The following is a 57,671-nucleotide window of genomic DNA, read 5'->3' on the forward strand; positions in this document are numbered from 1 at the left end:
TTTGTGTTTTAATGCGAGTAATGAATGAAGTGGTGGGCGATAGCGGGCTCGAACCACTGACCCCCTCCTTGTAAGGGAGGTGCTCTACCAACTGAGCTAATCGCCCACTTCATGACTTATACTACCACATTGTAATAAATAATTGGTGGGCGATAGCGGGCTCGAACCACTGACCCCCTCCTTGTAAGGGAGGTGCTCTACCAACTGAGCTAATCGCCCAATTATTTATCATTCATCGTCAACGGTGGTGGGCGATAGCGGGCTCGAACCACTGACCCCCTCCTTGTAAGGGAGGTGCTCTACCAACTGAGCTAATCGCCCCGTCGTCGATGGAGGTGCATTATAGGGATACTGAGTTCTGAGTCAACGCTTTTTCAATAGATTTTTTTCGTTCGTTGCAAAAATAATCAAGATGTTTCAATATTCGCCAGAAAAGCCGCCTTTTTAATCAATTACCTATCATTTTCTCGTTATTCTTTTAAGAAAAAAACATAAACTATTTTTAAAGCGTATTTATTTATGTCAAATTTGGCGAAACAAACTAATTTCTTGCCTTCTATTCTGATAACTTGATTGAGGAATCATTGTAGGATGATAGAATAGATATACATTTTAGCAATGCTTAGACATTTCACTGCTTAGAACATCAAACTCGCCATCAAGTCAATTGTGCCTGTTTTTAGTCTTCTAAACAGTAAACAGATAAGCGCTTCAAAAACATGTTTTGCAATTAAGGCAATCTCGATGAGTAAAATCAAAACCCGTTTTGCGCCAAGCCCAACTGGCTATTTACACGTTGGTGGTGCACGTACCGCTCTGTATTCCTGGTTATTTAGTCGCCACAATCAGGGCGAATTTGTCCTGCGTATTGAAGATACTGACTTAGAACGCTCAACTCAGGAAGCTATCGATGCCATTATGGACGGTATGAACTGGTTGAATTTAAATTGGGATGAAGGCCCGTACTATCAGACTAAACGCTTTGACCGTTATAATGATGTCATTGACCAAATGTTAGATGCAGGTACCGCTTATCGTTGTTATTGTTCGAAAGAGCGCTTAGAAGCTTTGCGTGAAGAGCAAATGGCAAATAACGAAAAGCCTCGTTATGATGGCTGCTGCCGTGACCATGCCCACAACCATACACCTGATGAGCCACACGTTGTTCGTTTCCGTAACCCACAAGAAGGTTCCGTTATTTTTGACGACAAAATTCGTGGGCCAATTGAATTTAGTAACCAAGAGCTGGACGATTTAATTATTCGTCGTACTGATGGTTCACCAACTTACAACTTCTGTGTGGTTATTGATGACTGGGATATGGAAATTACCCACGTTATCCGTGGTGAAGACCATATCAACAACACGCCTCGCCAAATCAACATTCTAAAAGCATTAGGGGCACCAGTGCCTGTGTATGCTCACGTTTCGATGATCCTAGGTGATGATGGTAAAAAACTGTCAAAACGCCATGGTGCTGTTAGCGTTATGCAATATCGTGATGATGGTTACTTGCCGCAAGCACTTCTTAACTATTTAGTGCGTTTAGGTTGGTCTCATGGCGACCAAGAGATTTTCACTGTTAATGAAATGAAAGAATATTTCAGCCTTGATGCTATCAGTAAATCAGCAAGCGCGTTTAACACTGAAAAACTACAATGGTTAAACCATCATTATATCAATACATTACCAGCAGAAGAAGTTGCAACCTATCTTGCATGGCATATTGAACAACAGAATATTGATACCAGCACAGGGCCTCAATTAGTTGATCTAATCAAATTACTGGGTGAACGTTGCAAAACATTGAAAGAAATGGCCGAATCTTGCCACTATTTCTACCAAGATTTTGACGAGTTTGATGCAGATGCTGCTAAGAAACATTTGCGCCCAGTCGCTCGCCAGCCATTAGAAGTGGTAAAAGTTAAGTTAGCTGCGATCACTGATTGGACGGCTGAAAATGTTCACCAAGCTATCGAAGCGACAGCAGCTGAGTTAGAAGTGGGCATGGGTAAAGTGGGTATGCCTTTACGTGTCGCTGTGACAGGTGCTGGCCAATCTCCAGGCCTAGATGTCACTGTTCACGCTATCGGCCAAGCTCGTTCTATCGCTCGTATTGAAAAAGCCTTAGCGTTTATTGCTGAACGTGAAGCTTCTGCTCAATAATTTTAATTATTGGCCTCCAATTTATTGGGGGCCAATTCTCTGCCTCAATCTCCCTTCCCCACTCAGCTGACTGCAAAATGTTCTATATTTCAGCAATTAAACCTAAAACCCGATTATTTTATTGACACTCTAACTTAGCTTGAATATGATGCATCCCGTCCAAAAGATTTTGTTTGGGGCTATAGCTCAGCTGGGAGAGCGCTTGCATGGCATGCAAGAGGTCAGCGGTTCGATCCCGCTTAGCTCCACCACCTAATACCCTGTTAGGTGGCAAAATACAAAACATTTCGATTGGGGCTATAGCTCAGCTGGGAGAGCGCTTGCATGGCATGCAAGAGGTCAGCGGTTCGATCCCGCTTAGCTCCACCAATCACTTAAAGACTAAAAGTCGCTATTCACCCCTTCCATTTTAAATCAATAATATCTTTTAGATTATGAATTACTGCGCGGTATAACCACCATCAATAGGAATAAATGCACCGGTTATAAAGCTACTCTCTTCTGATAACAAAAAGGCCACCACATTAGCAATTTCTTGCCGAGTCGCCATTCTGCCCATTGGGTGAGTAGAGGCCATCCATTGCTGCGTTTCCTGGGGTAATACACTGATATTCGGAGTTTCTACATAGCCAGGGCCAACAGCATTGATACGGATACCTTTTTGAGCGTTCTCTAAGGCTGCGGAACGTGTTAACCCCAATACTGCATGCTTTGCTGCCGTGTATGGTGCTATACCCGCTATCCCTGTTACCCCATTGCAAGCTGATAAATTGACGATAGCTCCCCCACCACTACGCAAAATCGCAGGAATACTGTACTTCATACCATGAAATGTCCCTGTTATATCGGTTTCAATCACCTCATGCCAAGCCTCTAAAGGATAATCCTCAATATTGACACCATGAGGGCCAGTTATCCCTGCATTATTCACTAAATAATGTAGAACACCGTATTGCTGCTCAATTTTTTCGACTGTTGTTTTAAAGTCTTGTGCATTTGCGACATCCATTTTTATGGCATAGACACGCTGTCCTGTTGGGTCTATCTCTTTAGCGGCTTGCTGTAAAGCTACCTCATTACGCCCCGTAATTACCGTTATCGCACCAAGTGAATACAGCTTTTGTGCAATAGTAAAACCGACACCCGTCGATGCCCCTGTAACCAATGCCACTCGCTGATTAAACTTACCCATAACTCACCTCAATTATGATTAACTTTAGTTAACTATAATTAATTAACTAAAGTTAATCAACTAGTCGTCTTATTATTAAAATCAATATATACTCAATAGATTGAATGTTACGGAGTTTTCATAATGCCAAATTCTCTTGAAGATGCACTTTCCCTGCTGCAATGTACGCTAGTTGCACGCAGAGTTAGCTTTACCCCTGAGCAAATAACTTGGGGTCAATATGATGTGCTAGAGATATTGAGATTAAAAGGGGATTTAACACCAAGCCAGTTAAGCCAATCACTTGGGCTCTCTCGCCAAAATTTATCGAAGTTTCTTCGAGTTCTGAAATCTTATGAATTTGTCGAGCAATATCAATCTGAAGAAGATAGACGGGAGCTGATCACCCGTTTAACCGACAAAGGGCATCATTTTTTGCAGCGTGCAGCTACAGGGCGTGCTGAAAATGCAGCTAAGGTCAAAGCAGCATTAACCCCCCAAGAACAGAAACTATTTATTACTTTAAGTCAGAAAATTACTCACGCACTAGGCCACGATTAACCCCGTTTTAAAGGTTTTACCAGCCCTTCTAAGCCTTCTATTTTTAGTCCTAGGGTCATCTCCATTAATTGCCCTAAACGTCCAGCAGGGAACTCTCCTTTCTTATAGAACCATAATAAATATTCTTCGGGTAAATCAATTAATACGCACCCTTTATATTTACCAAATGGCATATACGTATTGGCCATATCAATGAGGTCTTGTTTTTCCATTGTGATTTCTCTTTCGTATCAAAGCATAAAAAAACGGCGCTCATTTGAACGCCGTTTCGTAATCTAGCATGTTTTAATGGATTACAAAACTAACCCAACAACCGCTGCAGATAAGAAGCTAACTAAGGTTGAACCGTACAGTAATTTTAAACCGAAGCGAGCCACAGTATTACCTTGTTTCTCATCTAAGCCTTTAATTGCACCCGCAATAATACCAATGGATGAGAAGTTAGCGAAAGACACTAAGAATACCGATAAGATACCAACAGAACGCTCAGATAACCCACCAGCAATCGCTTGTAAACCATCCATCGCAACGAATTCATTCGTGACCATTTTCACTGCCATAATTCCGCCAACCTGTAAGGCTTCATCAGCAGGAATACCGAGCATCCATGCAAACGGATAGAACACGTAACCTAACATAGTTTGGAAGTCGATACCGAATACAGCTGAGAAAATACCGTTAATCATCGCAATAAGAGCAATAAAACCAATCAACATCGCTGAAACAATAATCGCTACTTTAAACCCTGCAAGAATATATTCACCTAACATTTCAAAGAAGCTTTGCCCTTCGTGCAGGTTGCTCATTTGAATATCTTCTTCACCTTCCGGTGGGTAAGGGTTAATCAGTGACAGTACGACGAAAGTACCAAACATATTCAGAACCAATGCAGCGACCACGAAACGTGGCTCTAACATGGTCATATATGCCCCAACGATAGACATAGATACCGTTGACATGGCTGTTGCTGCCATGGTGTACATTCTGCGGTCTGACATCCGGTTCAATTGGTCTTTATATGCGATAAAGTTTTCTGACTGACCCAATAACAATGAACTGACTGCGTTAAAAGATTCCAACTTACCCATACCGTTCACTTTCGATAATACGGTACCGATAATACGGATCACGATAGGAAGAATTTTGATGTGCTGTAAGATCCCGATCAACGCAGAAATAAAGATGATTGGGCATAACACTTGTAAGAAGAAGAACGCTAAGTTTCCTTCAATCATACCACCAAAAATAAATTTGGTTCCTTCTGCTGCATAGCCTAGCAAGTGGGTAAATACCCCTGCCACACCAAGAACAAAAGATTCGCCAATATTCGATTTCAAGAACAAATACGCTAATGCAATTTGAATAACGAGCAGTTGAACAACATAGCGAGGACGGATCCCTCTACGGTTACTACTAGCTAAAATGGCAAGAGCTGCGATTACAACTAAAGATAAAACGAAATGCAGGATCGAGGTCATATGCGACTCCAACAAATTTAAGAATCAGTCTATGGTGCATATTCTATGTAATAGGTAACATTTAAATGAGACGGACGTCACATTAATATGAAAGCTTACTAGGTGTATTTTGCAAAAAGAAGAAGGCGATCACGTTTCAACGATAACAATTCCTACCATTCGCTTTTTTTGCACAGAAATTTTACTGAGAATTTAAGTTAAGACTTACAACAACCTGCGTATAAAATTGTTGCCTACAGAGATTGTAGGCAACTAAGCCAAATTGAATATAGTTCACTATTGGATATTCAGCAAACGAATCAATTCATTTTCATCGATAACACGTATGCCAAGTTCATTTGCTTTCACTAATTTAGAACCTGCGGCCTCCCCTGCAATAACCAAATCTGTTTTCTTCGAGACGCTTCCTGAGACTTTCGCGCCCAAAGCCACTAACTTGTCTTTGGCTTCATCACGCGTCAATACGCTCATTGACCCTGTTAGCACCACCGTTTTACCTGCAAATGGGCTGTCGATTTCTGCACTATTCACGACTTTTACTTCTGGCCAATGAATGTTTGCCTTATTGATTAAATCATCAATCACTGCTTGGTTATGGGCCTCATGAAAGAAATTAACCACATGTTTCGCAACCACATGACCAATATCTTGAACCGTTTTTAGTGACTCTTCATCTGCTGCCATCACGGCTTCAAGTGTGGTGTAATGCGCCGCTAAATTTGCCGCTGTGGCTTCACCAACCTCTCGAATTCCAAGAGCGTAAATAAAGCGAGCCAACGTCGTTTGTTTAGACTTATTGAGTGCATCAACCAGATTCTGTGCCGACTTCGGCCCCATTCTATCGAGGCCAGTTAAAATGCCTGCACTTAATTGGTACAAATCTGCTGGAGTTTTGACATACTCTTTTTCAACTAACTGGTCGATAATTTTATCGCCCATGCCATCGACATCCATTGCTCGGCGTGAGACAAAATGCTTCAGCGCTTCTTTACGTTGTGCCCCACAAATCAGCCCACCTGTACAGCGCGCTACCGCTTCACCTTCGACTCGTTCGATATCAGAGCCGCATACAGGGCAATGAGTTGGGAAAACAATTTCACGGCTATTCGCGGGGCGCTTATCAACGACAACACTGACGATTTGTGGAATAACATCCCCTGCTCGACGAATAATGACCGTATCACCGATATGCACACCAAGACGTTCAATTTCATCTGCATTGTGCAGCGTCGCATTGCTGACTACCACACCCGCAACTTGCACAGGCTCTAAACGCGCCACTGGCGTGATAGCACCGGTACGCCCAACTTGAAATTCCACATCTTTTAATAGTGTAACTTGCTCTTGAGCTGGAAATTTAAACGCAGTCGCCCAACGAGGTGCTCGAGAAACAAAACCTAACTCTTCTTGAATCGCAATTGAGTTAACTTTAATGACTACCCCATCGATATCAAAGCCAAGATCAGGGCGAACTTGCTCAATTTCATGGTAAAAATCTAATACGGCCTGATGACCAACTCGTAATTGAACATAATCACTAACTGGTAACCCCCATGCTTTGAATTGCATCAAACGGTCATAATGTGTATCTGGTAACGTGCCACCTTCCACTAACCCAACACCATAACAATAAAAAGTGAGTGGCCTTTTGGCGGTAATACGTGGGTCTAATTGACGCAGAGAACCCGCAGCCGCATTACGTGGGTTCGCAAAGACTTTGCCATCTGTTTTACGTGCTTGCTCATTCAGCGCTTCAAACCCTTTTTGGGGCATGAAAACTTCGCCGCGGATCTCAACACGATCTGGAATATTACTGCCGGTTAAACGCAATGGGATAGCGCGTATGGTTCGAACATTCGCGGTAATATTTTCACCGACTGTCCCATCACCACGAGTCGCAGCTTGTACTAACTCACCGTTTTCATACAACAAACTTACCGCGAGTCCATCAAGTTTAAGCTCACAACAGAAAGTCAGCTCTTGATGGTTTTTCAAACGATCTCTTACCCGCTTATCAAACGCAAGGTAACTCTCTTCGTCAAAAACATTATCTAACGATAACATAGGTATTTCATGGCGTACGGTATCAAACGCCGCTAATGGTGCGGCACCAACACGTTGAGTTGGTGAATCACTCGTAACAAGTTCAGGATGCAGCGCCTCAATCTCTTTTAGACGTTGCATTAGCTTGTCATATTCAACGTCTGGAATTTCAGGCGCATCTAATACATGGTATTGATATTCATGATGACGTAACTGTTTTTTTAATTCGTCTATTTCTTGTTTGGTTGTCATGATCCACTCATACAGATAAAAAACCCCCAATTAATGGGGGTTTTGTTTAATGTTTATTTAACTTAATGTGTTTCTAATTCGAGCATGATACACCTCTATTTTTTGAGGTGTCAGCATTTTGCGTTCGTCATCAAGAACGACGCCTCCCGCATCTGATGCGATACGTTGAGCGGCTTGTAACATCAGTTTGAAATTTTGCCCTGCATCACCATAAGACGGTACCATCATAAACATGGAAACCCCTGGCGTACTAAAGTCAGCCATTGTCTCAGGGTCAAATGAGCCCGGTTTCACCATGTTAGCCAGGCTAAACAGCACTGGTCCCGTACCCGACGGATTTACATGACGGTGGAATATTTTCATTTCCCCGAATTGGAAACCAGCTTGTAAAATACTTTGCAGTAATAACTCACCTTGCAGTTCTTGTCCTTGATGAGCGGCTACGTGAAGTACCAGAACTGTCTCCTTGCTACTTGTTGTAGCAGGAGCTTCCTGCGGCTCAGCTTTCTTCTCAATATGCTGCGTCTCTTGTTCATAGGTGCTCGGCTGAGGCTCTTCTCTTAATTTAGTTGAATCAATATGTGGTTCAGCGGCAATACCCGTAACCGGCTGAGTACGAATTTCAGGCTCTATTGCCACTTCCTCACTCATGTTAATGGTGAGTTGCTCAGGTACATGAACAGGTTCAGTACGTTGATGCGGCGTAGGTTCATTATGAACTGGCGGTTTAGCCTCTGGCTCCCTATTCATAATAATGTCAGGTTCAACCGACACCTGTGGCTGTATATTAGGTTCAACTGGAGACTCATTTTTTACCGGATATACAGGCTCAGTTGCAGCCGGATGAACAGGCGCCTGCTGAGTAGGTTGATTTTCAGTAAATAATGCAGAATCATCATATTCTGATGAGTTCTCTTGCATATCGTTCTTTCTACGTTTTACGGGTCTGTCGCGAAATAACTTTGAGCGCTCTTTACGGCTGGTCCATAAACCATGCAGTAATAAAGCGACAATCGCTATCGCACCTACGACCACTAATATCAGACGCAAATCCTGCATCGCTGCTATCTCTAGTTGATGAATGATAATGCCAACACGGCGGAAACTACCTTAAGATTATTTCTCAATTGCTCTAAGTGCAACCCCCAGAACGATTTTCTTACAAGAAAGAGAATATTCCGCTTTCATTTGCTGCTTTTTTAAGCGAATAATGGCTAGTCAGCCTAATTTCATATCTATATGATACATGGTCAACCGAAAAGGAGAGAACAAGAAGTATGACCCAATCGACATTTTCGACACAAAAAGACCATTCTGGTTTTTATTATTTTACACAAGGCTGGAGATTAATCACTCGTCCCGGTATCAAACGTTTTGTTATTTTGCCCCTATTAGCCAATATTTTATTCTTAGGCGGCGCATTTTGGTGGTTATATACCAAGCTTGGTGGCTGGATTGACCAAGTAATGGGTTACATTCCTGACTGGCTACAATGGCTCGATTATGTTATTTGGCCAATCGCTGTTATCTCAATACTGCTCGTGTTTACTTATTTTTTTAGTACGATAGCCAATATTATCGCGGCACCTTTTAACGGCTGGCTATCAGAAAAACTCGAAGCGGAGCTAACAGGTAAACCGTCGCCAGATACTGGCGTCGCGGAGTTATTAAAAGATGTTCCTCGCATGATAAAACGCGAGTTTGTCCGAATCGGTTACTACTTACCTCGCGCTATTGGGTTACTGATCTTATTTTTCATACCCGGTATTGGCCAAACCGTCGCCCCCGTACTGTGGTTTTTATTTGGTGCTTGGATGATGTCAATCCAATATTGCGATTACCCGTTTGATAACCACCGTGTTGGCTTCGGCGAAATGAAGCAAGCACTTGCCAAAGAACGGATGAGAAACGTTCAATTTGGTGGCGTTATCAGCCTGTTAATGATGGTCCCTTTTGTCAACTTAGTGATCATGCCTGTTGCAGTTTGTGGTGCAACATTGATGTGGGTTGACCGGTATCGTGAGCGTTACGCACGCTACTAATCTATTAATCATTGTCTATTAATCAGTGCGCAGGTTTACCGCCTGCGCTCTTTCATTGACTTATTTTTGTTACACTATAATCATTCTTTAGAATTATTAGTTCTAAAATAACATTTCGTTATAAGCTTATTCTCAAATCATATTTGCATTAATCTGTTCTTAACGTATGTTGAATCCATCTCATTATTTTTAATTAATACCGATTACATTACTGGCTAACCGATTTTTAAGGATATCCCATGAGCAAAATTTATGATGATAACTCGTTGACCATTGGCCACACCCCACTTGTCCGATTAAAGCATTTTGGTAATGGCAATATTTTAGCAAAAGTGGAATCTCGCAACCCAAGCTTCAGTGTTAAGTGCCGTATTGGTGCGAACATGATTTGGGACGCAGAGAAAAAAGGTATCCTAAACAAAGACAAAGAATTAGTTGAGCCAACCAGTGGTAATACAGGGATCGCTTTAGCCTATGTCGCTGCGGCAAGAGGTTATAAGTTGACCTTAACCATGCCTGAAACGATGAGTATTGAACGTCGTAAACTGCTCAAAGCACTGGGCGCCAACCTCGTTTTAACCGAGGGGGCAAAAGGTATGAAAGGTGCGATAGCTAAAGCTGAAGAAATAGTGAATAGCAACCCTAAGAAATACCTATTACTTCAACAGTTTAATAATCCAGCAAACCCTGAAATTCATGAAAAAACCACAGGGCCTGAAATTTGGGAAGATACTGACGGCAATGTCGACGTTGTGGTTGCTGGTGTCGGTACAGGTGGGACAATTACAGGGATTGCAAAGTACCTGAAAAACACCAAAGGCAAAGATGTGACTATCGTAGCTATTGAGCCAGAAACCTCACCCGTTATCACACAAGCCTTAGCAGGTGAAGAAATTAAACCAGGACCACATAAGATCCAAGGGATCGGAGCTGGGTTTATTCCGGGTAACTTAGATTTAAAATTACTCGATAAAGTCATTCAAATCAGCGATGACGAAGCCATCAAAACTGCTCGTGAACTAATGGAAAAAGAAGGCATTCTGGCGGGTATTTCATCAGGCGCGGCTATTGCTGCTGCCACTCAAATTGCCGCAGACCCTGCCTATAAAGGTAAAAATATCGTCGTTATTTTACCTTCTTCAGGTGAGCGTTATTTGTCTACAGCCCTATTTGCTGACATCTCCGCTGAGTAACATAACTTCGTTACAATATCGTTAAAAAAGCACCTAAATGGTGCTTTTTTTGTGGCATGGATCAAAGTTTAGCACGGATGGAGATGATTTATAATTCGGGGTTTAGTATTAAACATAGTAATTATTTTGCACCTCGAAATTAATCACTTTTTAGCCAACCTCTAGGGCGAGTAAAATAATTTGCCAATGAGAAAAAAGTGGCGAGATCGCAAGAAAAATAGAAAAAGGGTTGATACCGCACAAAGTAGGAAACCTTTTTTCAAGTTAATAATCTAACTTATACGCAAACCTAGTCTATTTCATCTACAATTGGCTGGGTAATTAAAAAAACGAAAGTTATTGAGGAAATACTATGTTTCAGCAAGAAGTTACTATTACGGCACCAAATGGTCTACATACTCGTCCTGCAGCTCAATTTGTAAAAGAAGCAAAAGCATTCTCTTCTGATATTTCTTTAATCTCTGGCGGCAAATCCGCTAGCGCAAAAAGTTTGTTTAAATTACAAACCTTAGGCCTAACACAAGGCACAGTAGTAACAATTTCTGCTGAAGGCGAAGACGAAAAAGAAGCCGTTGAGCATTTAGTTAAACTGATGGGCGAATTAGAATAATTTCGCACGAAAATAGCATTTACTGATTTCATTCAATGTCCCTGAGTGATGTCATTCGGGGACATTTGTATAATCGGCTATATTCATTGTCGTCTCTGCAACATCAGAACTCCCAGCACTAGCAGCAGTAAGGTAATATTATGATTTCAGGAATTTTAGTATCCCCGGGTTTTGCTTTTGGTCAAGCTTTAATCCTCAAAGAAGATCCTATCGTTGTTAGCACAAAAAAAATCGCTGACGATCAGGTTGATAAAGAAATCACTCGCTTTATTGAGGGACGAAACAAGTCAGCCGAACAACTCAATTTGATTAAAGAAAAAGCCGAAAAAAATCTTGGAGCTGAAAAAGCTGAGATTTTTGAAGGTCATATAATGCTGCTGGAAGATGAAGAGCTGGAGCAAGAAATTGTCACTTTAATCAAAGGCGACAAAAAAACAGCTGATGCAGCTGCGTATTCTGTTATTGAAGATCAAGCTCAAGCCCTTGAATCTCTTGATGATGAATACCTTAAAGAGCGTGCCGCTGACGTACGTGATATCGGTAAGCGTTTATTAAAAAACATCTTAAATATTCCTATCGTTGATTTAAGTGCAATCAGCGAAGAAGTTATTTTAGTGGCGGCTGATTTAACCCCTTCAGAAACCGCACAGCTGAATTTAGATAAAGTATTAGGGTTTATTACTGATTTAGGTGGCCGTACATCACATACCTCGATTATGGCACGTTCCCTTGAGTTACCAGCCATTGTCGGAACTAGTGATGCCACCCGCAAAATTAAAAATGGCGATTTCATTGTATTAGATGGTGTTAACAACACTATCCACCTGAACCCATCTGAAGCCGAAATCGACAAACTCAAAGCCTTCCGTGATGAATACCTACAAGAAAAAGAAGAGCTCGCAAAATTAAAAGATTTGCCTGCTATCACCCTTGATGGTCATCAAGTTGAAGTTTGTGCCAACATTGGTACCGTACGAGATGTCGCTGGTGCTGAACGCAATGGCGCAGAAGGCGTTGGCCTTTACCGCACTGAATTTTTATTTATGGATAGAGACTCTCTTCCTACTGAAGAAGAGCAATTCCAAGCTTATAAAGCAGTTGCAGAAGCAATGGGCAGCCAAGCCGTTATTGTCCGCACAATGGATATAGGTGGTGATAAAGACCTGCCATATATGAATTTACCGAAAGAAGAAAACCCATTCCTCGGCTGGCGTGCAATTCGTATTTGTCTTGATCGCAAAGAAATCTTACACTCACAGTTAAGAGCTATTTTAAGAGCCTCTAAATTTGGTAAACTGCGTATTATGTTCCCAATGGTCATTTCCGTTGAAGAAGTTCGTGAACTAAAAGCAGAGCTAGAAATGCTAAAAGCTCAGTTACGTGAGGAAGGTAAGGCTTTTGACGAGTCAATTGAAGTCGGTGTGATGGTTGAAACACCAGCCGCTGCTGTGATTGCTCGCCACTTGGCAAAAGAAGTTGATTTCTTTAGTATTGGGACGAACGATCTCACTCAATACACTTTAGCGGTCGACCGTGGTAATGAACTGATTTCTCATCTTTACAACCCGATGTCACCTGCTGTCCTGAACTTAATTAAGCAAGTGATCGATGCATCACACGCTGAAGGTAAATGGACTGGGATGTGTGGGGAGTTAGCAGGAGATGAGCGTGCAACCTTATTGCTACTTGGCATGGGGCTGGATGAATTTAGTATGAGCGCAATTTCAATTCCACGTATCAAAAAGTTAATTCGCAATGCGAGCTTTGCTGATACTCAAGCGTTGGCTGAACAAGCACTTGCTCAACCAACAGCGGATGAATTGATGAAACTTGTAGATACCTTTATCCAAGAAAAAACGTTATGCTAGGAACAGCACATTAGTTCGGTCCCATATAAAACGATTAGGAGAAGGTCCATGGGTCTGTTTGACAAACTGAAATCACTCGTTTCGGAAGACAAAAGTAGCAGTGGCAGTATTGAAATTATCGCACCTTTATCCGGTGAAATTGTCAATATTGAAGATGTTCCAGACGTTGTGTTCGCAGAAAAAATTGTGGGTGATGGTATTGCGATTAAACCCGCAGGTAACAAAATCGTTGCCCCTGTAGACGGCACAATTGGTAAGATTTTTGAAACTAACCATGCGTTTTCTATTGAGTCAGATGATGGTATAGAACTATTTGTTCACTTCGGTATTGATACCGTTGAGCTTAAAGGTGAAGGCTTTAAACGCATCGCTGAAGAAGGCCAAACGGTGAAAAAAGGTGATTTAATCATTGAGTTTGATTTAGCACTGTTAGAAGAGAAAGCAAAATCTGTTTTAACGCCAGTTGTCATTTCTAATATGGACGAAATCAAAGAGCTCAACAAACTGACAGGCTCCGTGACAGTCGGTGAAACTGTCATCATGCGTATTAAGAAATAGCTTAAGTGCCAATATTTAGTTTAAACCATCAGGTCTTGCCTGATGGTTTTTCATTTAGCATGATGATTAAAACTTGATAATCAGGTTAGGTTTTTTATTTTTATCAACAACATTTGAGAATTATATTTCTATTACTTATATGTAAATAAAACATTTACGGTATTGCTAAATGGCCCCTGCTTAATATTCTCATTATTTTTTTAGATAACTCAGCTGAATACTGATAATTACCGGGCTTTTGCTTAGTAATAACACCTTTATAATACTCCTGACCAAAACTAATTTCTTGCCCCAAACTTCTATCGGTAATCGCCATCTGCAAACCGTTATCAAAAACGATATATTTATTATTCACTACGCCTTTATTGCTTTGAAATTTAACACTAACTTCTAAAGCAGCATCACAAGTTGAAACTGGAGTTAACGTTAAATTAAAATTTTCTTTTATTGTTTTATTATTTTCAAATTGATCCGTTGTCAGCTCTTTAAAATCAACTACTTTGTCACTCATCGTAACAATCGGTGTTGGACAATAATTAATTAATGTGCCAACAAGGCGGATAGTGTAATAATCAGCAATACGATTCCCCACTCCATCCGTGTGATAACCAAGAATGAAATCACCTGTGTCAAATGATTTTAACGGCCCCTTTCCACGTTCTATAGTAAAATTATGCCACAATGATATGTTTTCGGTGCCTACCTTCCAATATCCCACATTTAATGCTGGAGTAGTCGGTGCTGTAATTTCAACTTTCCCCACATAAGATGACTGAAAAACTTTAACTCCGCTAGAGAGAAGGTGAGCTTTAACTGAGCCGGGTGTTTGACTATGAAACCAGATAGTTCTATCTGCTACAGTTCCAGAAAAATTACATCGCCATGATAACGCTGAAAACCCTGAGCCTAATCTTGTTCCTTCAGGAACAGTACCTGGGATTGTATTCATATCAATGGATAATAATGGTAATGGGTACCACGCACCCAAAGGAGTACAGCTAACACCGGAATAAGAAAATGTGCTAAAAGCCATCAGTAACGAGCCAAACACACCTAGTTTTAGTTTATTTTCTATTTTTTTGCTCATAAGAGATTTCATTTAATTATTCCTCAGGGCTAATACTAAAATTTTAAAAGTCACATTTATATCTATGTAATCAACATGTTCAACATTGGACTATGCTAATGTACGTACTAGATATCCATCTCACGCCTCAAATTCAGTAAACCCGTAGCTATTGACTGCGTTTTATACACCCCTTTCTACTACTTTAAATGGGCATGCGTTATTTTCACGAATGGTACTCAATTAGTGAGTAAAATAGTATTAGTAAATTATTAATTTCATCCATAGTATGTAACTAAATATAATAAATTAAAATAAATGTGCCAATAAATAGGGTTTTTGGGGTATATATATCTATAGATATCTATAGACAAAAAATTAAAAACAAAGAGACTACGCACTCTGCTATTCCAATAGGCGGAGAGCTAAAACTGATCATCGAGGAAAGTAGAGATAATACTGCTAACCCTTACGTTGTTTGTCGGTTCTCAATAAAGAAGTCGCTTGATTAGCTCAGCAGTTCATCATCTTGCACAAACAGTATCCTAGTTATCTATGCCGTGTATTTTAAAAAGCAAGAAATAAGGACATTCGCTATGCATTCACCTGAGAAGCTAGGCGTAGATCCTCAATTGAGGGTACACAGTGATGTGAAATCAACTAAGATTTATACGCCAATTCATGTTGAATGGGCCAGCGTTCGGCACGCTGAAGTTAAGGTAGGATAACGGTAGAAAACATGTACCTTAAAAAGCAAATAACACTGCACATGATATATATTTAAGTCATCATGTTATGCATGCCGCAAAAATAGCACCTCCATAAATTAGCCCATTTTTCGTTTCATACTATATTTAAAATTAAAATAATTGTGCTTTATACTAAAGTACATAAATAAATTAAAGATACGATGACCTTCATACTCATTAGATGAAATGATTGTCGTTACCAATGCGACATGATTAGATACAGGAGTCATTGCGAAAACGCCTTTTCCCTTTCTGAAGTATTTGTCTGAAGTATTTGTCTGAAGTATTTGTCTGAAGAACACGCTTTGAATGTATTGATTCAGCAAGTGTGCTTTTGCCCATCCACACTTCCAAATGGCGATTTTTCGTTTATGGTCGAATAAACATATCATTGACGTCACGTAATATACTAAGACTTCGGTCTGATGCAGATGCTATTCGGTGAACACCATAGTTTGCGCTGTTACCAAAGATATAAGCAAGAAGATCATTATTATCGGCTTCTAAACTGTTTTTTCTGGATGAGACTGAATTAAAAACAGACAAAAACCCCGTTTCATTGTTCACAAACTTCATGATATCAATTATTCCAGTATTCTTTATTTGCCTATAAATCGGATTATCAATACTGGTTTTCCACTTTTTACTGGCTAAACCCCATTGTAACCGATTTGACGGCGGCTACTTTTTGACAAAGTCATTCACATCTGAATTTATGTTGAGGCTAACATGACTCAGCTTTGTATTAAAATAATCTGTCTCTAAATTAGCTAAAGTCTGCTCTATTGGGTAAATCAGTCATTCAAGCTCCGTTTTCTATCAAATTAAGACCATAATATCTTTCTAAGACACAATAAACACTAACCAATTGTTTTATAACAAATTTTAGTTTGTCTACTTTATCGGATAAAAATAAGTGAAAAATAATAGAATATCGCCTTCATTTAAGAAAATTTAAAATAACATTAAAAAACAAATAATTAGATCACTTCCTTTCATGCTAATGAATGATTTAACGTGATAAAATCGTTTCAAACCCATAAACGGATGTAAATAAATATCTCAAAAACTCGATTTTTGATTATTTAAAAAATATTTTATCACCAAAATACTCTGGTGACGCGTTTATTTGTTTTTATTGGCTATGTTGAAACTTAATCCTTTCCATTGCTAATTTATTGGATTAATAAACTACATTTAATACCCTAAAGCGGCCCCGGTAATAATACCAATAAATATCTCAATTTATACTTTCCTTTAATTTCAATACGTTAGATTAATATATTTCGTTACATTCTACCGCGTAAATACATACTTTAGCGGTATCTGATTACTCATTTTATGGATATTATTTGTTTCGTTCTCCACAACAGATAAAATTTTTTAATTAAATGACTTAATATAAGGTAAACAAAAATGAATAAAACTTTAATTGCATTATGCTTAGCGTTAACTACAACTTCTATTTCTGCAATGGCTGCGGATGCAGGTTCAGGTAAAATTACTTTTAAAGGCACAGTAAATAGCGGTGCATGTACAATTTCTCCGACCGATGTAAATAAAGAAGTTCAATTAGGTAGTATTGCCGCAGCTAATTTAAGTTCTGCAGGTAAAAAAGGCCCACTAAATACATTTGAATTAAAATTACAAGATTGCCAATTAGACCCAAGTGCTTCAGGTACGCCATATTCTAAAGTAAAAATTACTTTTAATGGCCAACCTGATACAACTAACGCAACTTTATGGTCAAGCACAGGTAGCGCAAATAACGTTGCAGTTTCATTCTTAGACAATGCAGGTAAAGCCATTAAACCAGGTGATACCTTAGAGCAAACACTGAAAGCGTCTGACACCACAATTATTTTATCTGCTCAAGCAGAAGCAACTGGTGTAGCAACTTCAGGTAGCATCAACTCTATCGCTAACTATGTATTAAGCTACGAATAAGATAGCCATCATACCTAAGAAAAGCTTTACACTGATTAGTGTAAAGCTTTGTATTTCCTCTATCGATTAGCATAAGAGTGCCAACATGTATTTTAACAGAAAAAATATAGGTTATATTATCTCACTCATTATGTGTGGTGGATATACGAACGCTGAAACTTTTAATATCAACGCCCTTAATTTATCTGTAGACGATAATATTGACCTAAGCTATTTTGAAAAAAATAGTTTAAGTGAAGGTTTATATGAGTCGGATATCATTTTAAATGATAAAAAAATCATCCGCGGCGAAAAAATTAAATTTATTAATAATGGTGGAATAATTGAGCCGTGTATTACGGCGCAGTTAATAAAACGTTTCCCATTAAATGAAGAGGCGAAAGAAATATTACTTTCCTCTCAAGAAAACGATTGTATTAATTTACTCTCTCTCGATCAAAACGTGGCTATCGATTTTAATGATAGCGAACAAGTTCTGAGTATTTCGATACCTCAGAAATATATGGAATCGACTTATTCTTCGTGGGTAACCCCTGAAATGCGCGATTACGGTATTGCTGGGTTAATTTTAGATTATACGATTAGCGATAATCATTTAACCCGTAAAAACGAAGAAACACGTAACCAGTTATATGCCTTCGGAAATGTGGGCGCTAACTTCGCGCAATGGCGTTTACGGGCAAATTACCAATATGAAAATAAATTGGTTGGCGAAGATGGACAGAGTAGCAAGAAACGCAACTTAGATTGGGACCAAGTCTACGCTTTTAGGGATATTACCAGCTTATCGGCGAAGTTGTTTGCCGGGGAAATTTTTATTAAATCAGATTTGTTTGATAGCGTGCGTTTCAAAGGCGTGAGCATGTTCACCGATGAAAGCATGATGCCACCAAATCTCAGGGGGTATGCGCCTCAAATTACCGGGGTTGCAGCCTCAAATGCAACGGTGACCTTATCACAAAACGGCCGTATCATCAGCCAAGTGAAAGTGCCGGCGGGTCCTTTTGTGATTAAGGACTTAAGTCAATCCATCATGGGAACCATTGATGTAACCGTAGCAGAGGATAACGGTAAAGAAACGAAATTTCAGTTTACCACAACCAATATTCCGTTTTTAACCCGTAAAGGACAAGCGCGCTACACCTTGAATTTAGGTCAACTATCCCCGAAAAATGGTACCCATGCTAACGACAATTTTATGACTGTCGAAAGCTCTGTTGGGGTGTTTAACAATACCTCTGTTTTGGGGGAATAGTGGCGACAGCAGGAAATAAATATAAAGCCATTAACCTCGGCATTGGTCAAAATATCGGCTTTTTAGGGGCTTTTTCGGTGGATATCACCCAATCTTACGCCGATACCTTACTGGGGCATGAGAAAGGCAAAAGCTACCGTATCAACTATGCCAAAGATTTACCGAGTTTTAATGGGCAGTTGACATTAACCGGGTACCGTTTTGCCGACAGAACCTTTAACTCTTTATCTAATTTTGTTGAGCAAAACTTTGTCGACAGACAAAATATCGATACCAATAAAGATAAACATGTTTTTTCATTGTCTTACGCTCAGCAATTACCTGGGATTAATGCGAGTGCGAATATCACCGCATCCCGTAAAACCTATTGGAATGGTAAGCAAAATAACTATTTCAGTGTGGGGCTAAATAAATTCTTCGATGAAGGTATCATGAAAGGTGGGAACATATCCCTATCTTTAAACCAAGTTCGTGGAGCTAATAATAAAACAGATAACCAAGTTTATTTATCAGTCAGTAAACCGTTAAACTCTGAAAATCATAATGCATCCATATCGTATTTCGCCTCTTATAGTGACAACAACAAGCACTATGCGAATAATGTGAATTACAGTCGTCATATTGATAGCAATACGAACTATAATTTAACTGCATCAACCCAAGATGGGTTATCGGAAGGGATGGTGAGCACATATGTATCACACAGTGCGGATGCTGGCCAAGTGCAAGTCACAGGGTCATTATCGGACTCAATGACGTCGCTGGGTATGACAGTGAGTGGCTCGGTTACCGCGACACAACACGGTATTTCAGCGCACCGTTTAACATATCGTGACCAATCTCGCTTAGTGGTTGATGTGCCAAATGCGAAAGGCGTGATTATTGAAAATGGCAATGCGACGACGAATAGTCGTGGGTTAGCTACTATCAGTAACGTTCCGACCTACTATAATATGGAGTATAAGGTGGATGTGAACAACTTACCAGACACAGTAAACATTGATGATAATGTTTTAGCGTCTACACTCACTGATGGTGCAATCGGTTATGCTAAAATGGATGCGGATATTGGTAAATCGCTGATAACACGAATTAAGCTAGCTAATGGTCAATACCCACCATTAGGCTCAGTGGTGAAAAATAACGTAACGGGTAAAGTTTCAGGCATTATTGCTGAATCTGGCATCGTCTACTTAACCGGGTTGAACATGGGCGATCAGCTTAGCGTCAACTGGGGAGATGCACAAGCATGCACGTTCTTAGCTGACAGCCTCCTGGCTAAAAGTAGCGATTCAATTACTTGTCGTCACTAATGTGATTTCAATGGGTGAAAAAATGACATTATTTAAAAAAGTATTTTCCGTTGTTTTACTATCAAGCGTCATGAGCCAAGCGTATGCCGTCCTTGGGTTAGATAGAACCCGTATTATTTTTAATGAAGCCGATGGCGGAACCAGTGTCGTTGTTGAAAACCAAGATACCGCTTCTTCATTTTTAGCGCAGACATGGATAGAAAACCAGAAAGGTGAAAAGCTGACTAACTCACTAGTGGCGTTACCTTTTTTACAAAAAATCGGCCCTAAACAGAAAAAACAAATCAAAATTGCCTATATGGATGGGCAAAATACCTTACCAACGGATAGGGAGAGTCTTTTATATTTCAATGTATTAGGTATTCCACCGCAAGGTAAAGAAGCGAATGCGGTTCAGTTTACTATCCAATCACGCTTAAAACTGTTTTATCGCCCAAAAGGTATTGACTACAAAGTCTCTGCCGAGAAAGATTTTCAGCGCGATTTAAAAGTCACAAAACAAGGTGGACAGATTACGTTATCGAATCCAACCCCGTTTAATATTGTGATCACCAATATCAATGTTGACCAAAGTAAGGATAAAGATTTTCCTGAAGTGCTTGTCGCCCCATTTAGTGATTCAACCGTGACATTGAAAAACCCAGCATGGAATAGTTTTGAAGTCGCTTATATTGATGACTTTGGTGGCCTGAAATTTAATAAATACCAGTGTGCCGCAGCACAGCCGTGCCAATTACTACCACAGCCGAAAAACAAATGAAAATAACAGAAAACAATCAATAAAAGCACTACAAGTTATATTAGGGATAATGCTTCTAGCCGTTGGTCAAGAACCAATTGAGCAGCTTCAAGCTTGAATCCAGCACTGAACAGTCGTCTTATACGCTTTGCCATAATGGGTGACCAAATTAACTATGCCACTACAGTCAAAGTAACAAAGAGATTAGCTTGAACGAAGAGAAAGCAGCGTCATTTAGGCGCGGTCGGTAATAAGCCCTTATAGGGCTAGAGCAAGCCACCCGCATAGCGGGTGGTTATAATTTGTGGAGATTTTTTATTGAGCACAGACTTGCCATTGAATTATCTCACTCATTAAATACACCTGTTGATAAATAACGGTCTCCTCGGTCGCAAATGACTGCCACAATGACCGCTCCTGGGTTAGCCTTCGCCACTTTTAATGCACCGGCAACCGCCCCACCCGAGCTCACCCCACAAAAGATACCTTCAACTTTAGCTAAAGCTCTCATGGTCTCTTCCGCTTCTTGCTGGTTTATATCCAGCACGCTGTCGACTAACGAGTCATCGAAGATACCGGGCAAATAGCCAGGGGACCAACGACGAATACCGGGGATCTGGCTCTTTTCCGCAGGCTGTAAACCAACAACATGTACATCTGAAGATTGTGATTTTAAATAACGGCTTACCCCTGTGATTGTCCCTGTCGTCCCCATACTGGACACAAAGTGGGTAATGCTACCATTAGTTTGCTGCCATATTTCAGGACCTGTGGTTTTAAAATGGGCCAACGGGTTATCAGGGTTATTAAATTGGTCTAAAACTTTCCCCTCGCCTCTTTGTTCCATTTCCTTAGCCAAATCGCGGGCACCTTCCATACCAACAGCCGTACTCACTAAGATGAGTTCTGCACCATAGGCTTGCATTGAAGCTTGTCGCTCTTTACTCATGTTATCAGGCATGAGTAATTTCAGTTTGTAGCCTTTTACCGCAGCAATCATCGCGAGTGCGATACCTGTATTTCCACTAGTTGCTTCAATTAGCGTATCACCTGGTTTAATTTCACCCCGTAATTGCGCTTCATTAATCATTGAAAATGCCGCGCGATCTTTCACTGAACCTGCGGGGTTATTACCTTCAAGTTTCACCCAAATTTCAGCTTCAATCCCTTGTGTTAAACGCTGAAGTTTTACTAATGGGGTATTACCGATAAATTGTTCCAGAGCCGACACGTTACCATCCTTATAATTTTTATATATAAATAAGAAACAATAGAGATAAGATATTACCCCAATATTGGTACGTGAAAGTTGAAATCTCTTCACATTAATATTAGAAAAATAGATTATCTTAATGACCATTTCTGATATAGCTAATTGATATATTATATTACAATAAGCTTATAGAATTACCAGTTATATTTCACATGAAAATATAATGATTAATTCTATCTTATCAATGAGTTAGATGGATTTTAAACATGAGAGGAATTAGGCTGCATATTTTTATATACAAAGCCTAAATATCAGTAATATATGAAGAAAATAATAGAAAATATAACACTAATAATATATTTATCAGTGTTATAAATTATTGAATTTTATATTCATGCACTTTTAGCTAACTGTGGGAAAATTAATTCCTGATCCCCTTGATAAATCTTCGCCTGTTGGCTGCCTAAAAAGTAACGCTCACCTCGAGTTGGTATCGTTTTAGCAGATTGCCAAATCACTGACAACGGTTCTTTACCCCAACCTAAAGGCTGAACGGTTAATTGCCAAAAATGCCCTCTTGGCCCCGATTCGGTGACCCTAACAGGTAAACGGTGCTGCTCATCCACTTCCGCTTGTAATGAAATATCCCAAGGCCGTAAGAATACATCGACTTCACCTTGCTGAGCACCTGTATGCTTTAGTGGGAACGCATATCCATCGATATTTAATGTGGAACCTTTGATATGGGCAGAGATTTGGTTGATTTCCCCCATAAATTCAAGGACAAAACGTGTCTCTGGACGTTGCCAAATATCGCTCGGTGTACCCACTTGCTCAATATGACCTTGGCTCATCACCACCACTCTGTCCGCCACTTCCATGGCTTCTTCTTGGTCGTGGGTGACAAAAACACTGGTAAATTTTAATTCATCATGTAATTGGCGTAGCCAACGGCGTAACTCAATACGCACTTGTGCGTCGAGCGCACCAAAAGGCTCATCCAATAATAAAATTTGCGGGTCAACCGCGAGAGCCCTTGCTAATGCCACACGCTGTTTTTGCCCCCCTGAAAGTTGTGCGGGGTAACGTGAAGCCAAATGGCCAAGCTGAACCATTTCTAGCAATTTTGTTACTTTATCTTTAATAACTTGAGCTGATGGCCGCTGTTTTCTGGGTAAGACAGTTAAACCAAATGCCACATTATCAAATACTGTCATGTGCCGAAATAGCGCATAGTGTTGAAATACAAAGCCAACATGCCTATCTTTGGCGTGAATTTTACTGACATCATGGCCATGAAAACGTAATAACCCCTGACTTTGCTGTTCAAGCCCTGCAATAATACGCAATAAGGTTGTTTTTCCTGAACCAGAAGGCCCTAATAGGGCAACCATTTCACCCGATGCGATATCCAGTGAAATATCGTTGAGTACTTGGGTTTTACCAAATAACTTACCGATTTTTTCAATTTCAATACTCATGATTAATGGACTCCTGATTCAGATTGCTGTCGACTTAAATGCCACTGCAATGCACTTTTAAGAATTAAGGTGATAATCGCCATGACTGCGAGGATCCCTGCGGCCGTAAACGCCCCTACCGTATTATAATCTTGATGCAATAATTCAACCTGCAACGGTAAGGTGTATGTTTCCCCACGAATAGCCCCTGAAACTACCGAAACCGCACCAAATTCACCGATTGCCCGGGCGTTAGTTAAAACGACCCCATACAGTAGTGCCCAGCGGATATTGGGTAATGTCACACGCCAAAACATCTTCCATCCTGACGCTCCCAGTAACACCGCAGCTTCATCTTCTTGGCTACCTTGGCTTAACATCAAGGGCACGAGCTCACGTACGACAAATGGACACGTCACAAAAATGGTCACTAACGCCATACCTGGCCATGAAAACATGAGCTGGATATCAAAACCTTCAAGCCACCCACCAAACCAGCTGTTCGAGCCATAAAAAAGTAAGTACAGCAAACCCGCAACAACAGGTGAAACCGCAAATGGGATATCCACCAAGGTGAGTAATAATTGGCGGCCTAGAAACTGAAATCGTGTTACTAACCAGGCCATCATGGTGCCAAAGACTAAATTTACTGGAACGGTAATTAAAGCGATTAATACTGTTAAACCAATGGCATGTAACATGTCTGGGTCTGCCAGATTTAATAAAACGGTATCTAACCCTTTTTGAAAAGCCGTAATAAATATCCAAACAATTGGAATGACTAACAGTAAAAATGAAAACAATAAACCTATTGCAATTAGTAGCCATTTTCCCCAGTTAATTTGAGTACGGCTAGCGGTGTGAATTGGTGTAATTTGCGCCATTACTTGCCCCCTAACCGTTTACCAAAGCGGCTTTGTACTAAATTGACACTAAATAGAAGTAACAATGAAACCGCTAAAATAACCGAGGCCACAGCACTGGCTGCCGGGTAGTCAAATTGCTGTAGCTGACTAAAAATCATTAATGAAACAACTTCGGTTTGCCACGCAATATTACCCGCAATAAATATAATGGCACCAAACTCGCCTAAACTCCGTGTAAAGGACAAAACCGTTCCGGCTAATAAGGCCGGTGAAAGCTCTGGCAGTACCACTCGACGAAAGGTTTGCCAACGGCTCGCACCTAGGGTTTGAGCAGCTTCTTCGTACTCAGGGCCGAGCTCTTCCAATACAGGTTGAACTGTACGCACAACAAACGGAATACTAGTAAAAGCCATCGCAACCGCAATTCCCAACCAAGTATTCACGACTTTAATATCAAACTGCTGCAGATATTGCCCATACCAGCCCGAGGTTGCAAACAGGGTTGCCAATGTCAGCCCCGCTACCGCAGTAGGTAAGGCAAAAGGTAAATCCACTAAACCATCTAAGAACAAACGCCCAGGAAAACGATAACGCGTTAGGATCCACGCTAATAGCATGCCAAACACCGCATTAAACAAGCTTGCCACTAGCGCTGACAATAACGTCACTTTATACGCGGCAACCACTTGCGGGTAACTAATGACCGCCCAATATTGCTGCCATGTCATTTCTGATAATTGAATTACCAATGCGCTCATGGGTAATAGCAATATCAAACAGGTATAAAATAGACTGCTACCTAGCGTTAGCCCGAAACCCGGCAAGAAACGCTTTCCTGAACGCTCCATTAACGGCGCCCTTCTGCCATTAATTGGTCAAATTCTCCACCTGTAGCAAAATGAACCTCCATCACTTTTGGCCAGCTCTCAAATTGTGACTCAACGGTAAAGAGCTGAGTTTCAGGAAATTTAGCCTTATTTGCATTCATCACCGCTTTGTCATTCACTCGATAATTATACTGAGTGATGATTTCTTGAGCCTGTGGGCTATAGAGATAATTTAAGTAAGCTTTAGCGACGTCTTCCGTGCCATTTTTCTGTACATTTTTGTCGACCCAAGCGACAGGAAACTCCGCTAAGATATCCACTGGCGGTACAATGACTTCGTAGTCTGACTCGCCATACTGAGAGCGAATATTATTCACCTCTGATTCAAAGCTAATGAGGACGTCACCGAGCCCTCGCTCAATAAATGACGTCGTCGCGCCACGCCCACCGGTATCGAATACCTCTACATTTTTCAAAAACTGTTTCATTTGTTCACGGGTTTTTGCTTTATCATCTTTATTTTCCTGATTAAAAGCGCCCCATGCCGCAAGGTAGGTATAACGGCCATTTCCTGATGTTTTTGGATTTGGGAAGATTAGTTTGACATCTTCGCGGACTAAATCATCCCACGTTTTAATTCCTTTAGGGTTTCCTTTACGAACTAAAAATGCCATCGTTGAATAATAAGGCGAGCTATTATTTGGTAAGCGCGCTTGCCAGTCTGCTGGGATCAAATTCCCTTTCTCATGCAAAATTTGCACGTCAGTGACTTGGTTGTAGGTCACGACATCCGCTTTCAAACCTTGTAAAATAGCTAAGGCCTGCTTAGATGAACCTGCGTGTGATTGCTTAATCGTGAGTTTGTCGTCAGGGTGAGCCTCATTCCATTGCTTTTCAAATGATGGATTCAATGCCACAAATAATTCACGAGCAATATCATAAGAGCTATTAAGTAGTTCAGCGGCAACTAATGGCGAGCTCCCAAGTAATGATACCGTTGCCAAACTCGCTAGTGCTGTTTTTTTCAAAAATGATTTTTTCATTCCACACCTGTTCGTAACTAAACCCAAATGGCTAAGATTAAAACCACTGTATCTGTTTTGGTTATAACTGTGTAGCTATCAATCACCTTTTTATATACCAAATTGGAATAACAAAGAAATGAACGTCATAAGCAGGAAAATTAACTGATTTTTTAATTAGTTAGTGATATGAATGCGTTTCATTTTTAAGTTTAGCGAAGCAAAGACACCTTAAACATTTTCCCCCTCTCTCTTTTTTATACACATAATACACACTTTAAATATTGTAAGCACTCTTCAGAGTGTGTATTATGTGTATATCAGTTAACGAAATGGAGGGATCGTGCAAAGTTCGGAACTGATAAACATACTGCAAAAAAACGGTTGGAAACTTGAAAGAATAAAAGGAAGTCACCATCAGTTTTCCCACCCACATTTTTCAATTGTAATTACTGTTCCGCATCCACAAAAAGATTTAAAGATAGGCACACTAAATCACATTTTGAAGGCTGCGAAACTAAAACATTAAATAAGAAAAGCGTTCACGCATGAGCGCTATCTTTAATGGAGATAACCTAATGCTTTATACCGCCTTTATTGAAATTGATAATGATGGCAGCGCAAGTGGCTGGTTTCCTGATATTGAAGGATGTACATTCGCGGGCAGCAATATAGAAGAGGCTTACGCAGAAGCAAAATCAGCAATTGATGCTCATTTTGAATTATTGAGTGAAAAAGGCTTTGAGATCCCATTATCGAAATCTCAGCAAACGCTATTGAACCCAATACAACCTGAATATGCGCATGGGATATGGTTATTTGTGGATGTCGATATGGATAAATACGATGGCCGTACTGAGCGTATTAATATCACCTTGCCGCATCGTTTATTACATCGTATTGATGCTTTAGTGAAGGTTAATCCTGAATATGGTAGCCGTAGTGGTTTTATTGCTGCTGCAGCTCGTAAAGAATTAAAAAAAACCGATTAATACATTGAAAATAATAGATTATATAAATAATTATCAATCGCCGCATCCCTGCGGCAACTTATTGATCAAAGAGACGTCAATGTCTCAATCGACGGAGCATAGTAATAACTCCCCGAAACGGCTTTCGTCATACGTAGCAAATCATCGTATTTGCCGTCTTTTTCGCCGAACATACTTAATAATTGCTGTTCAATATTGTGTAACCTTGCACAATAAGCGATAAAAAATAAGCCATGTTTGCCGCTTGCTGTACCATATGGCAAGCTGTGACGCATAACTGAAAGCTCTTCGCCCTCTTCTTCTATCACCACGCGTGAGACATGAGAGGTGACATTGCGTGCATCTTCATCTAATTCAACACTATCTTTTTTCGTACGACCAATCATTTTTTCTTGTTCATGTTCCGAAAAACGATCCCATTTTCTCAAATCGTGTTCATAGCGTTGGACTAAAACATAACTTCCGCCTGTATCTTCACCATCTTCGATTAATGTAACTTCTGCAATTTCTTCCCCTTGCGGGTTCTCTGTTCCATCAATAAAACCGCTTAAATCTCTGTCATCTACCCAACGGAAGCCATGAATTTCTTCCACTACAGAGATAGATTTACCAAATGCTTTTAAAGCTGCCTGCGCTAATGAAAAATTAATATCATGGCGCAGTGATTGAATATGAATAAACATATCCCGTTGAGTGGCAGGAGCAAGCCCTTTACCTAGAGTGCGAAATGGTTTCAATTCAGGGGCAGTATTTGCCTTACCGAGCTGTTTCCAGATGTCAGAACCAAACGCGATAACGGCACCAAGGCGATCATCTGGATATTGCGCTTGTAATTTGGTTAAAGCCTCGACAAAGCTTTTACATCCAGACTTAACTTCATCCAGAGATCCCTCTTGCACTTGCGCTTCAATAAAAATACCAAAACGGCTATGTTCTTTCAAAATACCACTTTGAGAATGAGACATACGGTAAACCTCGTAAAATGAATATGTTATATAACCTATTTTTTATATAAGCGATTTTAATATTCTATCTTATCGCTATGATGTTCGCCTTGTTTTAACGCAAGGGAATATAGGTTTCCGGTCTATTATAAGAAAGAAAATTTAAGAAAGGGGAAATTTCTTTGAAAACAAGGAAAAAGAAATTTTAGTGGGAAGATATCGCCAGTATGAATAGACCTGGCGATATCATTAACGAAATGAGGTTATTTATGCCAAATAATTTGTGAGACTTGCCATGTTTTCAGGTCATTATCTGAAGGCATTAAATCTTCTGGTCCTTGCCATTTACCTGTAAAACGGTAAACCACTTTACTTGATTGCGGTGAATTACATTCAATGGTAGGAACGTCATTGACTCGCTCACCTAAGCCGCAAATACCAAATGCTTTTTGATAAATTTCGCTAAATTCAGTACCAATCGTAGGCCCCCATTCGGTTGCGATATCAGGGTCATTCACCGTAATTCGCGATACATAGCCGTGCTCTGGACCAATTATTTCTAATTTTACTTCATCATCATCCATTCCTTGGAAAATTGTGACCACATCCCCATTTTCCATTTGCATACCGCTGCGTAATGTATAGCGGTCATCCAGTTGTTTCTTAATGATATCCGCTTGCATTGGTGTAAAACTAGTCACTTGACCAAGGCCTGAGTCAGAAACCGTCAGTGGGCCACTAAACCAAGTCGACGGTGAAAAAACCTTCACACCCGCACACCCTGATAACAGGGCTGCTCCACAGAGTAGAGAAGCCTTAAACAACGGCGATAATCCATTATTACTATTCAACTTTGCATGTTGGGACATATCATCCTCTTTTATGAGTCGCATAATGCATATTGTGACAATCTATTTATTAAAACATTCCCATGAATAGTTAAATAAATAGTCAATTAACTTAAAAATCCGTTTCGTGAGTTAATTTTTTCGAATAAATTAAACGTTCAGGTTGTTCTTCTTCATACAACATTTTTTCAAACATACAGATAGCCGCATCAGACTCTTCACTCACTAATAGCTCTATTCTTCCGCAGCCTCTGGCGATCAGTTTTTTTTCTAGTCGGCTCACTAGTGCGTTAGCGATACCACGGCCACGGTATTCAGGGTGAACGGCAAGGTAAACAGCAGTACCACGAATGCCATCATATCCTCCCATAATAGTGCCAACGACTTCCCCGGCAACTTCAGCCACTAAAAATAAGTCTGCCCCACACTGTAATTTGCGTTCGATATCGAGCTCAGGATCCCCTGAAAATTCATTGAGAGAACAGCGCTCCCATAGTGTCAGGACATCTTCATAATCACTTTGCCGAAAGACTCGTATTTCCATCTTATTTGCCTGCTTAACCTAATCTTTCTGCCATTATCTCTGCTTTTACGACACAATCAATATTCAATATGCCTTTCTTCGAGCAAAAGGGTATACTTTAACCATTATTTTTTACCTATGGTTCTATTATAAAACAATGAATTACCCAGATATTGATCGTGTAAAAACCTATTTGCAAAGCTTGCAAGAGACCATTTGCAAAAAAATCACTGAGCTAGATGGTAAAGAAACTTTTCTAGAACAAACATGGGAACGCTCTGAAGGTGGTGGAGGTCGCAGCCGGGTACTAACTAAAGGGGCACTATTTGAACAAGCAGGGGTGAATTTCTCTCATATTAAAGGAGAAAAATTACCTGCATCTGCTTCAGCCCATCGCCCTGAACTTGCAGGTCGCAGCTACCAAGCAATGGGCGTCTCTCTCGTTATTCACCCTCTGAATCCTTATATTCCAACAACCCACGCTAATGTCCGTTTCTTTATTGCTGAAAAAGAAGGTTGTGAGCCTGTTTGGTGGTTTGGTGGTGGTTTTGATTTAACCCCTTTCTATGGTTTTCATGAAGATGTTATCCACTGGCACACCGTTGCTCGTGATTTATGTCGTCCTTATGGGCATGATGTTTATCCTAAATATAAAAATTGGTGTGATGAATATTTCTTCCTGAAACATAGAAATGAGCCTCGTGGTGTTGGCGGGCTATTTTATGACGACCTTAACCAAGGCGGGTTTGAGTCTTGTTTTAACTTCACTCAAGCCGTTGGCAATGGCTTTTTAGATGCCTATGTGCCTATTGTTGAAAAACGTCGAGAGTATTCATGGGATGAACGGGAACGTCAATTCCAATTATATCGTCGTGGCCGTTACGTAGAATTCAATTTAGTATGGGATAGAGGTACATTATTTGGCTTACAAAGTGGAGGCCGAACAGAATCAATTTTAATGTCAATGCCTCCGCTTGTTCGCTGGGAATACGACTATCACCCAGAACCGAATAGCCAAGAGGCCGCTCTCTATACTGAATTTTTAATCTTAAATAAAGAGTGGGTTTTGCCATAATTAATAACATTGGTTTACAAATTAAGGTAGAAAGATAACTGTTCTACCTTTCTAACATAAAATAACAATAATTAACTTTAAAGCTTAGATATCAGGTAGTTACAAAATCATCACGACGAATTATGATTCCATTTCACCCAACTGAATGGAGTTATAATATGAATCAATCTTTAGGCCGTTCGTTACTCTCACCTTGTTTATTGGCCAATTTAGTGACTAAAGCAGGTCATAGTGACTTAAAACCAACGCTCACACATATCAATGATATTATGAGCCGAACCTATTCACATGAAGATGCCTTACTTCATCGCAATAATCTTTCATCTTGCCCTATAGATACAGCTGGAAAGCGTTATAACCGCTTTATTCGTGACGCTCAACTCCCCGTTCCATATAAGCACCACTGGCACTCCGACCTACCAATCTGTGAACGTTCAGGACTTTCTCCAGATAGTCATATGCCACATGATGACTATGCTGTCATTATGTGCGAAGACGACACTCAAGCTCCCTCAAGGCCAGCTGGGCAAGTATTTAATTCAATTGGTGTTATTCGTACCTTTTTTAAGGAAAAATTAAATATTGACCAAATTTTTGGCTGTTCTGCTGATATTAATGCGGTTATTCATTATGGAACAAACTACGCTAACGCATTTTGGAATTCTCAAGCTATTTTCTTTGGTGACGGGGATGGAATCGTTTTTGGTCCATTCTATAACGACATTGATATAATCGCTCACGAACTTGCTCATGGTTTCATTAGTTCAAAAGCTAATTTTAGATACTCTTTCCAGTCAGGAGCACTGAATGAGTCCGTCGCAGACGTACTTGGTATTATGGTGAAACAATATTTGAACAATGAAACAGCGGATACATCTAGTTGGTTACTCGGGGAAAATTTATTTATCGACCAAATAAATGCGCCAGCACTACGTTCTATGATGGATCCAGGCGATGCTTATTATCTTTCTGACGATATTAGAGATCCACAAGTTGGCCATATGGCGCAATATCAGGATTTACCTATTTTTATTGATAATGGCGGCGTACATATTAATTCAGGCATTCCAAATAAAGCCTTTTACCTATTAGCCAAGAGCCTTGGTGGTTATACATGGGATATTGCAGGTAAAATTTGGCTTGAAGCCGTATCTGACAAACGCGTGACCTCGAAGGCGACCTTCATCGAATTTGCTGATGCAACGATCCGCGCAGCTAAGAAACTATTTGATGGTAATATCGCACAAAAAACACAACAGAGTTGGTTAGATGTTGGGTTAGAAGTCAATCTGTAATAATTAATATCGCTAGATAGCATTAAACTATTTAAGAACCATTTTCTGAAAAACTAAAGGCCGATATTAAAGAGCATTCGCTAACTCTTTCATTCAGCCTTATTAATCAAACCTGCACGTTAGCGTTTTTTCTTTTTTCTACCTGGTTGTGTAAATTTTTTACGTGTCGGGTTTTCTGTTTTTGCTTTTGGTTTACTTGGCGACGCTTGCTTTGTATTACCTTTACTCGCAGAAGTGGATTTCTGTGGCTTTTTCAATTTTACGTCTGACTCAGATTTTTCCATCATATCAAATAATTCAATTAGTTCATCATCCGTTAAGTCTCGCCACTCACCGACAGGAATGCCAGTCAACTTAACATTCATAATTCGAACCCGTTCAAGTTTTGTGACTTCAAAACCAAAATGCTCACACATACGACGAATTTGACGGTTTAGCCCTTGCACAAGCGTAATTCTAAAAACAAAAGGCGCTTCCTTCTTAACCTTACATTTTTTAGTCATTGTACCGAGGATCGGGACTCCAGCCCCCATTCCACGAATAAAATCATCTGTAACGGGCTTATTGACGGTAACTAAATACTCTTTCTCATGAGAATTTCCAGCCCGCAAAATTTTATTCACCAAATCCCCATGGTTTGTTAGAAAAATTAACCCTTGAGAGTCTTTATCTAAGCGGCCAATTGGAAAAATTCGGGTGCTGTGATTAACATAATCAACAATATTATCTTTTTCACCACTCTCCGTCGTACTAACAATACCGACTGGCTTATTGAGTGCGATTAACACTAAATCTTCTTCATTACGCGGCTCAATTAATTGCCCATTAACTTTTACCACGTCACCAGAAAAAACTTGGTCGCCAATTCCTGCACGCTTACCATTAATAAATACATTACCCTGCTCAATATAACGGTCAGCTTCACGCCTTGAGCAAATACCACTTTCACTAATATATTTGTTTAAACGTGTAGAAGAACGAGTGTCCATAATTTCCCTCAATCTTTAATTCTTACCCTTCGTCCATCATGATGTATTTTGGTCACGTAAGGGCGATATTCTTTCTTAAAGTATCAATCTAGATAATATTAAAAAGCCGTAACAGAATAATTTTGTTACGGCTTTATCTGTTCAATAGGGTTAATTAAACCTTTATTAACGCCTTATTGACTAACGCTTTTTCAAATGCTGCATTAAACGCTTACGCTTACGTAGCTGGGTTGCCGTTAACTTATTTTTCTTATCTGCATAAGGGTTTTCACCCTCTTTAAACAGAATTCGAATTGGCGTTCCCATCACTTGTAATGAACGACGGAAGTAATTCATCAAATAACGTTTATAGCTATCTGGTAAATCAGAAACTTGGTTACCGTGGATCACCACAATCGGTGGGTTGTGTCCTCCAGCATGGGCATATTTCATTTTAACACGGCGACCACGGATAAGCGGTGGTTGGTGCTCATCTTCTGCCATCTTCATAATGCGTGTTAATAATGCCGTTCCGACTCGACGAGTTGCTGATTCGTAAGCTTCTTGCACTGATTCAAATAGATTCCCCACTCCACTACCATGCAGTGCAGAAATAAAGTGAATACGTGCGAAATCAACAAAGCCAAGACGCAGTTCAAGCATGTCTTTTACGTGTTCGCGGTCTTCTGGCTTCATACCGTCCCATTTATTGACCGCAATCACCAATGAGCGCCCCGCATTGAGGATAAAACCAAGTAAAGATAAATCTTGGTCTGAGATACCTTCACGTGCATCAATGACTAATAATACGACGTTCGCATCTTCAATCGCTTGTAACGTTTTAATTACAGAGAATTTTTCGACTGTTTCAGTGACTTTGCCACGTTTACGAACACCTGCGGTGTCAATCAGGATATATTCACGCTCATCGCGTTCCATTGGAATGTAAATGCTGTCACGGGTTGTCCCGGGCATATCAAACACAATAACCCTATCTTCACCTAATATACGGTTGGTTAATGTGGATTTACCTACATTCGGGCGACCAACAATGGCTAATTTAATCGGTAGTGTTGTTGGGTCAAAGTCATCTTCTTCGTCTTCATCAAGCTCACCTTGTGCTTCTAACTCAGCCCAATAAGCCGCATTTTCTTCTTCTTCAGTCAGCTCAACCTCTTCTTCGTCTTCACCAATAAAAGGTTTTAACGATTGTTCGATTAACTGAGTGACACCACGGCCGTGCGATGCTGCGATAGGATGAATTTCCCCTAAGCCAAGAGAGTAAAAATCCCCGATTGCCGTTGTAACATCGATGCCATCTGTTTTGTTCGCGACTAAATATGTTTTTTTCTTGCGACTACGAAGATGTTTGGCAATACCTTCATCTGCAGGCATTAACCCAGATCTTGCATCAACCATAAACAGAACAATATCGGCCTCTTCAATGGCTTGCAAGGACTGTGCGGCCATGTGCGTTTCTACGCCTTCCTCAGTCCCATCGATACCACCCGTGTCGATAATAATGAATTCATGCCCTTCAACTTCAGCACGACCATATTTGCGATCACGAGTCAGACCGGGAAAGTCCGCTACTAATGCGTCACGGGTACGGGTTAAACGGTTAAATAACGTGGATTTTCCTACGTTTGGACGCCCTACCAGCGCTACGACGGGTATCATTCTTAGATGCCTCACAACTTTTATTAACTTAAGGAATTCTGAGGCTTTAACTCAGAAAACAAAAAAACGAAACGGCTCCTGTCTTCAGGAACCGTTGATTTTATCGATAAATTGGCGGTTTGTCAGAAAATTAACGTGTTAACAGGTAAACTGTTCCGTTTTTTGTCTGAACCATTAGCTTATCACTCGCAACAACTGGGCGACTGTGAATACCTGAGCTGTTTAATTTGTTTTGTGCAACAAACCCACCCGTATTCATGTCTAACCAATGCAGATAACCTTCTTTATCACCGACAACAAGATAGCCATTATACATTTCTGGCGCAGATAACCCACGATTTAACAGGTCTTCCTGCGTCCATAGCGTCACACCATCGCTTTTACGAACAGATAATACGCGGTCACTTTGGTCAACGAGATACAGGTTTTCACCTGACATCACCATGTCATTGATTGAGCCCAGCTCACGTTTCCACAGAATTTGACCTGAGCGCATATCCAGTGCTGCCAATGTGCCATTATAAGCAATCGCATACACTTTACCGTCATCAATAATTGGTGTCATGTCGACATCATTTAAGCGGCCGATTTCTGTCGAACTTGTCACTTGCGAAATACGTTGTTGCCAAATTAATTGACCTTGAGACAACAGCACCGCACTAACACGGCCGTTGTCCCCACCGACAATCGCAGCACCAAAAGCAACCGCAGGCGCAGATTCACCGCGTAATGACAACGATGGGGTATCCATGTTAACGGTCCATTTGATTTCACCGCTATTGACGTCTAAAGCTTGCAGTTGGCCATTACTGGTATGAATCATAACAAAATCATTACTCACTACCGGTTTAGAAAGGGCTTCACCGGCAACTTCGACATCCCAAACGACTTGGCCATCTTCTTTGTTCAGCGCAATAACGGTTCCGCGCTCTGTACCCACAAAGATTTTGTCGCCATCGACGGTTAAACCGCCTGACAATAACGCAGACAAGTTAGCAGAAAGAAAACCAGTTCGTTTAGATAAATCGACTGACCAGAGCTCTTTACCGCTATCGAGTTCAAAAGCTTTAACTAAACCTTTACGGTCTGCTGCATAAACCGCTGAACCATCCCAAACAGGTGATAATTCAGAATAAAATTGTTCAACACCATTTCCGACAGATTTATCCCAAACAATTGATGGGCTGAATTGATTTTCAACCTGTGGAAGTGGCGCCATGATAATAGAATCAGTTTCGCTGGAACAACCGGCAAGTAAAGCTGAAGCGACTAGGCCAACTAAAAGTGTTTTGCGCAACTGCATGTTTGTCGTTTCCTTTCTTCTTATGAATTAGATACGTTGTTCAACTTCAGAGTCAAAATACCTCTAATAGATTGAGAGCCTTCACTTTCTAACCCCTGAGCGTAAGCCGCTTTTGCACCTGCTTTATCGCCCTTGTGGAGTAAAGCATCACCACGGACATCCTGTGCCGTTGCTTGCCATGACTTACTTTTAATATTTGCAACTGATGCTATCGCACCGTCCGCATTACCTTGAGCCAATTGAACTCGCGCTAAACGCAGGTTAATTAAATCTTGCATATCCGCGGTTTTTGCCTTCGCTAGTGCATTGGTCAAAGCAGTTTGTGCGTTAGCCAAATCACCTTTATCCACAGCGATTTGCGCAAGCTCTAAGCCCATCATCGCACTGTATACATCGTCAGTTTCAGCTGCGAATTTTTGCGCTGCAACAATACTTTGTTCTGAACCTGAACGTAACTGAGTGTTTACTGCTTCAAACTTTTGAGCGCTTTCTTGCAGTACATTGGTTTTATGTGATTGCCAGTAGTTCCAACCAAATACACCACCCACACCAATTACGAGGCCAACAACTAATGCCACGCCATTATTCGCAAAGAAGCGTTTAATCGCATCGACTTGATCATTTTCGTTTGTATAGACTTCCACTTGTCTCTCCTTAACCTAATAACTCGGCGATGCGTGACGCCATAAGTTGCTGCGAAATGGTTTCTTGTACGCCTGTGCGTAAATCTTTCAATGTGACTTGGTTATTTTGAATTTCATCTTCCCCCAAGATCAGGGCAATTTTAGCGCCTTGTTTATCCGCTCTTGCTAACTGTTTCTTGAAGTTACCACCACCGTGGTTAGTCATTAACCGCAGTGTCGGTAGTGCATCACGCACTTTTTCGGCCACTAATATCGCTGCTTGCTGGCTATTTTCGCCAAATGAAGCAAGATAAACATCAGCCACTGAAGCATCCGCTGTAAATTCAGGATTCACTTCTTGGACTAATAACACCATGCGTTCCATACCCATGGCAAAACCCACCGCAGGTGTTGCACGACCGCCTAATTGTTCAACTAAGCCATCATAACGGCCACCCGCGCAAACTGTACCCTGTGAGCCCAACGCCGTTGTTACCCATTCAAAAACAGTGCGGTTATAGTAGTCAAGACCACGAACTAAACGCTGATTAACACGGTATTGAACGCCAGCGGCTTCTAACAGCTTGCATAAGCCATCAAAGTGCTCACGTGATTCGACATCAAGGTAATCAAACAGTTCAGGCGCATCATTCAATAAAATCTGAACGTCTTGATTTTTGGAGTCCAAAACACGCAGAGGATTTGTGTACATCCGGCGTTTGCAATCTTCATCCAGCTTGTCTTTATGCTGTTCTAAGAAAGCAACTAAGGACTCACGGTAATTAGCACGCGCTTCTAGTGAGCCAATCGAATTCAGCTCTAATGTCACATGCTCACTAATACCTAATGCTTTCCACCAGCGTGCTGTCATTAAGATGACTTCCGCATCAATGTCAGGACCCGCAAGACCAAACACTTCAGCACCTAATTGGTGAAATTGACGGTAACGGCCTTTTTGTGGGCGCTCATAACGGAACATTGGCCCTAAATACCACAAACGCTGTTCCTGATTGTACAGCAAACCATGCTCAATACCGGCACGGACACAACCTGCGGTATTTTCAGGGCGTAATGTCAGACTTTCATCATTACGGTCATTGAAAGTGTACATTTCTTTTTCAACGACATCCGTCACTTCACCTATCGCTCTGCGAAATAGCGGGGTCTGCTCTACAATCGGGGTACGAATTTCACTAAAACCATAACCCTGTAAAATATTTTTTAATGTTGCTTCGATTTTCTGCCATACACGCGTGTCAGCTGGTAAGTAATCATTCATGCCGCGAATGGCTTGGATATTTTTTCCCACTTTATTTCTCTATTTTCAGAATTACATAAGTTTGATTATAAGAGCGAAATATCATCTGGTTCAATCAACAAACACCAATTACTGATACTAATCGGGATTTATCTGTCAATTTGTACGGTGAGCGACCGATTTTAGAAAAAAATGCGGATAATTGATATAGCGTTTGTTCTAAATATGCCAAACGACACTATGAATCGTTTGGCACTAGATTAGACAAAATTAATCTTTTAAATTGACTTCAATCCGCTTGCTTTCATCCATCATCGCTGCTTTGGCTCGAATTTTAGCTTCTAACTGGTCGATAATGTTGTCATTATCAAAGCGCTCTTTTTGACGTTTACCGTCTTCATAGAAACCACTCTTGGTTTTTGCGCCTGCAACACCTAGCGTGGACACTTCCGCTTCACCGGGACCATTGACCACACAACCAATAATCGACACATCCATTGGTGTAATGATATCTTCTAAGCGCTGTTCTAACTCATTCACCGTGCCTATCACATCAAACTCTTGCCGTGAACAAGTTGGACAAGCAATAAAATTAATGCCACGTGAACGAATACGCAGTGATTTTAAGATATCAAAACCGACTTTAACTTCTTCAACCGGGTCCGCCGCTAAAGAAATACGCAAGGTATCACCAATACCCTCGGACAGTAGCATTCCTAAGCCAATTGCCGATTTTACTGAACCTGCACGTGCACCACCGGCCTCGGTGATCCCTAAATGCAGTGGTTGATCGATTTTATTCGCTAATAAACGGTAGGAGCCGACAGCGAGAAACACATCTGATGCTTTTACACTGACTTTAAACTGGTCGAAATTCAGTCTATCTAAGATATCCACATGGCGCATTGCTGACTCAACTAAGGCTTCAGGTGTCGGTTCGCCATACTTCTCTTGAATATCTTTTTCAAGGGAACCACCATTGACCCCAATGCGAATAGGAATATTGTAATGGCGTGCACAATCAACCACTTGGCGAATTCTTTCTTCGCTACCAATATTACCTGGGTTAATACGCAAGCAATCAACACCGTATTCGGCCACTTTTAATGCAATACGATAGTCAAAATGGATATCAGCCACCAGAGGAACACTAACTTGCTGTTTAATCAACTTAAACGCTTCTGCCGCATCCATCGTAGGAACAGAAACGCGAACAATATCCACACCAACACGCTCAAGTGATTTAATTTGGCGGACAGTAGCTTCGACATCAGTTGTGCGGGTATTGGTCATTGACTGGACAGCGATAGGTGCGCCATCGCCTACTGGTACGCTGCCTACATTAATACGAGTGGATTTACGTCTTTTTATCGGTGATTCATTATGCATTTTTGTTTAATTCTCCGAACGTCCATGTGCTCTTTGTTACCGTGGTACTCTTTGCTACCGAGGTATAGTTTTAACGATTATTTTTATACGCTCAACTATACACAAGAAAGCAAACCATAGCCTATCAAAAAAGATGTTTTCGGATATAGTTTGCTTCTTTTTGTCTTTCTAATTTAGGCTTCAGGTAACTTCAATTTTGCCGGACGTTTCGCTTTGATGAAGCGGCTTAAATCAACGGCATTACCTTGGAACTGTACAGTGACATTTGCTGGTGCACCGATGTTCAGACGATAAGGCTGCGGGCCATCAAGCTCCAGCTTATCGCCATTATTTTTGGTGCCACTGAATAAGATTTTATTATTCGCGTCACGAATTTCTAACCAGCACTGGCCAGTAAAGTTTAAGACCAAAGCTTGGCTGCTAACAGCAACAGGGTCAGTCGTTTCTGTGTTTTGTGTTCTATCTAATGCAACAGAAGATTGCGGTGCATTAGGTAATGGAATGGTTCTGACAGGCTCGGTAATCGGGTCTGTGGTTAATACAGGCTCTTGAACTTGTAATTCAAGCGCATTTTCCTGTGCGGCAGGGGCAGTGTCAGTTGAGACAATTTCTGTTGAAGTCGACAATTCAACCGGTGTTGTGCTGTTATTTTGCTGAGACAAAATCAAATCATTTTGATTTGCAATTGAAACTAGCTCATTTTTCTGTGCGTTATGATCTTGCCACCACCACACACCAACCATTGCAATCAGCACAATCACAATCAACCACGTCAGTTTCATTAGCCAACCTTCACGCTTTTTACGTTTTTTCCCTAAAGAATAGCTTTGCATAGGAGAAACTTTGGCTAATGTGACAGGTTCTTCCGTTTTCAAATACGTTTTTAATTCGTTTTCTGATATGCCGACCATTCGAGCATAAAGGCGAATATAACCACGTAAAAATGTCGGTTCTACACCAGCGGGAGCAATATCTTGTTCTATCTCTTTTACCGTACTGATTTTAAGGCATAATCGTTCTGCAACAATATCTTGGGTTAGCCCCATGCGCTCACGTGCTTGCGTCAATAATTGTCCGACTGTCGTCGTAGTCTGTTCGGTATTATTTTCGATAGTCATTTGCTGGCAACACTATTTCCAAGTTTAAAATATATAAAGCAAACATTGAGCAGCTTTATTCGTCAATAATTTATCATCATGTTGAAACAACAATTAAATTTTTCTTATTGCTTCTACTATTGTAGGTTAACAAGGGCGTTTTGCCTAACTCTAAAACGCCCTAAATCATAACCTAATTCACTAATTCAAACATATTTATAAATCAGACTGTTTTTACCTTAATAGGTTCCCCTGCTAAGCGTTTTTTCAACGTTCGCTTCGTTCTGTCAATCACATCACCAGCAAGTTGCCCACAGGCAGCGTCAATATCATCACCGCGTGTTTTGCGCACTATCGTGGTAAAACCATAGCCCATCAACACTTTACAGAAGCGGTCGATACGACTATTCGAACTTCTACCGTAAGGGGCCCCTGGGAACGGGTTCCACGGGATTAAGTTAATTTTGCTCGGTGTGTTTTTTAAACATTCTGCTAATTGATGAGCTTGCTCAACACTGTCGTTCACGTGATCTAACATCACATACTCTACAGTTACTCGTCCTGCATTCGCATTCGATTTGGTTAAATAACGATTCACGCTGTTGAGGAAAGTTTCAATATTGTATTTTTTATTAATTGGAACAATATCGTCGCGAATATCGTCTGTTGGTGCATGTAGTGAAATCGCTAATGCAACGTCAATCATATCCCCTAGTTTATCTAATGCAGGTACAACCCCCGAAGTGGAAATCGTGACACGGCGCTTAGATAAACCAAAACCGAAGTCATCTAACATAATCTCCATTGCCGGGACGACATTATTCAAATTCAGTAATGGTTCGCCCATTCCCATCATTACGACGTTAGTAATTGGACGACGTCCACTGGATTTCAGTGAACCAATAATTTTTGCAGCTCGCCAAACCTGGCCAATGATTTCGGAAACACGTAAGTTACGGTTGAAACCTTGCTGTGCCGTAGAGCAGAATTTACATTCCAGTGCACAACCGACCTGTGAAGAGACACACAGTGTTGCCCGATCTGCTTCTGGGATATAGACGGTTTCAACCAGTTGGTCACCCACTTTGATGGCCCACTTGATGGTGCCATCTGATGAACGTTGTTCATCAGCGACTTCCGGTGCACGGATTTCTGCAACTTCTTTCAGTTTTGCTCTAAGGACTTTATTAATATCGGTCATTTGGTCAAAATCATCATAGCAATAATGATAAATCCATTTCATGACCTGATCAGCGCGGAACGGTTTTTCACCCATTTGAGCAAAAAATTCGCGCATTTGTTTGCGGTTTAAATCGAGTAAATTGGTTTTTTGGTTCGTTTTTTCTGGTGTGACAGAAATAGCAGAAGAAGTTGCACATTGTGCATCTGTCGTCATATCAGACATGGTGTATTGCCTCGTTGTTACACTTTCGGCAGTGCTAGTAATGAGTATAGCACGACGTAATTTTTGCAGTCTTAAAAATATAATCGCCCCGCTAATCATAGCAGGGCGTCGCATTGTACAAACTTTATAACAATAATGCTAATGCATTAGTTAAAGAAGTCTTAGCGTGGGCAGATTTCATCCGCAGTGAAGAAATATGCGATTTCACGTGCCGCAGATTCTTCAGAGTCTGAACCGTGAGTTGCGTTTTCAGTGAAGCTGTCTGCGTAGTCTGCGCGTAAAGTACCCGCTAATGCGTTATCTGGGTTAGTTGCGCCCATCAGGTCACGGTGACGTTGGATTGCATTTTCACCTTCTAACACTTGCAGCATGATAGGGCCTGAAGTCATAAATTCAACCAGACCTTCAAAGAAAGGACGGCCTTTGTGTTCAGCGTAGAAGCCTTCAGCTTGCTCACGAGTCAAATGCATCATTTTAGCAGCGATAATAGTGAAACCGGCGCTTTCAAAACGGTTGTAGATTGCACCAATAACGTTTTTCTTCACAGCGTTTGGTTTAATAATAGAAAATGTACGTTGAACAGTCATAAATAACCTCTTAGCGATTCATTAGGCCTTTATTCTTTATTCTTCCCTGTAACTTAGGATGTAAGAACTTAAAATAGGCATGTTGTAGTTTTTTATATTATTTCTAATTCTATTGTTAGACCTTTAGACCTCAAAGGCAACCCTATCTAGGAAAAAGAAAAATAAGGCGATGATTATAGGGGCTCTGATTACAATTTCCTACAGTCACAACAACATTTTGTTAAACTTTTTATAGCAAAAAACACTATTTTTTCGGGTAAGTCACGTTTTTCATCTATTACTTCACTCTAAAGCTTATTGCCGTTACTTGGCCGCTTAAATCTAATACTGAAATTTGGTAGCTTCCACTTTTATCGAGTGTTAGCAAAATAGAACCGTTTTGCTCGGTTGTATTCACTTGTTCTCCGTTTAAAAACCACCATTTCTGCCCTTGCCCACCCTGTGTGACTAAACGCAAGTCTAAGCTAGTTTTACCAGGTAAACGCTGTAATACTTCACCATCACGTATACCAGAAATCAATAATGGCGGCATTTCTAACTTCATAGGAGGACAAACTGAATCCGCTTTAGGTAACCGATTTTCCCGTTTTTCACTGTTTGGTAACCATGACTCCACCGTAATTGGCCATAAATGCACTTCTTTTTCTTGGGCATTCGGGCAATCAGCCGCAACTTGGAGCCCTTTCTCATTGACCCAAATTTTTTGCCTTAATCCTAATAACGACTCTTGGTCTCGCGCCATTAAAGTCGGTGGGATCGTATTATCCAAGATCCAGCTAAGACGCCTTTGGCGGCAATTATTGTCATCTTTCAGCAATGCTGTGCCACCCGGCCAGCAAATCACCGCTTGGCTTACACTGGCAGGTTTCACATCTTTTGGTAACGGCTCATGTGATTGGTAAATTTTGCTCAGTAACATGCCATTTATTTGATTCATAATAGGGATCGCTGTGGCGAAACCTAACTGCCCTGCAACAGGCGTGGCATCAGGCCGCCCAACCCAAACACCGATGGTATAACGTGGATTAACACCAATCGCCCACGCATCACGATAACCATAACTGGTCCCTGTTTTCCATGCCAAATTTATTTGCCCTGATAAATTAGGATCCGGTACAGGACGAGCTTCCCCACCCATAATTCGGCGCACTATCCATGCTGCGCCCGGTGACATCAGCGCTCTATCACGAATTTCATCGGTGGGTTTAAAGCGCAGCGGTGACACATTACCTTTTCGCGCAAATGCGCTGTAAGCGGAAACCAAATCTTCCATCCGTGTAGCTGTCCCGCCTAAAATTAGCGACAAATTTGGCTCGCTGCCTAACGGAAAGCGCAGTTCAGTCCCAACATTGCGGAGTTGAGCCGTAAATCGTTTACTGCCATACACATCTAACAACTGCACTACGGGTAAATTCAATGAGCGAACTAATGCATCGCTGACACTCACAGGGCCATTAAAACCACTGTCAAAGTTACCGGGACGATAATCATTAAAGCGCCGCGGAACATCTTGTAATAACGATTCCGCGTGGATGAGCCCATCATCCATCGCTAATGCATATAAAAATGGTTTTAACGTTGAGCCGGGGGAGCGCCAAGCGCTTACCATATCGACATGCCCAAAACGGCTATCATCTTGGAAATCAATGGAGCCAATATACGCTTTCACGGCCATATCCGTATGATCGACCACCAAAATCCCCAGTGACGTTTGTTTTGGCAGTTGGTTTTTCCAATTCATTGCCATATCTTCCAGCTGCCTTTGTAAGCTGGCATCGATAGTGGTTTCAATGATGGACTCTTGCGTCCCCTTGGTCACCCGCCTTGCCAGCAAGGGGGCTGAATGTGGATTCTTTCGCGGTGCTAACCAAATCTGTTCTTGTTTAATATCAGTAACTTTTTCAGGGCTCCAGACCTGGTATTCCTCTAACCGGTCTAACACCTTATCACGAGCGGCTTGTGCTCTTTCTGGATAACGGTCTGGCCTTAAGCGGCTAGGGGCTTGAGGTAAAACAGCAAAGAGAGCCGCTTCACTCGCTGTCAATTTTGCCGGTGACTTATTCAAATATACCCAGCTAGCGGCGCCAATCCCTTCAATCGTTCCGCCATACGGAGCGCGGTTTAAATACATCTCTAAAATTTCATCTTTTGAATAGTGGTACTCAAGCTGAGCCGTACGCCAAAGTTGTTTTAGCTTACCACCCAATGTTCTTTCATGGGGGTCAATTAAGCGTGCGACTTGCATCGAAATGGTACTACCGCCTGACACAATGCGCCCCGAACTCACAAACTGCCCCGCAGCCCTAACTAGCGAAAACGGGTTTACCCCCGGATGGCGATAAAAATGGCGATCTTCATAGGTTAATAACGCTTCGATAAAATCAGGAGAAACCTCCTCGAGTGTAACCGGAAAGCGCCAAATACCCTCTTTGTCTGCAAAGCGCCACAATGGTGTGCCATCCGCTGCAACCACGGTTCGTGCCATTTCAATTTGCTTAATCGGCAACGGCCAGATTTTATCAGCCCCTAGAAAAGCCAGTGGCAAAATAATGACCAACAGAACCAGTGTAATGCCTGTGCGGCGTAACCATTTTTTCATTGATGGGAGTACCGAAAATAAATTAAAAGAGCCCTTATATCTTGAGTATTAATATAAGGGCTTTAAGAGGAGATTAACGAACGATTTCTAATTGGCCATCAGAATAGCCAGTCGCACGCCAGTCAGGGACATACATTGATTCAACTTGTGGTACTGGAATGCTATACACACCCGGTGTCACTGCCCGCGCTAAGTAGACTAATGTCGTTGGTCGATATTGCTGTACTTCAACGGCAGCCACAAAACGGTCATCACGGTATTCCATATGGCGAATTTGTGATTGTTGCATATCATCAATCAGTTCTTGCAGGTTCGGTGCAGATTCACTCAAATTAGCGCTACTGTTCGCTAAATTTTGGTTTTCTAGTTCTAAGCCCGCTGGCAGCAAGTCAACCACTAGCGCATCTGGCACACTTTGGGATGCCTGAACTTCCAGCTTAACCACCACCATTTCACCGCTTCTTAGTCTATCTAATGAAATGCGATTGCCTTTCATATCATAGTAACTACGGCTGATACCTAATACGTTCGAACTTGGTTTCGGTGAATGTTGCGGATACCCCACTACGTTTAAGCGTGTATACAGGGTATTGGTTCCATTGTTTTCGATGCTATAGCCTGTTTCTAATTGGCCTTTACTCAGGAACTCACTCACAGGTTTATCTGAAACCATCGGAGGTTCTTGGCCATTAATCGTTGCTTTCCATGGAGCTTCACTTTCATTTAAGTAGAAACGGCCCGCTAAGTACAACGCGTTGCTCTCTTGTGTCGAGAAATAACGTTGAGAAGTCAAGTTATTAGACAAAGTTTGCAGTTTTTGGTCGCGCGATTTTGGCATTAAATTATATTCATTTAACAGCGCAACAATCATCGCATCGTCACGGATCACTGAGCCGTAATCCCCGACATAACTGTAGCGATTACGCTGTTTTTTCATCCCGTCAATCACCGCGCTCTCACCACGTGATTTATCCCCCATCAAGTTCAACGCAACGCCTAACTGAACAAGTGGTAAGCCACTCGCGGCATGATCTCTTTGGTTATAAAGTTGACGTAATGCACCTAGAGGTGCTTTTTGCTGTGACGCCAATACTAAGCCTGCATAAGCTTGGGTTGCGAAACGCGCGCCTGCCTGATTTTCCGTATAAGGATAATTGATTTGGTTGCCATCTTGTAAATAGCTCAATAAGCGCGTGTTTGCGTTACTGATAGCTTCTTGGGGAACCGTAAACCCACGCTGATTCGCTTTATTCAAGAAATCCGCTGCATATGCGGTTAACCAATACTCTTCGCGGCCGTTTCTATCCCATAACGAGAAACCGCCATCATTACGTTGCATACTTAACAAATGCGGAATACCAATTTCAATCGCTTTATGGCGGTCTGCATCCGTCTGCGTTTTAATCCCTATCTTATTCAGCTCAGCTTGAGTTGAGAATAATGATGGATATAACCCGCTGATAGTTTGCTCCAAGCAACCATATGGGTAAGCAAATAACTCTCTAATATAACGAGAAACATCTAACGGTGGACGGCTCGTTAATAGCACTTGCCCTTCAATGGTATCTGGTTGTAGGCCCGCAATCTGGTTAATTGGCAGTGCCCATGAGGTACCTGGCTCAATAGCGGTTGCAAACGAAACAGTTTCTGCCGGTTGTGCCGGACGAACGCCAACTTTCCAACTGTTGCTGTAATCTTTATTGGCTTCGCCTTGAATGTTAATGCCATTAATGGTCATCGACACTTCGCCTTCACCAAAGCCGTAGTCTGCTTTGACCGGTAAGTTAATCGTGGTGCGTTTGCCTTTCGGTAACGCTAACTCACGGCTACTGACACCATCAAGTTTCACCATTCCTGATGCCTTGAAGTTGACGGTCACATTCTGCGTGTTATCCGTCATATTGGTCAAATCAAGTGCAAAGTAAGACTTATCACCGCCAGCCATAAATCGTGGCATCGACATTTGTGTCACTAATGGTGCCGCGACAATCACTTTGCTATCTGCATGGCCGAACTCTTTTTCATTCCATGCTTGCGCCATCACGCGGAGTTCGCCATTAAAATCAGGGATAGCAAGGCTAATTTCACCCTCACCGTCTTTATTTAATGTGACAGGCTTAGCCTGCTCAGCAATAATTTGCACTTCAGTGAGTGGCTTCATACCACCACGCTCTAATGCCGCCTCTTCGCTGTCACCACCAAAGCGCAGGTTAGCAACCTTACCTTGGCCTTCAATTAAGTGACCATAAACGTCATATTGGTCAACACTATAGCGCTTACGGCCAAAGAAAGCGTCATACGGGTCTGGAGTTTTGAAATCCGTGATATTCAATACACCAGTATCTACCGCTGATAACAACACATTCACTTTTTCAGGTAATGGTTTTCCGTCTTGTGCGGTCGCTTTAATTTTTACCGTCAAGTCTTGATTAGGACGCATTTTGTCTGGCGTCGTTAGAGCCAACGCTATTTTACGGTTCTCATCTGCAATCGGTAAATGCAAGACACCCACCGCACGTTTCACCGTGGCTTCTTTAGAGTCATCTCCTGGGCGAACCACAACTGCTGAGACGTAGAGGTCATGACGAGCCCACTCTTTATTGACTGGAATTTCAACGTCTAAGCCCTTTTCTGGCACGTCGATTTCTTCCCACCACAGTGGGCCATTACTCGACTCGAGCAATATATATCCCTTACCTGCTTTAGGGGATTCAATGCGAACTTTGGCTTTTTCACCCGGTAAGTACGCAGGTTTATTTAGGCTAAGTTTCACTTGGTCAGGGCGAACTGAACCACTTCCCCCCGTATTATCTTGCCATGAATACCCTGCCCAGAACTGGACACTCGACACGAGCTGATTTTCTGGGTTGACGACTTCTAGGCGGAATGCGCCCCAATCCACAGGGAAAAACACTTTCGCAGTCCCGTCTTTGGCGATGACAATATTTTCATTCGCCATAACGAGGTCTTTTTGGTCATAATTTGAAGACCAGCCACCACTTTCAGACCAACTCCAGTAATAATCACGGCGTTCGTACACTAAACGCGCTGTTAAGTTTTCTGCCGCCAGTTTATTACCCGCCGCATCTGCCATGACTAATTCAAACTCAGCAAGCGAGTTTTCATCCACATTATGGCGTTTGACATAACGGTCTGTGCGGTAATCATAAATTTCTTTCTTAGCAAATAATGGGCGAATACCGACCAATTTTTCCGCCGGCCAAATGGCTTGCTCAGCACGACGCGTCACTGGACGGCCACCTGCTTCAAGCAAACTTGCTTGTAAAACAGCTGAAATCGGTGAACGTGTTGAACTCCAATTACTGTTTGGAATTGAAATCACCGTTTCACCGTTGCTGTCCAGCGTTAGGTCAAACTCATCCAACTTACGTGGTAAGCCCTCTTCGTTGACAGCACCAAATTCAAAGCCCGGTAATTTTGCTACCGCTTCGCGATTGGCCTTTAACACAATTTGGCCTTGTAACTGGTTATCTGCCGCTGGCGCACCATATAAATAACGCCCTTGAATATCAAAATCCACGGATTGATCAGTTAAACGCGGCACATCGCTACCAACGATTTCTAGCGCCATACGTTCAGGCATGAAATCTTCAACATTAAATTTGTAATAACGCAGTGGCGAGCCATCACCTAAATCAAAGCGCAGTGACCAACCGCCTGTCTCTGCATTTCTAGGGATTTCAAATTGATATTGATATAGCCCATTTTGGTTTTCTTCCGGCTGCCAAACAAAGCTACGAACCACTTGCCCATCCGTTTTTAATACATCAACTTTAACTGGTTGAGTTTTAACCGGATTACCATCACCATCACGCAATAAACCATTGACCAGTAGCAATTCACCCGGACGATATAAATCACGAGGCCCAAAGGTGAAAAATTGTTTTGCGTAGCCTTCCGGCCCTGAAATGTCGAATTCAGATAAATCAAGTGCAGGATGAGTTAAATCAATCATACTGGTTTGCCCTTCGTGGGTTGCCAGTAATAATTTTCCACCCGCTAATTTATCTAACTGGGCATGACCATCGCCATCTGTCGTGCCTTTTGTCACTAACTGGCCTTTTTCATCCAAAATACGCAGCTCAACACCTTTAATTGCGGAGCCTTTCGCTAAGGATTGGGTGAAAATGTCGACACGGTCTTGGTAACTGTGTAGTGACACACCAATATCACTCAATGTGAAGACGGTCGCAGGGAATTGATAACTATAGCTGCCTGCTTTTTGCATGATGGCCAAATATACGCCATCTTGCTGCAACTCTTTGACATCTTTGAGTGGTAGTAAAATGGTTTGGCGGGTATTTTTATCTGGGTTTAAATCAAAGCGGCCGGTATAAGCCAGCTCCACTTTGTCGAGAAACTCTTCTGAATACCAATACTCATAATTACTGCGATATTGCCACTGCGCTAAAAATTGTGGCAATTGCTTTTCATCTACACGGAAGAAATTGACGTCGACTTTATCAACGTTCAAGGCTATCACAGGTAAGCCTTGGGCGACCTTGCTCGGTAATAAGGAGCCTTTACTTGCAAAACCAACCGTTGGGATAATTTGTGCTGTGGTCAGTTTTTTCTCAAAACTGTCGGTCGTTGTACGCTCATTAACCGCTTTAATACCTGGGTTAATGGTTAAATTTAATTCTTTAGAGGGTGGAAGGTGACGGAAACGTAGTTCCATCTGGTTATCAGACAGCTCCCAAGCCCCATCCAATTTTCCTGATTTAACATCAATAAGGTTAATAAACTGGCCGAAGTCTTGGTTGGCTTGCAATGGCACGGAGAATGTCACCACCATGGCACTTGCACCATCAAGTTGTAATTCAGATGCATCCAAAATGGTTAAATCTTTCCCTGCATATTTTTTTACCATTTCTTCAGTGGAAAGTTTCGGTGCTACTTTTTTCTGTTCTGCAACTGGCGCTGTTTTGGTTTGGTTTTCTGGCGCTGTTGTTGAAACATTTGGCTCATTTTTGGTTGTTTCATCTGCATTATCACAACCGGCCAATGCCACGACCGATGCTAACGCAAGTGCTAAATAACGTTTTTTGGTTTTTAGACCCGCCAATGAAGCCCAACTTGATTGTTGTTTCATTACCGCCCGCCCTTTAATTAGTTAAAATGTATTCTATTTTTACGGTTTTAACAGAAGGTTAAAACCACACTATATACGTTTAAATCGTTTAAAATACACACAGATAAATGCTGCTGATAGTGTTTTAATTATCAATATAATTTAACAGAATGTAATAAGAACACCTATCAGACAAAACGGAAAAAATGATGGGAGAGAAAAACAGAGAAATGAAATAATATTTTTTAAATAGTAAGCAGAATATATATTTAATTAATGACCAATATGCATTTTATGAGTGAGAAAAGTATTTTCCTCACTCTATACATGAAATTATTAGGTATTTTTTACTGGGATTGTATCTCGTAAGAAGCTACCAAGACGACGCTGATAAAAAGGTTGAACGTGTTGAGTAATAAAGTGGCTAACACCTTGCTCATTTTCATTCACCACACAAAAATCAATAGATTCGTCATCAGCTAAGAACTCACAAGCAAGTGTTCCCGCCTCATGAATAATGGTATCAATATTTTCCGCTCCTGCGGTAAATTCCAATGCTATCATTAAGATAGGCGTTTCTTGCGCGTCATCGTTCTCTATTGCGGAAACCATAAAACCGCGTCTAACCACTTTGTATTGTTTAAAAAATTCAGTCAGCGCCTCAACAATGGCTTGTGGCTGTTCTTCTAACACACTTAATTTAAGTGATGAACCTTTTGGCACGGTTAATTCAGTAAATTGGATCTCAGTTTCTTGGTTGGAACTGTTATTATTCGATTGCTGCGACATTGCCAATCCCCTGCTATTAAAAAGAATCGCTTATTATACTCGCAAATACGTCAAGGTAAAAAAATAGGCACGAAAAGTCACCTTCCCGTGCCTGTTATCAATCAAACATTCGCTACTTTGATTTACTGATTAATAAGTTAGCCAATGTTCTTACACCTGTACCCGTTGCGCCCTCAGCCCATAAGCTAACAGCGGATTTACGGTAAGTCGCGGAGCAGTCAATATGCACCCAATTTTGACGATAATTTTCAACAAAGTGCGATAAAAAGGCAGCTGCTGTACTTGCACCCGCGGTATGAGATGGCGCTGCAATGTTGTTTAAATCGGCAAAGCCTGACGGTAATTGTTGGCGATGGAATTCAGCTAATGGTAAACGCCAAAATAATTCGAACTCTGCATCTGATGCATTCATTAAGTCAGCGACTAACTTATCATCGAAGCTCAATACTGAATGGTAGTCATTACCCACAGCCATTTTCGCTGCGCCTGTCAAGGTTGCTGCATCGATGATCAACGTTGGTTTTTCTTTGCTCGCATCAATCAGGCCATCGGCTAGTACTAAACGACCTTCCGCATCTGTATTCATAATTTCAACAGACTTACCATTACGGTAACGAATAATATCACCCAGCTTGAATGCACTGCCGCTAACCATATTGTCAGCAATACACAGGAACATTTTCACGCGTTTTTGTAAGCCACGCGAAATCGCCAATGCCAACGAACCCGCTAATGTTGCAGCACCACCCATATCCGCTTTCATTGAATTCATTGAAGAGGAAGGTTTGATGCTATAGCCACCTGAGTCAAAGGTAATACCTTTACCCACTAACGCAGCAAAAACAGGGGCATTTGGGTTCGCACCTGGGTTGTAATCTAACGCTAAAAAGACCGGTGGACGACTTGAACCGCGACCAACCGTATGAATACCGGTATAACCTTGTTCTAATAAATCATCACCTTTAATAATACGGTAACTAATGTCTTGTGCGCCCACCGTGCAGAGTAAATCAATGGCGCGTTGCGCGAGTTGCTCTGGCCCTAACTCTTCTGCCGGTGCATTAATGACATCACGTACCCAATCAATGGTACGAATACGGTTTTCTAACTCTTTACGATCCGCTTCTGGCAATACAGGCCATTCAATCGTTCTAGCCCCTTTTGGTGCACGAAAACCTTGCCAAAATGCCCAGCTTTTTTCTAAATCCCAGCCTTCGCCAGCCAAAGCAACATTGCGGATCCCTTGGCCATCTAATTTACGGCCAGCGCTTTGTACTGCACATAATTTACCTGCATGTTTCAGGTGGATTGTCATCCCTTTATCGCTAGAGCTTAACAATGCGCCTTCGCCCCAACAAGGTGCAGCTGGCTCACAAGAAATCATTACTGGCATAATTTGTTTTGTCATCGTTTTTCTCACTTTGTCTATTTTTGCAGACAGCAAAAGCCCATTTATTCTGTCAGCAGATGGCATTACCTTAACTGATAAATGCCAATAGGGATATCATTATAGTGCTGATATAAAATAAAAAACCGAGCACTATTTCTAATAGTCGCTCGGTCTTTAGAATAAATCCCTCGTTATTCGAATTCATCCAGCCAAACTAACAAAATCGCTTCTAGGATTTTTTCATTCGATTTTTGCGGATCATCATCAAATTCTTCTAAATCGCAAATCCACTGGTGCATATCGGTAAAGCGCACCGTTTTTGGATCAACATCGGGAAATGCGTCATACAGTGCCTCTCCGATTTCACGGCTATTTGACCATTTTAAACTCACGACACCCTCTCTTATCTATATCTGTCAGAGACATTTATGTACTTCATACAAGTCATTCAGTGCTCTAATTTTAGTCATGCTCTAAATAGTTTGTGTGTAGCTAGGCGGCAAATTGAGCTAATCCCTAGGAGCATACACAAGTATGTGACTAGGGTTAGTGAAAGAAGCCAACAACACTACAGCGTGAAGTATGACAATGCATAACAAGCACTTCGATTTTTTAAATAATTCACGTTGTAGCTAGGCGGCAAATGAGCTAATCCCTAGGAGCATACAAAAGTATGTGACTAGGGTTAGTGAAAGAAGCCAACAACGCTACAGCGTGAAGTATGACAAAAATCAGTGTTCGCGGGCGTGATTGATAGTATATTTTGGTATCTCTACCACTAAATCCTCATCCGTCACCAGCGCCTGACAACTTAGACGACTTTCTGGCTCTAGTCCCCATGCTTTGTCTAGCATGTCATCTTCGAGTTCACTACTTTCTTCCAGTGAGTCAAAACCTTCACGAACGATACAATGACAAGTTGTACAAGCACAGGATTTTTCACAGGCGTGCTCAAGCTCAATACCGCTGCGTAGTGCAACATTTAAAATAGATTCGCCTTCTTGTGCTTCGACAACCGCACCGTCTGGACATAAATCACTATGAGGTAAAAAAACTATTTTAGGCATAATTATATCTCATCCACAGAATGGCCTGACAACGCTTGGCGAATGGAGGTATCCATACGACGCGCGGCAAACTCCTGCGATTGCTTATCCAGTTGTTTAATGGCATTTTCAATTGCGATTGGGTCTGTACCCTCAACCGCTTTAATTAACTCATTGACCGCATTATCAATTCCTGACTCTTCTTCTGGCGTCAGTAAATTGCCATCTTGGGCTAATGCGCTCGTTAAACTTTCAAGCACTCTTGCTGCTTCAACTTTTTGCTCCGCTAGGCGGCGCGCATTTAAGTCATCTTGCGCGTTAGTCATTGAATCTTTAATCATGTTTGAAATTTCATTATCCGTTAACCCATATGATGGCTTAACTTGAATAGAGGCTTCTACACCCGTGGATTTCTCCATAGCGCTAACACTTAATAGCCCATCCGCATCCACTTGGAAAGTCACACGAATATGCGCACCACCAGCTGCCATTGCAGGAATATCACGCAAGGTAAAGCGAGCTAATGAACGACAATCTGCTACCATTTCACGTTCACCTTGCACCACATGAACGCTCATCGCTGTTTGCCCATCTTTAAATGTGGTAAATTCTTGAGCACGAGCAACTGGGATCGTCGTATTACGCGGGATCACTTTTTCAACCAATCCCCCCATGGTCTCTAGGCCAAGGGATAACGGGATCACGTCCAATAACAACATTTCGCTGTCGGGTTTGTTCCCTACTAAGATATCCGCTTGAATGGCGGCGCCAATCGCTACAACTTTATCTGGGTCGATGGATGTCAGAGGTGATTTACCGAAAAACTCCCCGACTTTTTGGCGTACTAATGGCACGCGAGTCGAGCCACCGACCATAACAACGTTCAGTACCTCTTGCGCTTCAACACCTGCATCTTTCAATGCACGACGACAAGCCATTAAAGTGCGTTTAACATGAGTTTCAATAAGTGCTTCAAACTGTTCACGTTGAATTTCACCTTGCCAATCACCAAGGGTGATCGTCGCAACTTCAGATGCACTTAAGGCAATTTTCGTTTCTGTCGCCACATTTAATAACTGACGATTTAAATGGTGATCGCCTTGTAATGAAACGCCTGCCTGTTCAGCAATCCACTGTGCCAATACTTGGTCGAAATCATCACCACCAAGTGCTGTGTCGCCCCCCGTCGCCAACACCTCGAAGACTCCACGGCTCAGGCGCAAAATGGACACATCAAAAGTCCCACCGCCTAAATCATATACCGCGATCACCCCTTCTTGCCCTGAATCTAATCCGTAAGCAATCGCGGCGGCAGTCGGTTCATTCAGCAAACGTAATACATGTAAGCCTGCAAGACGAGCCGCATCTTTCGTACCTTGACGCTGAGCATCATCGAAATAAGCAGGAACCGTGATCACTACGCCATCCATTTCCCCCGCTAAGGTTTCTTCTGCACGTTTTGCTAATGTTCTTAGAATGTCAGAAGACACTTGGATTGGGTCGACTTGGCCAGCCGCGGTTTGAATAAATGGCAAACCGTTTTCGCTCGCGCTCAGTTGATATGGCAAGTCAGGATAACGTTTTTGAATATCGGTTAGAGAGCGCCCCATCATACGTTTCACAGAAATGATGGTATTAACGGGGTCTTGCTCAGCACGTTGCTTCGCATCCCATCCCACTAATTTGCTTTCGGATTGATAATTAACAATCGATGGTAATAAAAAGCGCCCTTGGCTATCAGGCAAAGCTGCAGCTTCACCACTGCGCACTGTCGCAATCAAAGAGTGGGTGGTACCTAAATCAATGCCTGCAGCCAATTTGCGTTGATGCGGAGCTGCTATCATACCGGGTTCGCTGATTTGTAGTAATGCCATAATCGTTTTCTCTTAAAATTCATCTAGTAATCGTTCTTCGAGTTGCTCTGCTTGCTGCTGAAGCTTATCGAGAAAACGTAGTTTACGTACTGTATCAGCGGCTTTTTCCCACTCCATGGCATCCAGTTCTGTCACCATCAGGGCACTTCGTGCTTGCTGCATTTGTTTAACGTTTTGCATAAATTTAGCCAACAGATCAAGTGCATCATCACTGTTCTCAATATTGTCTAACTCTTCACGTAGCTCAAGCTGCTCCATCAAAAATGCCGTGTCATGCATAGTATGTTGTTCGTTATTAATATCAAAACCATGCAATGAAAGCATATATTCCGCACGTTTTAGCGGATGACGAAGGGCTTGGTAGGCAGCATTAATGGTTGCTGCTTTTTGCAGTGTTTGCATTTTTTCCTGTTCAGAACAGGTAGCAAAACGGTCAGGATGGTATTGACGCTGTAAGTCTTGAAAACGTAACGTCAGTTGTTCGCTATCGATGGCATAAGTGGGGGTCAACCCAAAAAGAGTAAAGTAATCCATAAGTGCTCAGTTTCTCGAACCGGTTACCAATACCACTAATAAGCTAAAACTAGTGAGATTGGCCGAAAATTAGGCTTAATTGAACGCATTATACGTGAAAACTTTCACCGCATCCGCATTCACTATTGACGTTAGGATTATTAAATTTAAACCCTTCGTTTAAGCCTTCTTTAACGAAATCCAGCTCAGTACCATCAAGATAAACAATGCTCTTGCCATCGACGATGACCTTCACGCCTTTATCTTCAAAAACTGTGTCTTCTTCATTGATTATATCGGCGAATTCAAGAACATAAGCCATTCCTGAACAACCTGAAGTTCTTACACCTAAACGCAAGCCTTCGCCTTTTCCACGATTTTGCAGAAAGGATTGAATACGCTGCGCAGCACTTTCTGTAAGAGAAATAGACATTGCAAACCTCACTTTAGAAACAAACAAGGCAGATGCTACTCATGAGTCGCATCCGCCTTCAAATTATTTTATACCCACCCGATTTCTAAGCTAAGAAACTCAGCGATGTTTAGCCTAGATGGCATGAGTATTGTTCCAGTTATAGGACGATAACTTGTTGTTATTGATTAATATGGGTTGCCCTATAGACTGATTAAAAACTTATTTGCTTTGGCGTTTGCTTTTGTAATCAGCAATAGCAGCTTTAATTGCATCTTCCGCTAGAATTGAACAGTGAATTTTCACTGGTGGTAATTCTAACTCTTCTGCAATTGCTGTATTTTTGATTGACTCCGCTTCATCCAAACTTTTGCCTTTCATCCACTCAGTCACCAGTGAACTTGATGCAATTGCTGAACCGCAACCATAAGTTTTAAAACGTGCATCTTCAATAATGCCGTCATCATTTACTTTAATCTGTAATTTCATGACGTCACCACAGGCAGGTGCACCTACCATACCGCTACCGACGCTTGGGTCGCTGTTGTCAAACGAACCAACGTTACGTGGGTTTTCATAATGATCGATAACTTTTTCACTGTAAGCCATTTTTAAACTCCTGAAACCGTCTGATTAATGGTGAGACCATTCGATGCTGTTAAGATCTACGCCGTCTTTGAACATTTCCCATAAAGGAGACAGCTCGCGTAAGTGGCCAATTGCGCCATGAATCATTTTGATTGCATAGTCAATTTCTTCTTCTGTCGTGAAACGACCTAAAGAGAAACGGATTGAGCTATGTGCCAGCTCATCATTCATCCCTAAAGCGCGCAGTACATAAGAAGGTTCTAGGCTTGCAGAAGTACATGCAGAACCTGAAGATACAGCCAAATCTTTTAATGACATCATCAGTGATTCACCTTCAACATAGTTGAAGCTGACGTTCAGAATGTGCGGCGCACCGTGTTCTAAATCACCATTGAGGTAAACTTCTTCGATATCTTTAATGCCGTTCCACAAACGTAACCGTAAACCGCGTAAGCGTTCAGATTCCGCAGCCATTTCTTCTTTGGCAATACGGTAAGCTTCGCCCATACCAACGATTTGGTGTACAGGTAATGTCCCAGAACGCATACCGCGCTCATGACCACCACCGTGCTGTTGTGCTTCAAGGCGAACACGTGGTTTACGACGGACATACAGTGCCCCAATACCCATTGGGCCATAGAGTTTGTGCGCAGAAAATGACATTAAATCAACTTTTAACGCATTCAGGTCGATGGGCAATTTGCCCACGCTTTGAGTTGCGTCAACGTGGAAAATAATCCCTTTACTACGGCATAATTCACCAATAGCTTCGATATCCTGCACCACACCAATTTCATTATTAACATGCATAATAGAAATTAAAATGGTGTCTTCACGGATAGCGTCTTGTAGGTCTTGCATAGCAATTAAACCGTTGCTTTGCGGTGACAAGTAAGTCACTTCAAAACCTTCACGCTCTAATTGGCGGCAGGTATCTAAAACGGCTTTATGTTCCGTTTTACAGGTAATAATGTGGTTGCCT

General features: G+C 41.5%; 50 protein-coding genes, 5 tRNA genes and 1 pseudogene (1 of these 56 running past the window's edge). 17 read left to right on the top strand and 39 right to left on the bottom strand.

The features are described from left to right. Positions 1 to 30 precede the first annotated feature (30 nt). From PSF67_RS06125 to PSF67_RS06135, 3 genes are all read right to left on the bottom strand, one after another. Positions 31 to 106, bottom strand: a tRNA-Val gene (locus PSF67_RS06125). 37 nt (positions 107 to 143) lie between these two features. Further along, a tRNA-Val gene (locus PSF67_RS06130) sits at positions 144 to 219 on the bottom strand. 26 nt (positions 220 to 245) lie between these two features. Then, a tRNA-Val gene (locus PSF67_RS06135) sits at positions 246 to 321 on the bottom strand. 423 nt (positions 322 to 744) lie between these two features. Here PSF67_RS06135 and gltX point away from each other — a divergent pair. The 3 genes from gltX to PSF67_RS06150 all read left to right on the top strand — a co-directional run bounded on the left by gltX (position 745) and on the right by PSF67_RS06150 (position 2,535). Further along, on the top strand, positions 745 to 2,166 hold the full coding sequence (gene gltX, locus PSF67_RS06140) for a glutamate--tRNA ligase (RefSeq protein WP_272676643.1): 1,422 nt from the start codon (positions 745 to 747) through the stop codon (positions 2,164 to 2,166). A 175-nt stretch (positions 2,167 to 2,341) separates the two neighbouring features. Beyond that, positions 2,342 to 2,417: transfer RNA gene (locus PSF67_RS06145), tRNA-Ala, on the top strand. Positions 2,418 to 2,459: 42 nt separating this feature from the next. Next, positions 2,460 to 2,535 (top strand) — tRNA-Ala (locus tag PSF67_RS06150). Positions 2,536 to 2,605: 70 nt separating this feature from the next. On the opposite strand, the gene PSF67_RS06155 is transcribed toward PSF67_RS06150, so the two are convergent. Beyond that, complete coding sequence (locus PSF67_RS06155) at positions 2,606 to 3,358, bottom strand: SDR family NAD(P)-dependent oxidoreductase (protein ID WP_102137577.1); 753 nt, start codon at positions 3,356 to 3,358, stop codon at positions 2,606 to 2,608. Positions 3,359 to 3,481: 123 nt separating this feature from the next. On the opposite strand from PSF67_RS06155, the gene PSF67_RS06160 reads away from it, so the two are divergent. Further along, the gene (locus PSF67_RS06160; protein WP_036959045.1) at positions 3,482 to 3,898 is read left to right on the top strand and encodes a MarR family winged helix-turn-helix transcriptional regulator; all 417 of its coding nucleotides are present in this window, start codon (positions 3,482 to 3,484) and stop codon (positions 3,896 to 3,898) included. Here PSF67_RS06160 and PSF67_RS06165 read toward each other — a convergent pair. The 4 genes from PSF67_RS06165 to zipA form a co-directional block, all read right to left on the bottom strand. After that, positions 3,895 to 4,110, bottom strand: a complete 216-nt coding sequence (locus PSF67_RS06165) for a DUF3820 family protein (protein ID WP_004912576.1) — start codon at positions 4,108 to 4,110, stop codon at positions 3,895 to 3,897. The two genes, PSF67_RS06160 and PSF67_RS06165, sit on opposite strands and share 4 nt — an antisense overlap. An 81-nt stretch (positions 4,111 to 4,191) precedes the next feature. Further along, positions 4,192 to 5,376, bottom strand: a complete 1,185-nt coding sequence (locus PSF67_RS06170) for a NupC/NupG family nucleoside CNT transporter (protein WP_102137575.1) — start codon at positions 5,374 to 5,376, stop codon at positions 4,192 to 4,194. A 276-nt stretch (positions 5,377 to 5,652) separates the two neighbouring features. Further along, positions 5,653 to 7,671, bottom strand: a complete 2,019-nt coding sequence (gene ligA / locus PSF67_RS06175; RefSeq protein ID WP_272676644.1) for an NAD-dependent DNA ligase LigA — start codon at positions 7,669 to 7,671, stop codon at positions 5,653 to 5,655. A 57-nt stretch (positions 7,672 to 7,728) separates the two neighbouring features. After that, positions 7,729 to 8,730 (bottom strand): cell division protein ZipA, encoded by a 1,002-nt coding sequence (zipA, locus tag PSF67_RS06180; protein WP_102137573.1) that lies wholly within the window; start codon positions 8,728 to 8,730, stop codon positions 7,729 to 7,731. 218 nt (positions 8,731 to 8,948) lie between these two features. On the opposite strand from zipA, the gene cysZ reads away from it, so the two are divergent. From cysZ to crr, 5 genes are all read left to right on the top strand, one after another. Next, positions 8,949 to 9,713, top strand: a complete 765-nt coding sequence (gene cysZ, locus PSF67_RS06185) for a sulfate transporter CysZ (RefSeq protein ID WP_102137572.1) — start codon at positions 8,949 to 8,951, stop codon at positions 9,711 to 9,713. Between the two features lie 239 nt (positions 9,714 to 9,952). Next, positions 9,953 to 10,906: a cysteine synthase A gene (gene cysK, locus PSF67_RS06190; RefSeq protein WP_272676645.1), complete on the top strand. Its 954-nt coding sequence runs from the start codon at positions 9,953 to 9,955 to the stop codon at positions 10,904 to 10,906. A 352-nt stretch (positions 10,907 to 11,258) separates the two neighbouring features. Continuing rightward, entirely contained in the window at positions 11,259 to 11,516 is a 258-nt protein-coding gene (gene ptsH / locus PSF67_RS06195) for a phosphocarrier protein Hpr (protein ID WP_004264876.1), read from the top strand. A gap of 140 nt (positions 11,517 to 11,656) precedes the next feature. After that, positions 11,657 to 13,384 carry a phosphoenolpyruvate-protein phosphotransferase PtsI gene (ptsI, locus tag PSF67_RS06200; protein WP_272676646.1) on the top strand — a complete coding sequence of 576 codons (1,728 nt, stop codon included), beginning with the start codon at positions 11,657 to 11,659 and terminating at the stop codon, positions 13,382 to 13,384. A gap of 48 nt (positions 13,385 to 13,432) precedes the next feature. Next, entirely contained in the window at positions 13,433 to 13,942 is a 510-nt protein-coding gene (gene crr / locus PSF67_RS06205) for a PTS glucose transporter subunit IIA (RefSeq protein WP_004264878.1), read from the top strand. Positions 13,943 to 14,096: 154 nt separating this feature from the next. Here crr and PSF67_RS06210 read toward each other — a convergent pair whose 3' ends face one another. The 3 genes from PSF67_RS06210 to PSF67_RS06220 form a co-directional block, all read right to left on the bottom strand. Then, the gene (locus PSF67_RS06210) at positions 14,097 to 15,041 is read right to left on the bottom strand and encodes a hypothetical protein (RefSeq protein WP_272676647.1); all 945 of its coding nucleotides are present in this window, start codon (positions 15,039 to 15,041) and stop codon (positions 14,097 to 14,099) included. Positions 15,042 to 15,834: 793 nt separating this feature from the next. Further along, positions 15,835 to 16,149 (bottom strand): Tn3 family transposase, encoded by a 315-nt coding sequence (locus tag PSF67_RS22080; protein WP_272676660.1) that lies wholly within the window; start codon positions 16,147 to 16,149, stop codon positions 15,835 to 15,837. After that, positions 16,127 to 16,333: a Tn3 family transposase gene (locus PSF67_RS06220; protein ID WP_114365397.1), complete on the bottom strand. Its 207-nt coding sequence runs from the start codon at positions 16,331 to 16,333 to the stop codon at positions 16,127 to 16,129. The genes PSF67_RS22080 and PSF67_RS06220 overlap by 23 nt, the downstream gene beginning before the upstream one ends. A gap of 840 nt (positions 16,334 to 17,173) precedes the next feature. On the opposite strand from PSF67_RS06220, the gene PSF67_RS06225 reads away from it, so the two are divergent. The 4 genes and pseudogenes from PSF67_RS06225 (at position 17,174) to PSF67_RS06240 (ending at position 21,032) form a co-directional block, all read left to right on the top strand. After that, positions 17,174 to 17,704, top strand: a complete 531-nt coding sequence (locus tag PSF67_RS06225; protein WP_231068880.1) for a fimbrial protein — start codon at positions 17,174 to 17,176, stop codon at positions 17,702 to 17,704. 130 nt (positions 17,705 to 17,834) lie between these two features. Next, positions 17,835 to 19,954, top strand: a pseudogene (locus PSF67_RS06230) (fimbria/pilus outer membrane usher protein); the annotation flags it as partial. Positions 19,955 to 20,014: 60 nt separating this feature from the next. Further along, positions 20,015 to 20,272 (top strand): FimD/PapC C-terminal domain-containing protein, encoded by a 258-nt coding sequence (locus PSF67_RS06235; protein WP_267490869.1) that lies wholly within the window; start codon positions 20,015 to 20,017, stop codon positions 20,270 to 20,272. 22 nt (positions 20,273 to 20,294) lie between these two features. Next, on the top strand, positions 20,295 to 21,032 hold the full coding sequence (locus tag PSF67_RS06240; protein WP_168222851.1) for a fimbrial biogenesis chaperone: 738 nt from the start codon (positions 20,295 to 20,297) through the stop codon (positions 21,030 to 21,032). Between the two features lie 325 nt (positions 21,033 to 21,357). Here the strand turns inward: PSF67_RS06240 and cysM are convergent, their stop codons facing one another. The 5 genes from cysM to PSF67_RS06265 form a co-directional block, all read right to left on the bottom strand. Continuing rightward, entirely contained in the window at positions 21,358 to 22,242 is an 885-nt protein-coding gene (cysM, locus tag PSF67_RS06245) for a cysteine synthase CysM (protein ID WP_102137565.1), read from the bottom strand. Positions 22,243 to 22,616: 374 nt separating this feature from the next. Continuing rightward, the gene (cysA, locus tag PSF67_RS06250; protein WP_102137564.1) at positions 22,617 to 23,705 is read right to left on the bottom strand and encodes a sulfate/thiosulfate ABC transporter ATP-binding protein CysA; all 1,089 of its coding nucleotides are present in this window, start codon (positions 23,703 to 23,705) and stop codon (positions 22,617 to 22,619) included. A 2-nt stretch (positions 23,706 to 23,707) separates the two neighbouring features. Next, on the bottom strand, positions 23,708 to 24,568 hold the full coding sequence (cysW, locus tag PSF67_RS06255) for a sulfate/thiosulfate ABC transporter permease CysW (RefSeq protein WP_272676648.1): 861 nt from the start codon (positions 24,566 to 24,568) through the stop codon (positions 23,708 to 23,710). Further along, a complete protein-coding gene (cysT, locus tag PSF67_RS06260) occupies positions 24,568 to 25,398 on the bottom strand; it encodes a sulfate/thiosulfate ABC transporter permease CysT (protein ID WP_102137562.1) in 831 nt (276 codons plus the stop codon). The genes cysW and cysT overlap by 1 nt, the downstream gene beginning before the upstream one ends. Next, positions 25,398 to 26,420, bottom strand: coding sequence for a sulfate ABC transporter substrate-binding protein (locus PSF67_RS06265; RefSeq protein WP_102137561.1), 1,023 nt, complete (start codon positions 26,418 to 26,420; stop codon positions 25,398 to 25,400). Before PSF67_RS06265 ends, cysT begins: the two co-directional genes overlap by 1 nt. 322 nt (positions 26,421 to 26,742) lie before the next feature. Between PSF67_RS06265 and PSF67_RS06270 the strand changes: the two genes are divergently transcribed. Together PSF67_RS06270 and PSF67_RS06275 are read left to right on the top strand one after the other, a co-directional pair. Then, entirely contained in the window at positions 26,743 to 26,928 is a 186-nt protein-coding gene (locus PSF67_RS06270) for a type II toxin-antitoxin system HicA family toxin (protein ID WP_094961724.1), read from the top strand. A 49-nt stretch (positions 26,929 to 26,977) separates the two neighbouring features. Next, on the top strand, positions 26,978 to 27,391 hold the full coding sequence (locus PSF67_RS06275) for a type II toxin-antitoxin system HicB family antitoxin (RefSeq protein WP_094961723.1): 414 nt from the start codon (positions 26,978 to 26,980) through the stop codon (positions 27,389 to 27,391). A 65-nt stretch (positions 27,392 to 27,456) separates the two neighbouring features. Here the strand turns inward: PSF67_RS06275 and PSF67_RS06280 are convergent, their stop codons facing one another. The 3 genes from PSF67_RS06280 to PSF67_RS06290 all read right to left on the bottom strand — a co-directional run bounded on the left by PSF67_RS06280 (position 27,457) and on the right by PSF67_RS06290 (position 29,727). Continuing rightward, a complete protein-coding gene (locus tag PSF67_RS06280; RefSeq protein WP_195697433.1) occupies positions 27,457 to 28,356 on the bottom strand; it encodes a Dyp-type peroxidase in 900 nt (299 codons plus the stop codon). Positions 28,357 to 28,598: 242 nt separating this feature from the next. After that, positions 28,599 to 29,204, bottom strand: coding sequence for an RpoE-regulated lipoprotein (locus PSF67_RS06285; protein WP_195697434.1), 606 nt, complete (start codon positions 29,202 to 29,204; stop codon positions 28,599 to 28,601). 91 nt (positions 29,205 to 29,295) lie between these two features. Continuing rightward, the gene (locus tag PSF67_RS06290; protein WP_004264887.1) at positions 29,296 to 29,727 is read right to left on the bottom strand and encodes a GNAT family acetyltransferase; all 432 of its coding nucleotides are present in this window, start codon (positions 29,725 to 29,727) and stop codon (positions 29,296 to 29,298) included. A 136-nt stretch (positions 29,728 to 29,863) separates the two neighbouring features. Between PSF67_RS06290 and hemF the strand changes: the two genes are divergently transcribed. Continuing rightward, complete coding sequence (gene hemF, locus PSF67_RS06295) at positions 29,864 to 30,781, top strand: oxygen-dependent coproporphyrinogen oxidase (protein ID WP_195697435.1); 918 nt, start codon at positions 29,864 to 29,866, stop codon at positions 30,779 to 30,781. A gap of 158 nt (positions 30,782 to 30,939) precedes the next feature. Beyond that, the gene (locus PSF67_RS06300) at positions 30,940 to 32,076 is read left to right on the top strand and encodes a M4 family metallopeptidase (RefSeq protein ID WP_195697436.1); all 1,137 of its coding nucleotides are present in this window, start codon (positions 30,940 to 30,942) and stop codon (positions 32,074 to 32,076) included. Positions 32,077 to 32,195: 119 nt separating this feature from the next. Here PSF67_RS06300 and rluF read toward each other — a convergent pair whose 3' ends face one another. From rluF to PSF67_RS06400, 20 genes are all read right to left on the bottom strand, one after another. Then, on the bottom strand, positions 32,196 to 33,065 hold the full coding sequence (gene rluF / locus PSF67_RS06305) for a 23S rRNA pseudouridine(2604) synthase RluF (RefSeq protein ID WP_102137557.1): 870 nt from the start codon (positions 33,063 to 33,065) through the stop codon (positions 32,196 to 32,198). Positions 33,066 to 33,245: 180 nt separating this feature from the next. Next, complete coding sequence (gene der, locus PSF67_RS06310) at positions 33,246 to 34,724, bottom strand: ribosome biogenesis GTPase Der (RefSeq protein WP_102137556.1); 1,479 nt, start codon at positions 34,722 to 34,724, stop codon at positions 33,246 to 33,248. Between the two features lie 130 nt (positions 34,725 to 34,854). Next, positions 34,855 to 36,027, bottom strand: coding sequence for an outer membrane protein assembly factor BamB (bamB, locus tag PSF67_RS06315; RefSeq protein ID WP_272676649.1), 1,173 nt, complete (start codon positions 36,025 to 36,027; stop codon positions 34,855 to 34,857). Between the two features lie 20 nt (positions 36,028 to 36,047). Beyond that, on the bottom strand, positions 36,048 to 36,671 hold the full coding sequence (locus tag PSF67_RS06320) for a YfgM family protein (RefSeq protein ID WP_102137554.1): 624 nt from the start codon (positions 36,669 to 36,671) through the stop codon (positions 36,048 to 36,050). A 10-nt stretch (positions 36,672 to 36,681) separates the two neighbouring features. Further along, entirely contained in the window at positions 36,682 to 37,959 is a 1,278-nt protein-coding gene (gene hisS, locus PSF67_RS06325; protein ID WP_272676650.1) for a histidine--tRNA ligase, read from the bottom strand. A gap of 219 nt (positions 37,960 to 38,178) precedes the next feature. Then, positions 38,179 to 39,297: a flavodoxin-dependent (E)-4-hydroxy-3-methylbut-2-enyl-diphosphate synthase gene (gene ispG / locus PSF67_RS06330; RefSeq protein ID WP_004264895.1), complete on the bottom strand. Its 1,119-nt coding sequence runs from the start codon at positions 39,295 to 39,297 to the stop codon at positions 38,179 to 38,181. A gap of 173 nt (positions 39,298 to 39,470) precedes the next feature. Next, positions 39,471 to 40,415: a cytoskeleton protein RodZ gene (rodZ, locus tag PSF67_RS06335; protein WP_102137552.1), complete on the bottom strand. Its 945-nt coding sequence runs from the start codon at positions 40,413 to 40,415 to the stop codon at positions 39,471 to 39,473. A 202-nt stretch (positions 40,416 to 40,617) separates the two neighbouring features. Further along, complete coding sequence (locus PSF67_RS06340) at positions 40,618 to 41,799, bottom strand: bifunctional tRNA (adenosine(37)-C2)-methyltransferase TrmG/ribosomal RNA large subunit methyltransferase RlmN (RefSeq protein WP_004912645.1); 1,182 nt, start codon at positions 41,797 to 41,799, stop codon at positions 40,618 to 40,620. Between the two features lie 161 nt (positions 41,800 to 41,960). Next, positions 41,961 to 42,386, bottom strand: coding sequence for a nucleoside-diphosphate kinase (gene ndk, locus PSF67_RS06345; RefSeq protein WP_004264899.1), 426 nt, complete (start codon positions 42,384 to 42,386; stop codon positions 41,961 to 41,963). Between the two features lie 277 nt (positions 42,387 to 42,663). Continuing rightward, positions 42,664 to 44,985: a peptidoglycan glycosyltransferase PbpC gene (gene pbpC, locus PSF67_RS06350; protein WP_231068874.1), complete on the bottom strand. Its 2,322-nt coding sequence runs from the start codon at positions 44,983 to 44,985 to the stop codon at positions 42,664 to 42,666. A gap of 73 nt (positions 44,986 to 45,058) precedes the next feature. Continuing rightward, the gene (locus PSF67_RS06355) at positions 45,059 to 50,098 is read right to left on the bottom strand and encodes an alpha-2-macroglobulin family protein (protein ID WP_272676651.1); all 5,040 of its coding nucleotides are present in this window, start codon (positions 50,096 to 50,098) and stop codon (positions 45,059 to 45,061) included. A 315-nt stretch (positions 50,099 to 50,413) separates the two neighbouring features. Next, positions 50,414 to 50,866, bottom strand: a complete 453-nt coding sequence (locus PSF67_RS06360) for an enhanced serine sensitivity protein SseB C-terminal domain-containing protein (protein ID WP_102137549.1) — start codon at positions 50,864 to 50,866, stop codon at positions 50,414 to 50,416. A gap of 112 nt (positions 50,867 to 50,978) precedes the next feature. Then, positions 50,979 to 52,274: an aminopeptidase PepB gene (pepB, locus tag PSF67_RS06365; RefSeq protein ID WP_272676652.1), complete on the bottom strand. Its 1,296-nt coding sequence runs from the start codon at positions 52,272 to 52,274 to the stop codon at positions 50,979 to 50,981. Positions 52,275 to 52,447: 173 nt separating this feature from the next. Further along, positions 52,448 to 52,648 carry a Fe-S cluster assembly protein IscX gene (gene iscX / locus PSF67_RS06370; RefSeq protein ID WP_004912658.1) on the bottom strand — a complete coding sequence of 67 codons (201 nt, stop codon included), beginning with the start codon at positions 52,646 to 52,648 and terminating at the stop codon, positions 52,448 to 52,450. A gap of 339 nt (positions 52,649 to 52,987) precedes the next feature. After that, the gene (gene fdx / locus PSF67_RS06375) at positions 52,988 to 53,323 is read right to left on the bottom strand and encodes an ISC system 2Fe-2S type ferredoxin (RefSeq protein ID WP_042844637.1); all 336 of its coding nucleotides are present in this window, start codon (positions 53,321 to 53,323) and stop codon (positions 52,988 to 52,990) included. A gap of 2 nt (positions 53,324 to 53,325) precedes the next feature. Next, positions 53,326 to 55,176 (bottom strand): Fe-S protein assembly chaperone HscA, encoded by a 1,851-nt coding sequence (hscA, locus tag PSF67_RS06380; protein WP_272676653.1) that lies wholly within the window; start codon positions 55,174 to 55,176, stop codon positions 53,326 to 53,328. Between the two features lie 12 nt (positions 55,177 to 55,188). After that, on the bottom strand, positions 55,189 to 55,710 hold the full coding sequence (gene hscB / locus PSF67_RS06385) for a co-chaperone HscB (RefSeq protein WP_195697441.1): 522 nt from the start codon (positions 55,708 to 55,710) through the stop codon (positions 55,189 to 55,191). A gap of 88 nt (positions 55,711 to 55,798) precedes the next feature. Then, a complete protein-coding gene (gene iscA, locus PSF67_RS06390) occupies positions 55,799 to 56,122 on the bottom strand; it encodes an iron-sulfur cluster assembly protein IscA (RefSeq protein WP_004264913.1) in 324 nt (107 codons plus the stop codon). 201 nt (positions 56,123 to 56,323) lie between these two features. Continuing rightward, complete coding sequence (gene iscU / locus PSF67_RS06395) at positions 56,324 to 56,710, bottom strand: Fe-S cluster assembly scaffold IscU (protein WP_004264914.1); 387 nt, start codon at positions 56,708 to 56,710, stop codon at positions 56,324 to 56,326. 24 nt (positions 56,711 to 56,734) lie between these two features. After that, positions 56,735 to 57,671: the 3' portion of an IscS subfamily cysteine desulfurase gene (locus tag PSF67_RS06400; RefSeq protein WP_004264915.1), read on the bottom strand. The gene runs 278 nt beyond the window's last position; the window shows 937 of its 1,215 coding nt (coding positions 279-1,215); the start codon falls outside the window, past its right edge; it ends in the stop codon at positions 56,735 to 56,737.

Origin of the sequence: Providencia sp. PROV076 (genome assembly GCF_028483405.1) — a bacterium.
GTDB lineage: Bacteria > Pseudomonadota > Gammaproteobacteria > Enterobacterales > Enterobacteriaceae > Providencia > Providencia huaxiensis.

Coding starts and splice junctions, on each gene's coding strand:
- PSF67_RS06220 (WP_114365397.1), bottom strand. CDS start 16,333: ATGAAGTTTGTGAACAATGAAACGGGGTTTTTGTCTGTTTTTAATTCA.
- iscU (WP_004264914.1), bottom strand. CDS start 56,710: ATGGCTTACAGTGAAAAAGTTATCGATCATTATGAAAACCCACGTAAC.
- PSF67_RS06355 (WP_272676651.1), bottom strand. CDS start 50,098: ATGAAACAACAATCAAGTTGGGCTTCATTGGCGGGTCTAAAAACCAAA.
- PSF67_RS06235 (WP_267490869.1), top strand. CDS start 20,015: ATGGATGCGGATATTGGTAAATCGCTGATAACACGAATTAAGCTAGCT.
- fdx (WP_042844637.1), bottom strand. CDS start 53,323: ATGCCTAAAATAGTTTTTTTACCTCATAGTGATTTATGTCCAGACGGT.
- der (WP_102137556.1), bottom strand. CDS start 34,724: ATGATACCCGTCGTAGCGCTGGTAGGGCGTCCAAACGTAGGAAAATCC.
- zipA (WP_102137573.1), bottom strand. CDS start 8,730: ATGCAGGATTTGCGTCTGATATTAGTGGTCGTAGGTGCGATAGCGATT.
- PSF67_RS06300 (WP_195697436.1), top strand. CDS start 30,940: ATGAATCAATCTTTAGGCCGTTCGTTACTCTCACCTTGTTTATTGGCC.
- bamB (WP_272676649.1), bottom strand. CDS start 36,027: ATGCAGTTGCGCAAAACACTTTTAGTTGGCCTAGTCGCTTCAGCTTTA.
- gltX (WP_272676643.1), top strand. CDS start 745: ATGAGTAAAATCAAAACCCGTTTTGCGCCAAGCCCAACTGGCTATTTA.
- PSF67_RS06360 (WP_102137549.1), bottom strand. CDS start 50,866: ATGTCGCAGCAATCGAATAATAACAGTTCCAACCAAGAAACTGAGATC.
- ispG (WP_004264895.1), bottom strand. CDS start 39,297: ATGCATAATGAATCACCGATAAAAAGACGTAAATCCACTCGTATTAAT.
- cysT (WP_102137562.1), bottom strand. CDS start 25,398: ATGGAGCGTTCAGGAAAGCGTTTCTTGCCGGGTTTCGGGCTAACGCTA.
- ptsH (WP_004264876.1), top strand. CDS start 11,259: ATGTTTCAGCAAGAAGTTACTATTACGGCACCAAATGGTCTACATACT.
- cysZ (WP_102137572.1), top strand. CDS start 8,949: ATGACCCAATCGACATTTTCGACACAAAAAGACCATTCTGGTTTTTAT.
- crr (WP_004264878.1), top strand. CDS start 13,433: ATGGGTCTGTTTGACAAACTGAAATCACTCGTTTCGGAAGACAAAAGT.
- PSF67_RS06210 (WP_272676647.1), bottom strand. CDS start 15,041: ATGAAATCTCTTATGAGCAAAAAAATAGAAAATAAACTAAAACTAGGT.
- hemF (WP_195697435.1), top strand. CDS start 29,864: ATGAATTACCCAGATATTGATCGTGTAAAAACCTATTTGCAAAGCTTG.
- PSF67_RS06290 (WP_004264887.1), bottom strand. CDS start 29,727: ATGGAAATACGAGTCTTTCGGCAAAGTGATTATGAAGATGTCCTGACA.
- PSF67_RS06285 (WP_195697434.1), bottom strand. CDS start 29,204: ATGTCCCAACATGCAAAGTTGAATAGTAATAATGGATTATCGCCGTTG.
- ligA (WP_272676644.1), bottom strand. CDS start 7,671: ATGACAACCAAACAAGAAATAGACGAATTAAAAAAACAGTTACGTCAT.
- hscA (WP_272676653.1), bottom strand. CDS start 55,176: ATGGCATTACTACAAATCAGCGAACCCGGTATGATAGCAGCTCCGCAT.
- PSF67_RS06340 (WP_004912645.1), bottom strand. CDS start 41,799: ATGTCTGATATGACGACAGATGCACAATGTGCAACTTCTTCTGCTATT.
- cysW (WP_272676648.1), bottom strand. CDS start 24,568: ATGGCGCAAATTACACCAATTCACACCGCTAGCCGTACTCAAATTAAC.
- ndk (WP_004264899.1), bottom strand. CDS start 42,386: ATGACTGTTCAACGTACATTTTCTATTATTAAACCAAACGCTGTGAAG.
- PSF67_RS06170 (WP_102137575.1), bottom strand. CDS start 5,376: ATGACCTCGATCCTGCATTTCGTTTTATCTTTAGTTGTAATCGCAGCT.
- pbpC (WP_231068874.1), bottom strand. CDS start 44,985: ATGAAAAAATGGTTACGCCGCACAGGCATTACACTGGTTCTGTTGGTC.
- PSF67_RS06275 (WP_094961723.1), top strand. CDS start 26,978: ATGCTTTATACCGCCTTTATTGAAATTGATAATGATGGCAGCGCAAGT.
- PSF67_RS06160 (WP_036959045.1), top strand. CDS start 3,482: ATGCCAAATTCTCTTGAAGATGCACTTTCCCTGCTGCAATGTACGCTA.
- PSF67_RS06265 (WP_102137561.1), bottom strand. CDS start 26,420: ATGAAAAAATCATTTTTGAAAAAAACAGCACTAGCGAGTTTGGCAACG.
- PSF67_RS06165 (WP_004912576.1), bottom strand. CDS start 4,110: ATGGAAAAACAAGACCTCATTGATATGGCCAATACGTATATGCCATTT.
- cysA (WP_102137564.1), bottom strand. CDS start 23,705: ATGAGTATTGAAATTGAAAAAATCGGTAAGTTATTTGGTAAAACCCAA.
- rluF (WP_102137557.1), bottom strand. CDS start 33,065: ATGGACACTCGTTCTTCTACACGTTTAAACAAATATATTAGTGAAAGT.
- hscB (WP_195697441.1), bottom strand. CDS start 55,710: ATGGATTACTTTACTCTTTTTGGGTTGACCCCCACTTATGCCATCGAT.
- PSF67_RS22080 (WP_272676660.1), bottom strand. CDS start 16,149: ATGATATGTTTATTCGACCATAAACGAAAAATCGCCATTTGGAAGTGT.
- rodZ (WP_102137552.1), bottom strand. CDS start 40,415: ATGACTATCGAAAATAATACCGAACAGACTACGACGACAGTCGGACAA.
- PSF67_RS06155 (WP_102137577.1), bottom strand. CDS start 3,358: ATGGGTAAGTTTAATCAGCGAGTGGCATTGGTTACAGGGGCATCGACG.
- ptsI (WP_272676646.1), top strand. CDS start 11,657: ATGATTTCAGGAATTTTAGTATCCCCGGGTTTTGCTTTTGGTCAAGCT.
- cysK (WP_272676645.1), top strand. CDS start 9,953: ATGAGCAAAATTTATGATGATAACTCGTTGACCATTGGCCACACCCCA.
- pepB (WP_272676652.1), bottom strand. CDS start 52,274: ATGACAAAACAAATTATGCCAGTAATGATTTCTTGTGAGCCAGCTGCA.
- iscA (WP_004264913.1), bottom strand. CDS start 56,122: ATGTCTATTTCTCTTACAGAAAGTGCTGCGCAGCGTATTCAATCCTTT.
- PSF67_RS06280 (WP_195697433.1), bottom strand. CDS start 28,356: ATGTCTCATTCTCAAAGTGGTATTTTGAAAGAACATAGCCGTTTTGGT.
- PSF67_RS06240 (WP_168222851.1), top strand. CDS start 20,295: ATGACATTATTTAAAAAAGTATTTTCCGTTGTTTTACTATCAAGCGTC.
- PSF67_RS06225 (WP_231068880.1), top strand. CDS start 17,174: ATGAATAAAACTTTAATTGCATTATGCTTAGCGTTAACTACAACTTCT.